General features: G+C 67.3%; 45 protein-coding genes, 3 tRNA genes and 1 pseudogene. 32 read left to right on the forward strand and 17 right to left on the reverse strand.

Translation table 11 applies throughout. The features are described from left to right. The first annotated feature begins 702 nt into the window (after positions 1 to 702). A complete protein-coding gene (gene htpG / locus Q5923_RS08720) occupies positions 703 to 2,688 on the forward strand; it encodes a molecular chaperone HtpG (RefSeq protein ID WP_009278914.1) in 1,986 nt (661 codons plus the stop codon). 424 nt (positions 2,689 to 3,112) lie between these two features. Continuing rightward, positions 3,113 to 3,346, forward strand: coding sequence for a hypothetical protein (locus tag Q5923_RS08725; RefSeq protein WP_009278915.1), 234 nt, complete (start codon positions 3,113 to 3,115; stop codon positions 3,344 to 3,346). A gap of 141 nt (positions 3,347 to 3,487) precedes the next feature. On the opposite strand, the gene Q5923_RS08730 is transcribed toward Q5923_RS08725, so the two are convergent. Then, positions 3,488 to 4,456, reverse strand: coding sequence for a DNA polymerase (locus Q5923_RS08730; RefSeq protein ID WP_009278916.1), 969 nt, complete (start codon positions 4,454 to 4,456; stop codon positions 3,488 to 3,490). Between the two features lie 93 nt (positions 4,457 to 4,549). On the opposite strand from Q5923_RS08730, the gene Q5923_RS08735 reads away from it, so the two are divergent. The 5 genes and pseudogenes from Q5923_RS08735 to Q5923_RS08755 all read left to right on the forward strand — a co-directional run bounded on the left by Q5923_RS08735 (position 4,550) and on the right by Q5923_RS08755 (position 9,600). Then, a complete protein-coding gene (locus Q5923_RS08735) occupies positions 4,550 to 5,869 on the forward strand; it encodes a M18 family aminopeptidase (protein ID WP_062530850.1) in 1,320 nt (439 codons plus the stop codon). Between the two features lie 25 nt (positions 5,870 to 5,894). After that, positions 5,895 to 6,779 (forward strand): annotated as a pseudogene (locus Q5923_RS08740) (NADH:flavin oxidoreductase); the annotation flags it as partial. A gap of 90 nt (positions 6,780 to 6,869) precedes the next feature. After that, positions 6,870 to 7,733 carry an FAD-dependent oxidoreductase gene (locus Q5923_RS08745; protein WP_303133561.1) on the forward strand — a complete coding sequence of 288 codons (864 nt, stop codon included), beginning with the start codon at positions 6,870 to 6,872 and terminating at the stop codon, positions 7,731 to 7,733. A gap of 165 nt (positions 7,734 to 7,898) precedes the next feature. Continuing rightward, positions 7,899 to 8,933 carry a CPBP family intramembrane glutamic endopeptidase gene (locus Q5923_RS08750; protein WP_303133529.1) on the forward strand — a complete coding sequence of 345 codons (1,035 nt, stop codon included), beginning with the start codon at positions 7,899 to 7,901 and terminating at the stop codon, positions 8,931 to 8,933. 124 nt (positions 8,934 to 9,057) lie between these two features. After that, a complete protein-coding gene (locus tag Q5923_RS08755) occupies positions 9,058 to 9,600 on the forward strand; it encodes a glutathione peroxidase (RefSeq protein ID WP_072500045.1) in 543 nt (180 codons plus the stop codon). Between the two features lie 178 nt (positions 9,601 to 9,778). Here Q5923_RS08755 and Q5923_RS08760 read toward each other — a convergent pair whose 3' ends face one another. The 4 genes from Q5923_RS08760 to Q5923_RS08775 all read right to left on the reverse strand — a co-directional run bounded on the left by Q5923_RS08760 (position 9,779) and on the right by Q5923_RS08775 (position 13,169). Continuing rightward, positions 9,779 to 10,609 carry an amino acid ABC transporter ATP-binding protein gene (locus tag Q5923_RS08760; RefSeq protein WP_009278921.1) on the reverse strand — a complete coding sequence of 277 codons (831 nt, stop codon included), beginning with the start codon at positions 10,607 to 10,609 and terminating at the stop codon, positions 9,779 to 9,781. Then, the gene (locus tag Q5923_RS08765; RefSeq protein WP_009278922.1) at positions 10,602 to 11,240 is read right to left on the reverse strand and encodes an amino acid ABC transporter permease; all 639 of its coding nucleotides are present in this window, start codon (positions 11,238 to 11,240) and stop codon (positions 10,602 to 10,604) included. The genes Q5923_RS08760 and Q5923_RS08765 overlap by 8 nt, the downstream gene beginning before the upstream one ends. A 66-nt stretch (positions 11,241 to 11,306) precedes the next feature. After that, positions 11,307 to 12,194 (reverse strand): transporter substrate-binding domain-containing protein, encoded by an 888-nt coding sequence (locus Q5923_RS08770; protein WP_303133533.1) that lies wholly within the window; start codon positions 12,192 to 12,194, stop codon positions 11,307 to 11,309. Positions 12,195 to 12,311: 117 nt separating this feature from the next. Beyond that, positions 12,312 to 13,169: a class B sortase gene (locus tag Q5923_RS08775; protein WP_303133536.1), complete on the reverse strand. Its 858-nt coding sequence runs from the start codon at positions 13,167 to 13,169 to the stop codon at positions 12,312 to 12,314. Positions 13,170 to 13,272: 103 nt separating this feature from the next. On the opposite strand from Q5923_RS08775, the gene Q5923_RS08780 reads away from it, so the two are divergent. After that, a tRNA-His gene (locus Q5923_RS08780) sits at positions 13,273 to 13,348 on the forward strand. A gap of 15 nt (positions 13,349 to 13,363) precedes the next feature. Next, a tRNA-Lys gene (locus Q5923_RS08785) sits at positions 13,364 to 13,439 on the forward strand. Between the two features lie 468 nt (positions 13,440 to 13,907). Here the strand turns inward: Q5923_RS08785 and Q5923_RS08790 are convergent. The 4 genes from Q5923_RS08790 to Q5923_RS08805 form a co-directional block, all read right to left on the reverse strand. Then, positions 13,908 to 16,808 carry an InlB B-repeat-containing protein gene (locus Q5923_RS08790; RefSeq protein ID WP_198003157.1) on the reverse strand — a complete coding sequence of 967 codons (2,901 nt, stop codon included), beginning with the start codon at positions 16,806 to 16,808 and terminating at the stop codon, positions 13,908 to 13,910. Positions 16,809 to 16,851: 43 nt separating this feature from the next. After that, a complete protein-coding gene (locus Q5923_RS08795) occupies positions 16,852 to 17,709 on the reverse strand; it encodes a hypothetical protein (RefSeq protein ID WP_156797613.1) in 858 nt (285 codons plus the stop codon). 69 nt (positions 17,710 to 17,778) lie between these two features. Continuing rightward, positions 17,779 to 18,369 carry a hypothetical protein gene (locus tag Q5923_RS08800; protein ID WP_009278928.1) on the reverse strand — a complete coding sequence of 197 codons (591 nt, stop codon included), beginning with the start codon at positions 18,367 to 18,369 and terminating at the stop codon, positions 17,779 to 17,781. A gap of 501 nt (positions 18,370 to 18,870) precedes the next feature. Continuing rightward, positions 18,871 to 20,442 (reverse strand): DEAD/DEAH box helicase, encoded by a 1,572-nt coding sequence (locus Q5923_RS08805; RefSeq protein WP_009278929.1) that lies wholly within the window; start codon positions 20,440 to 20,442, stop codon positions 18,871 to 18,873. 226 nt (positions 20,443 to 20,668) lie between these two features. Between Q5923_RS08805 and Q5923_RS08810 the strand changes: the two genes are divergently transcribed. The 5 genes from Q5923_RS08810 to ptsP all read left to right on the forward strand — a co-directional run bounded on the left by Q5923_RS08810 (position 20,669) and on the right by ptsP (position 25,371). Beyond that, positions 20,669 to 21,316: an NUDIX hydrolase gene (locus tag Q5923_RS08810; RefSeq protein ID WP_009278930.1), complete on the forward strand. Its 648-nt coding sequence runs from the start codon at positions 20,669 to 20,671 to the stop codon at positions 21,314 to 21,316. A gap of 39 nt (positions 21,317 to 21,355) precedes the next feature. Then, entirely contained in the window at positions 21,356 to 22,327 is a 972-nt protein-coding gene (locus Q5923_RS08815) for a type I phosphomannose isomerase catalytic subunit (RefSeq protein ID WP_062530869.1), read from the forward strand. Between the two features lie 75 nt (positions 22,328 to 22,402). Continuing rightward, positions 22,403 to 22,479: transfer RNA gene (locus Q5923_RS08820), tRNA-Arg, on the forward strand. A gap of 179 nt (positions 22,480 to 22,658) precedes the next feature. Beyond that, positions 22,659 to 23,585, forward strand: a complete 927-nt coding sequence (gene pfkB, locus Q5923_RS08825) for a 1-phosphofructokinase (protein WP_303133540.1) — start codon at positions 22,659 to 22,661, stop codon at positions 23,583 to 23,585. Positions 23,586 to 23,667: 82 nt separating this feature from the next. Then, positions 23,668 to 25,371 (forward strand): phosphoenolpyruvate--protein phosphotransferase, encoded by a 1,704-nt coding sequence (ptsP, locus tag Q5923_RS08830; RefSeq protein WP_303133542.1) that lies wholly within the window; start codon positions 23,668 to 23,670, stop codon positions 25,369 to 25,371. A gap of 149 nt (positions 25,372 to 25,520) precedes the next feature. Here the strand turns inward: ptsP and Q5923_RS08835 are convergent, their stop codons facing one another. Continuing rightward, complete coding sequence (locus tag Q5923_RS08835; RefSeq protein WP_083558295.1) at positions 25,521 to 26,246, reverse strand: Crp/Fnr family transcriptional regulator; 726 nt, start codon at positions 26,244 to 26,246, stop codon at positions 25,521 to 25,523. Between the two features lie 112 nt (positions 26,247 to 26,358). Between Q5923_RS08835 and hcp the strand changes: the two genes are divergently transcribed. Beyond that, a complete protein-coding gene (gene hcp / locus Q5923_RS08840) occupies positions 26,359 to 27,972 on the forward strand; it encodes a hydroxylamine reductase (protein ID WP_303133545.1) in 1,614 nt (537 codons plus the stop codon). A 138-nt stretch (positions 27,973 to 28,110) separates the two neighbouring features. Here the strand turns inward: hcp and Q5923_RS08845 are convergent, their stop codons facing one another. From Q5923_RS08845 to Q5923_RS08875, 7 genes are all read right to left on the reverse strand, one after another. After that, complete coding sequence (locus Q5923_RS08845) at positions 28,111 to 28,602, reverse strand: Rrf2 family transcriptional regulator (RefSeq protein WP_009278936.1); 492 nt, start codon at positions 28,600 to 28,602, stop codon at positions 28,111 to 28,113. A gap of 107 nt (positions 28,603 to 28,709) precedes the next feature. Beyond that, on the reverse strand, positions 28,710 to 29,210 hold the full coding sequence (gene sufU, locus Q5923_RS08850) for a Fe-S cluster assembly sulfur transfer protein SufU (RefSeq protein WP_303133547.1): 501 nt from the start codon (positions 29,208 to 29,210) through the stop codon (positions 28,710 to 28,712). Further along, on the reverse strand, positions 29,203 to 30,471 hold the full coding sequence (locus Q5923_RS08855) for an aminotransferase class V-fold PLP-dependent enzyme (RefSeq protein ID WP_072500038.1): 1,269 nt from the start codon (positions 30,469 to 30,471) through the stop codon (positions 29,203 to 29,205). The genes sufU and Q5923_RS08855 overlap by 8 nt, the downstream gene beginning before the upstream one ends. Further along, entirely contained in the window at positions 30,468 to 31,589 is a 1,122-nt protein-coding gene (locus Q5923_RS08860; RefSeq protein ID WP_072500037.1) for a SufD family Fe-S cluster assembly protein, read from the reverse strand. Before Q5923_RS08860 ends, Q5923_RS08855 begins: the two co-directional genes overlap by 4 nt. Continuing rightward, positions 31,589 to 33,007, reverse strand: a complete 1,419-nt coding sequence (gene sufB, locus Q5923_RS08865; protein WP_072500477.1) for a Fe-S cluster assembly protein SufB — start codon at positions 33,005 to 33,007, stop codon at positions 31,589 to 31,591. The genes Q5923_RS08860 and sufB overlap by 1 nt, the downstream gene beginning before the upstream one ends. Before the next feature lie 28 nt (positions 33,008 to 33,035). Continuing rightward, entirely contained in the window at positions 33,036 to 33,797 is a 762-nt protein-coding gene (sufC, locus tag Q5923_RS08870) for a Fe-S cluster assembly ATPase SufC (protein ID WP_072500036.1), read from the reverse strand. A gap of 409 nt (positions 33,798 to 34,206) precedes the next feature. Continuing rightward, positions 34,207 to 35,043 carry a Cof-type HAD-IIB family hydrolase gene (locus Q5923_RS08875; RefSeq protein ID WP_303133551.1) on the reverse strand — a complete coding sequence of 279 codons (837 nt, stop codon included), beginning with the start codon at positions 35,041 to 35,043 and terminating at the stop codon, positions 34,207 to 34,209. Between the two features lie 285 nt (positions 35,044 to 35,328). On the opposite strand from Q5923_RS08875, the gene Q5923_RS08880 reads away from it, so the two are divergent. The 17 genes from Q5923_RS08880 to Q5923_RS08960 all read left to right on the forward strand — a co-directional run. Further along, positions 35,329 to 35,760: a PTS sugar transporter subunit IIA gene (locus Q5923_RS08880; protein ID WP_072500034.1), complete on the forward strand. Its 432-nt coding sequence runs from the start codon at positions 35,329 to 35,331 to the stop codon at positions 35,758 to 35,760. A 28-nt stretch (positions 35,761 to 35,788) separates the two neighbouring features. Next, positions 35,789 to 36,286, forward strand: a complete 498-nt coding sequence (locus Q5923_RS08885; protein ID WP_009278944.1) for a PTS sugar transporter subunit IIB — start codon at positions 35,789 to 35,791, stop codon at positions 36,284 to 36,286. A 38-nt stretch (positions 36,287 to 36,324) separates the two neighbouring features. Further along, positions 36,325 to 37,188, forward strand: coding sequence for a PTS sugar transporter subunit IIC (locus tag Q5923_RS08890; protein ID WP_062530887.1), 864 nt, complete (start codon positions 36,325 to 36,327; stop codon positions 37,186 to 37,188). A gap of 2 nt (positions 37,189 to 37,190) precedes the next feature. Then, the gene (locus Q5923_RS08895; protein WP_062530889.1) at positions 37,191 to 38,042 is read left to right on the forward strand and encodes a PTS system mannose/fructose/sorbose family transporter subunit IID; all 852 of its coding nucleotides are present in this window, start codon (positions 37,191 to 37,193) and stop codon (positions 38,040 to 38,042) included. Between the two features lie 22 nt (positions 38,043 to 38,064). Next, complete coding sequence (locus Q5923_RS08900; protein WP_062530890.1) at positions 38,065 to 38,427, forward strand: hypothetical protein; 363 nt, start codon at positions 38,065 to 38,067, stop codon at positions 38,425 to 38,427. 119 nt (positions 38,428 to 38,546) lie between these two features. Further along, a complete protein-coding gene (locus Q5923_RS08905) occupies positions 38,547 to 39,512 on the forward strand; it encodes a bile acid:sodium symporter family protein (RefSeq protein ID WP_072500033.1) in 966 nt (321 codons plus the stop codon). Between the two features lie 106 nt (positions 39,513 to 39,618). Next, the gene (locus tag Q5923_RS08910; protein WP_009278949.1) at positions 39,619 to 40,179 is read left to right on the forward strand and encodes a DUF454 family protein; all 561 of its coding nucleotides are present in this window, start codon (positions 39,619 to 39,621) and stop codon (positions 40,177 to 40,179) included. Positions 40,180 to 40,218: 39 nt separating this feature from the next. Next, positions 40,219 to 40,587 (forward strand): arsenate reductase family protein, encoded by a 369-nt coding sequence (locus Q5923_RS08915; RefSeq protein WP_072500032.1) that lies wholly within the window; start codon positions 40,219 to 40,221, stop codon positions 40,585 to 40,587. A 148-nt stretch (positions 40,588 to 40,735) separates the two neighbouring features. Beyond that, positions 40,736 to 41,497, forward strand: coding sequence for an alkaline shock response membrane anchor protein AmaP (gene amaP, locus Q5923_RS08920; protein WP_072500031.1), 762 nt, complete (start codon positions 40,736 to 40,738; stop codon positions 41,495 to 41,497). Between the two features lie 3 nt (positions 41,498 to 41,500). Then, on the forward strand, positions 41,501 to 41,869 hold the full coding sequence (locus Q5923_RS08925; protein WP_009278952.1) for a DUF2273 domain-containing protein: 369 nt from the start codon (positions 41,501 to 41,503) through the stop codon (positions 41,867 to 41,869). Positions 41,870 to 42,019: 150 nt separating this feature from the next. Beyond that, positions 42,020 to 42,520, forward strand: coding sequence for an Asp23/Gls24 family envelope stress response protein (locus Q5923_RS08930; RefSeq protein ID WP_072500476.1), 501 nt, complete (start codon positions 42,020 to 42,022; stop codon positions 42,518 to 42,520). Further along, the gene (locus Q5923_RS08935) at positions 42,520 to 43,872 is read left to right on the forward strand and encodes a MurT ligase domain-containing protein (protein WP_072500030.1); all 1,353 of its coding nucleotides are present in this window, start codon (positions 42,520 to 42,522) and stop codon (positions 43,870 to 43,872) included. Before Q5923_RS08930 ends, Q5923_RS08935 begins: the two co-directional genes overlap by 1 nt. Continuing rightward, positions 43,869 to 44,618, forward strand: a complete 750-nt coding sequence (locus tag Q5923_RS08940) for a type 1 glutamine amidotransferase (protein ID WP_062530903.1) — start codon at positions 43,869 to 43,871, stop codon at positions 44,616 to 44,618. Before Q5923_RS08935 ends, Q5923_RS08940 begins: the two co-directional genes overlap by 4 nt. Positions 44,619 to 45,286: 668 nt before the next feature. Beyond that, complete coding sequence (locus Q5923_RS08945) at positions 45,287 to 46,378, forward strand: hypothetical protein (RefSeq protein WP_062530904.1); 1,092 nt, start codon at positions 45,287 to 45,289, stop codon at positions 46,376 to 46,378. 2 nt (positions 46,379 to 46,380) lie between these two features. Further along, entirely contained in the window at positions 46,381 to 46,647 is a 267-nt protein-coding gene (locus tag Q5923_RS08950) for a hypothetical protein (protein ID WP_009278957.1), read from the forward strand. Between the two features lie 13 nt (positions 46,648 to 46,660). After that, on the forward strand, positions 46,661 to 46,957 hold the full coding sequence (locus tag Q5923_RS08955) for a BMC domain-containing protein (RefSeq protein WP_062530906.1): 297 nt from the start codon (positions 46,661 to 46,663) through the stop codon (positions 46,955 to 46,957). Positions 46,958 to 46,981: 24 nt separating this feature from the next. Continuing rightward, positions 46,982 to 47,104, forward strand: a 123-nt coding sequence (locus Q5923_RS08960; RefSeq protein WP_303133564.1) for a BMC domain-containing protein, incomplete at its 3' end; no start/stop codon positions are given.

A 47,104-nucleotide genomic window follows, 5' to 3' on the forward strand; every position in this document is an offset into this window, starting at 1 on the left:
GCGCTGACGCCATCGCGTCCGGCCCGCCAGCCGTCTCCGTACCCTGCGCTGACGCCATCGCGTCCGGCCCGCCAGCCGTCTCCGTACCCTGCGCTGACGCTGAGCCCATCTGCGTCCGCCACGCCACGTCCCGTGCTGCTTCTCGTTTCGTTCTCTATGCATTTCTCTGAAGTCAGGTCGACAAAAGGCCAGTTGAGAGACTTGCGATTTCAGAGATTGGCATAGAGAACGCCCCGACGGTTCAGGAGATGGCATAGAGAACGAGGTTGGGGGAGTTGCCGCGTCGTGCGCATGATGTGGCGCGCGCATGATGTGGCGTGCGTACGATGCGGCATGTACACCGCATGCGTGCGGCATGCATGTGGCATGTACGTGGCGCGCACGCGACGCAGGCGTGGACTGTGGCGTGCACGAATCGGACGCATGGTTGAAATCTAAGCGTCGATGCATGAGATTTTCTGACTTCTACGGTTTATGAGCCGCGCGTGGGGGTAGATTCTCTCCTGTATGAAAAAGCGATGCGCCACGTCGCCCGCCGCCAACGGCCTGACCCACCGGCTCGGTCCATCGGTCCGCCGTCGGCCCGGTTTGCCACCGGTTCACAGGCTCGCCGCCATGCCCTGCCGCATGGGGCGGCCCCACGGCCGTTGCCGCAGCGGCGTCGCCATCGTCCGCCCACGACACGAAGGGAAGCCGTCCCCAATGAAGCAGTTCAAGACCGAGAGCAAGAAGCTCCTGGACCTCATGATCAATTCGATCTACACCAACCGCGAGATCTTCCTGCGCGAGCTCATCTCGAACGCCTCCGACGCCATCGACAAGCTCAGCTTCAAGAGCCTGACCGACCCCAGCGTGAAGCTGGACGCGGACTCCCTGGCGATTCGCCTCTCCTTCGACAAGGACGCGCGTACCATCACCGTGAGCGACAACGGCATCGGCATGACCCAGGAGGAGCTCGACCGCAACCTGGGCACCATCGCGCACTCCGGCTCCGAGCAGTTCAAGGAGGAGAACGCCGCCCACCAGGGAGACGAGATCGACATCATCGGCCAGTTTGGCGTGGGCTTCTACAGCGCCTTCATGGTGGCCGACCGCGTGCGCGTGGTGAGCCGCGCCTTCGGCTCCGACCAGGCCTACGCCTGGGAGTCCGACGGCGTCAAGGGCTACAGCATCGAGCCTGCGGCGGAAGGGGAGCGCTCGGGCGAGGACGACCACGGCACCGACGTCACGCTGTACCTGCGCGAGGCGGACTCCGACGACCCCGAGGCCGGGGAGTCCCCGGACCGCTTCCTGAGCGAGTGGGGCCTGCGCGACCTGGTGAGCCGCTACTCCAACTACGTGCGGCATCCGGTCCAGATGATGGTGAGCAAGAGTCGCGAGCTGCCGCGTCCGGAGGACGCCGGCGACGACTACAAGCCCCAGTACGAGGAGTACCAGGAGCTCGAGACGATCAACTCCATCACGCCCATCTGGAAGAAGCGCTCGAGCGAGGTCGAGCAGAAGGACTACGACGAGTTCTACCGCTCCGCCTTCCATGACTGGGTGGACCCCGCGCGCACCATCAGCTTCCACGCGGAGGGCTCGCTGAGCTACGACGCCCTGCTCTTCATCCCGGGACAGGCGCCCTTCGACCTCTACAGCAAGGACTACGAGAAGGGCCTGGCGCTCTACTCCTCCAACGTGCTCATCCAGGAGAAGTGCGCCGACCTCCTGCCCGACCACTACAACTTCGTGCGCGGCGTGGTGGACAGCCCCGATGTCACGCTGAACATCAGCCGCGAGACGCTGCAGCAGAACTCCCAGCTGCGCGCCATCGCCCGTCGCGTGGAGAAGAAGGTCACCTCGGAGCTCAAGGGCATGCTGCGTGACGACCGAGAGGCGTACGAGAAGTTCTTCGACAACTTTGGTCGCGGCCTCAAGTTTGGGATCTACAACTCCTACGGCTCGAAGGCCTCGGAGCTGGCCGACCTCCTGCTCTTCTGGTCGGCCCGCGAGGGGAAGATGCTGACCTTCGCCGAGTACGCCGAGGGCATGGCCGAGGGGCAGGACAAGGTCTACTACGCGGCGGGGGACTCCCGAGAGCGGCTCCAGAAGTCGCCCGTGGTGAAGAGTGCCGTGGACCACGGCTTTGACGTGCTGCTCTGCACCCAGGACGTGGACGAGTTCATGTTCCAGGCCATGCGCAGCTGGCACCAGGACGCGGTCGCGGGGGACTCCGAGCACAAGGGCACGGATGCGCGCGACCTCGAGCTGGTCAACGTGTCCACCGCCGACCTCGACCTCGCGACGGAGGACGAGAAGAAGGCCGCCGAGGAGGCGACCAGCGAGCACAAGGGCCTCTTCGACGAGCTCAAGGACGCCCTGGGCGAGAAGGTCACGGGCGTTCGCGCCGCAGCGGGCCTGGGCGAGGCGCCGGCGACCATCGCCGCGGAGGGTCCCGTCTCGCTCGAGATGGAGCGCGTCATCGCGCGGGGTCCCGAGGGCGAGATGGCTCCCAAGGCCCAGCGCGTGCTGCAGCTCAACGCCGCGCACCCCGTGTTCGGGAAGCTCGTGGCCGCCGAGGAGGCAGGCGACAAGGACCGCCTCAAGCTCTACGGCGACATCCTCTACGACCAGGCCCTGCTGGTGGAGGGGCTTCCCATCGACGACCCCGTGCAGTTCGCGAAGAACGTCACCGAGCTGATGTAGGTCCCTTGATGTAGGTCCCTCTCGCCTCAGGGCATGTCCTCGCCCTGATTGGGCCCGGTAGCCACCTCGCGTGGTGCCGGGCCCTCTTCGTGGGGAGGCGCCCGTCGGCGCCGGGCCCAGCACCGTTCGCAGAATCTTGCCAGAATGCGAGCGTGGCCGACGTTTGGCCTGTTGAGGGAGCGATCCTCTCGCACGAACGGCGAATCATGCGAGAACGGCAGGGCATGCCACGAGGGGCCGCGCGGGCAGGCGCAGGGGCATCGTGGTGGGCCAAAACACGCAGCTTGACCTGTAATCCGGGTACATTTAACGACACTTATGAATAGCTTATTACGCGTCGAACCCATGACCTGCGCTTTTGTTCTATCCTATAAACGCAAGGCGTACGCGCGCCAGAAATGGTTGCATCGACGATTGGATTCACATGCGCAAGGTCAAGACGTTCGGCGGCAAGAGGCACACCTACGACACCGAGAAGGCCGAGCAGCTCGGTACCCGCAGCTTTGGCGAGTTCGGCGACCCCGCCGGCTATGAGGAGACCCTCTACAAGACCAAGCAGGGCCTCTACTTCGTGGTCGGCAAGGGCGGCGACCAGTCTCCCTACGCCAAGGGCGAGGACATCAAGCCCGTCTCTGCCGACGAGGCCAAGGCCTGGTAAACGGCCTGGGGATTCTGTCCTAGCACTACGCATTCTCGACCCCGTCACCTGCTGTGACCCTGCAGGCGGCGGGGTCTTGCCTTGTTTCGCGCAGGTGGACGTCGCCGGCGAACGCCTGACTACTCGCCAGTGACCGCCCGGCTACTCGGCGAACATGTTCCTCTCGGCGAACTCCGCCTGGACGGTGCGGAACATGAGGTCGACGTCCTCGAGCCCCAGGTGCTTCTCCTTCTCCGACGCCTTGAGCGTGCCGCGCCGCCGGGCCCAGCTCTCCAGCGCCGCCGGACGGGAGTCGTGAGGGAGCATCTTGTACTCGGGGTCGACCCTGCGGCAGATGTCACGCGTGTCTATGGGCACAATACGTCCCGCCTTGCGCGCCTCCGCATAGCCATCCAGCTGCAGCATGAACCAGGAGTCCTCGAATGCGGCGTTGTGCGCCATGTAGGGGAAGGCCTCCATGGCGGCGAGCAGCGCCTCCTGCATCTTGCGGTCCTGGCGGAAGGGCTTCCTGCCCTCGAGCTGCGCCCAGCCGATGTGGTGCACGAAGCTCAGGGGCACGCCCTTCTCGCGATACAGGTCGGGCAGGCCGCAGTAGCCCATGAAGGGCCTCTGGGGCTTCGCCTTGGGTGTGAGCTCCATGAACTCGAGGCCCACGTTGATGATGTAGCCACGGCTTGGGTCGCGGTCGGTGGTCTCGATGTCGATGCCCAGGATCGTGCCCGAGACGGGCGCCTCCACGTAGGCGGTGGCGAGGTCCCGCGCGTCCGGGCCGGCGCTGCGCGCGACCTCGTCGAAGCTGCGGTGCTGGAGCGCCGCAACGGAACGAATCAGGTCCTCGTCGCTGAGCTTGCGCGAAAGCGAGGTGGGCGGAAGGTCGCGTAGGAGCTCGGTGCCATAGCTGTCGCAGGTCGTGCGGTTGCGGTCTGCCAGGTTCCTCACGAGGTCGAAGGAGAAGGGCTCCGCCCCCGGCGCGCTCGTCCTCCATGCGTCCATGAGGAGCTGGATGGCCTCCTCGTTCTTCTGGCGCTCGGCGTTGAGCGCCTCAGCATCGGTGAGGAAGCCGGGGAAGACGAAGGCGTTTGCGTGCTCTAGGGCCTGGCTGAGGTTCATGTGCCACCACTTCGCTCGCGATTGGGACTGACCCCCCAGTGTACACTGTGGCGGGCGCACCAAGGTCGCCACCATCGAACAGGAGGAGGACGCATGACAGACGCTGAGGTATCCGGCGAGCTCGTCGACTTCGTCGCGAGCAGCCCGAGCATGTTCCACAGCGCTCGCACCATCGCGAGGTACCTGGACGAGGCGGGGTTCGCCTTCCTGCCCGAGGGTTCGCGCTGGGAGCTCGAGCCGGGAGGGAGCTATTACACGACGCGAAACAACTCCAGCGTCGTGGCGTTTCGCGTGGGGGAGGAGCTCGACGGCTACCACTTTCAGCTGGCCGCGTCGCACTCCGACTCTCCCAGCTTCAAGGTGAAGAGCGTGCCCGAGCTCGAGGGTCCCGGCCCCTACCTCCGCCTCAACGTCGAAGGCTACGGTGGGATGATCGACTACAGCTGGCTCGACCGCCCCCTCTCGCTCGCCGGCCGCGTCATGGTGCAGGAGGGAGACTCCGTGCGCAGCGAGCTCTTCGCGCCGGACCGCGACCTGCTGCTCATCCCCAGCGTCCCCGTGCACATGAACCGCGACGTGAATGACGGCTACGCCTTCAACCACCAGGTCGACCTCTGCCCGCTGGCCTCCGCGGGCGAGCTTGGGGCGGGGTGGCTCGACCAGCTGGTCGCGGACGAGCTTGGCGTTGACGTCGGACAGGTCCTCGCGCGCGACCTCTTCCTCACGAACCGCGTGGAGGGGCGCGTGTGGGGTGCGACGGGGGAGTTCGTCTCGGCCGGGCACCTCGACGACCTCCAGTGCGCCTTCGCCTCGCTCAAGGGCTTCCTCGCCAGCGCCAACCCCCACGACGTGAGCGTCTACGCCTGCCTTGACAACGAGGAGGTGGGCTCCAACACCAAGCAGGGCGCGCTCTCCACCCTCCTGCGCGACGTGCTCGTGCGGGTGAACGCCGGCCTGGGCAGGGACGGGGAGGAGCTCGCGCGTGCGCTGGCGCGCTCCTTCATGGTGAGCTGCGACAACGCGCACGCCGTGCACCCCAACCACCCGGAGAAGTGCGACGAGGCAAACCGCAGCTGGCTCAACGGGGGCATCGTGGTGAAGGAGGCGGCGAACCAGAGCTACACCACGGATGCCTTCTCGCGCGCGGCCTTCCTCGCCATCTGTCGCCGTGCCGGCGTGCCAGTGCAGTGCTTCGCCAACCGCAGCGACAGCAGGGGTGGGTCAACCCTGGGCAACCTCTCCAACATGCAGGTCAGCATGCATGCCGTGGACGTGGGGCTGCCCCAGCTGGCCATGCACTCGGCCTACGAGACCGCGGGCGTCCGCGACACCGTCCACGCTATCCGCGCGCTCGAGGCCTTCTACTCCTGCGACCTCAGGATCGACGGGGCGGACGGCTTCACCCTGTCCTAGGCACGATGGGGGCGAGAGGGACGCCGCATTCTACGCCGAACGCGGCAGGGGCGGCTGCGGCCTGGTCATAACCGAGATCTGCTCCGTCAACGCGAGGCACGGCAGGGGAGACGCGCGCAACCTCCTGCTCGACTCCGACGACAAGATCCCCAGCTTCAGGAGGATGGTGGACGCCGTCCACGAGACCGGCGCCAAGTTCGCGCTCGAGATCTACCACCCGGGTTGTCAGGGCGTGCCCGCGCTCTGCGAGGACGGCATGCTGGTGAGCCCCTCGGGACAGGAGTCGAAGCTCCTGCACGCGCCGACCCGCGCCCTCTCGGCCGAGGACGTGGAGGGCGTCGTCGAGGACTTCGTGAGCGCGGGCGTCCGCAGCTGGGAGGCCGGCTTCGACGCCGTCGAGCTGCACTGCGCCCACGGCTACCTGCTCTGTCAGTTCCTCTCGCCCTACACCAATCATCGCGACGACGAGTTTGGCGGCACGCCCGAGAGGAACGCCGAGGTCGTGCGCCGCATCATCAGGGGCATCCGCGAGCGCACGGCGCCCGACTTCCCCATCCTGGTGCGCCTGACGGCCGACGAGTACCTGCGCGAGGTGGGCATCGACGACGGCATCACGCTGCCGCTCGCCATCGAGTACTGCCGGATGTTCGAGTCCTGGGGCGCCGACGCGATCGACGTCTCGGCCGGCAACTACGAGACCATGAACTGGGCCTGGGAGCCCGTGGGCTTCGACGAGGGCTGGAAGTCCGCCAACGGCAAGGCCATCGCGCGCGAGCTGGGCATCCCCGTGATCGCCTGCTCCGTCGTGCGCCATCCCGAGACGGCCATGGACCTGGTGGAGGGCGGCGTCTCCATGGTGGGCTCCGCCCGCCAGTTCTTCGCCGACCCGGACTGGGGCAACAAGGTGCGTGATGGCCACGCCGACAGGGTTCGCCCCTGCATCAGCTGCATGCGCTGCATCGAGAGCCTGATGGCCGCCCACGAGGACCCCTACACGCCCATGGTCTGCTCGGTGAACCCCGAGGCCGGGCGCGAGTGCGAGCTCGCCGCAATCGGGCGCGACGGGGAGGGGCGGCGCGCCGTGGTGGTTGGCGCCGGCCCGGCCGGGCTCGAGGCCGCCCGGGTGCTCGCCCTGCGCGGGTTCGAGACGACGCTGGTGGAGCGGGAGGGGCGCCTGGGCGGCCAGCTGGTCCTCGCGGAGCGCCCGCCTAAGAAGTGGCGCCTGGGCTGGCTCGTCGACTACTACCGCAACGTCCTGGGCGACCTGGGCGTCGGGCTGAGGCTCGGCTGCGAGGCGGCGCCCGAACTCATGGACGAGCTCTCTCCCTCTGCCGTGGTGTGGGCGGCCGGGTCGGTGCCCGTGCTGCCCGCGAGCATCCCGGGCCTCGACCTTCCCTGCGTGCTCACGGCGCCGGACGCCATCATGGCTGACCCGGCCCTGCGCGACCAGCGCGTGTGCGTGGTGGGCTCGGGCATGACGGGCATCGAGTGCGCCGAGATGCTCGCCGAACAGGGCAACGAGGTGGGGCTGTACGAGATGGTCGACCAGATCGGTCCCGGCATCTTCTTCCAGAACATGATCGACATCATGGGCAGGCTGGACAAGACCAGCACGAAGCTCTTCCCCGGCCATAGGCTCGTCTCGGTCGAGGACGGTCGGGCGCGCTTCCAGAAGGTCGACGGGAGCGAGGTCGTGGCCGAGTTCGACTGCCTGGTCCTCTCGCTTGGGATCAAGGGCGTGCCAGTGCCGGAGTGGCTCGAGGGCCGCGGCTGCGAGCTGAGGGTGGCGGGTGACGCCCTGGGCATCGGGCGCATACAGGAGGCGGTGCGCACGGGCTACGACGCAGCCCGCTCCATCGCATAGCGTCCAGGGGAGAGTCGCGCCACGATCCCGGGCGGCTGGCCCGGGCCTGTCGGGGAAGGGGTTCGCAAAAGGTGCCCGTCCGAGCCTCGCGCTCGCGGCGGGCCCCTTGCATGTGGCGCCGCCATGCCCGATTGTTGGTCTCACACGTTGCGGATCGGAGGCGCGATGGGTCAGGCTGCGAGGGTGCGGAAGGTGGCGAGCGGGCGGAGGGCCGCCCTCGCGCTCTTCCTGTTCGTGATGGCCTTCTTCGTCGAGGCGGCGCTTGGGGAGTCGCTCTCCGACGCGCTGGGCATCGACTACGACCTTGCCTACGTCGCGGCGGGCTCCATTGCCGCGACGGGCTTCGTCGCGCTCCTCGGGGGCTGGGAGATGCTCAGGCCCGACGTGGCGAGCATCAGGCGCATGCTGAGGCTGGGCTGGTGGCTCCTCCTGGTCGGCGCGGCGATGGGCGTCCTGGACCTCCACGACTTCGTCTCCTCGGGGATGGCGCCCGAGCCCGGGTGGGTGGGGCGCCTCGCGGGCGTGGCCCTGCTCTGCCTCCTCATCGGCATAGAGGAGGAGGCGATGTTCCGCGGCCTGCTGCTGCACGGCCTCCTCGCGCGAAGCGGACGCACGCGCACGGGCGTCGTCCTCGCCTGCGTCGTCTCCTCGCTGCTCTTCGGCCTGGCTCACGTGTCCGAACTCGACGCGTCGGACCCCGTCCAGCTGCTCCAGGCGGCCCTCAAGGTCACGCAGACGGGGACCTATGGCTTCGTGCTCGCGGCCGCCACGCTCTCGGGCCGTCCTGACGAGTCGGACAGCCTCTTCGGCCCCGCGCTCTTCCATGGGCTTGACGACTTTCTGGCCATGTTCGTCTCCATCGGCCTGATGGGGGAGTCGAGTGAGGTCAGCTACGTGGCAACGGGGGCGGACGCCTGGCCCACGGTGACCCTCTATGCCGTCCTGACCATCCTCTACCTGCCGTCCGTCGTGAGGGCGGCGCTCTGGCTGCGTGCGTTGGACGTCCCCCAGCTTGGCGGGGTCGCCCGCGCGGAGGGCGGGCAGGCGCCGCCGCCGGTGCCGGACGGGGTGTGCCGGACGCAGCCCACGACATTGCCCGCGGCGTCACCTGTCGAGGGTGTGCCCGTCTTGCCCCAGGACAGCGACACGAACGGGGCGGGAGGGAACGGTCTGGAGGGCCGGCCGTCAAGGCCGTGGTAGAGCGCCTCGCCGACGTGCGATCGTGACGTCTGTGAGCAGCCTTGCACTTCACGCCTTGCTTTTTCTATATTAATAGCGTACAACTTAATTGTGCTCAATTTAACTACGTCAGGAGGGATCCATCATGGGCTTCTACGACTACAGCGTCACCGACCCGCAGGGCAACGAGGTCAAGATGTCCGACTTCAAGGGAAAGGTCGTGATGGTGGTCAACACCGCCACCGGCTGCGGCTTCACGCCCCACTACGAGCCGATCGAGAAGATGTACGAGGACTATCGCGACCAGGGCTTCGAGGTGCTTGACATCCCCTGCAACCAGTTCAAGGGCCAGACTCCCGGCACCGACGAGGAGATCCATGAGTTCTGCACCCTCAACTACGGCACGCAGTTCCCCCAGATGCACAAGTCCGACGTCAACGGCGAGAACGAGCTGCCCCTCTACACCTGGCTCAAGGGCCAGAGGGGCTTCGAGGGCTTTGGGCACGGCCCCAAGGCGCTGACCATGTCCGCCCTGCTCAAGACCATCGACCCCGACTACAAGAACAACTCCGACATCAAGTGGAACTTCACCAAGTTCATCATCGACCGCGCGGGTAACGTCGTCGCCCGCTTCGAGCCCACGGCAGATATGAGAGCCGTCGAGGAGTGCGTCAAGTCCCAGCTCTAGGGCTTGTTGGCGCGTTACGACGCCCCGCCTCGCGTGGTGCGCACACAAGGAGAGAGAGGCCCCCGGCTTCGTGGCTGGGGGCCTCTCTCCTTGTTGGACATGTCTTGCGCTGTCATGAGGCTAGGGTGCCGGCGGGGCACCAAAGACGCGGGCGGCGGCGTCTGGGAGTTGCCCTGTCCTAGTCCACGGATCTGGAGAGGAAGTGCCTCGTGCGCTCGTCGCGGGGGTTGCTCATGACCTGCTCGGGAGTGCCCTCCTCCACGATCTGCCCGTCGATGAGGAAGGCCACGCGGTCAGAGACCTCGCGGGCGAAGCCCATCTCGTGCGTCACGATGCCCACGGCCATGCCATCTCCCGCAAGCTCGCGGATGAGCGCGTGCATGTCCTCGGTGAGCCGGGGGTCGAGCGCGGAGGTCGCCTCGTCGAAGTAGATGATCTGGGGGTTCATGCAGAGCGCGCGGGCGATGGCGACGCGCTGCTGCTGGCCGCCCGAGAGCTGGCAGGGGACCTTGTCCGCCTGCTCTGCGATGTCGAGCCTGCCCAGGAGCCTGCGGGCCTGCGCCTCCACCTCGTCGCGTGGCCTGCCCTGCACCACGACGGGCGCGTCGACGACGTTCTGGAGCACCGTGCGGTGGGGGAAGAGGTTGAAGTTCTGGAAGACGATGCCGAAGCGCATGCGTGCCTGGCGCATCGCCTGGCGGTCGTAGGAGCTGCCGGAGCCGCCCTCATCCCCGTCCTTCGCCACGAGCACGTTGCCGTAGGCGAGCTCACCTTGGTCGAAGGTGTCCAGCAGCGTGAGGCACCTGAGGAGCGTGGACTTGCCCGCGCCGGAGGGCCCGATGACCGAGACCACCTCGCCCTTGTTGATGAGCAGGCTGATGCCCCTCAGGACCTCCCTGTCGCCAAAGGACTTCCTTCCTCCGCGCAGGTAGACCGCCGGCAGTCCCATGAAGGTGGCGAAGCTCTGGTCCGGGGTGGGGATTTCCTTGGGGTTGCTCGGGCTAATCATGATAGTAGGCCAGCTTCTTCTCGACGCGGCGGAGCACGAACTCGATGACCAGGCAGGTCAGCCAGTAGACGAGGGCGGCGATGGCGAAGGGCAGCATGGTGCGCTGCGATGCCACCAGGGCGCGGCCGGTGGTGAACATCTCCGCCACGCCGATGGAGAAGGCGAGGGAGGTGTCCTTCACCAGGGTCACCACCTCGTTGCCCATGGCGGGGAGGATGCGCTTCACGACCTGGGGCAGGATGATGCGCGCGAATGCCTGCGAGCGGGAGTAGCCCAGGACCTCGGCGGCCTCATACTGCCCGCGGGGCATGCTCTGTATGCCCGAGCGGTAGATCTCCGCGAAGTAGGCGGCGTAGTTGACCACGAAGGCGAGCATGACCGCCACGAACATGTAGCCAGGGCCGGTCTGCCGGCCAAAGACGTAGTAGGGGGCAAAGAAGACCGCGAACATCTGCAGCATGAGCGGGGTGCCGCGCATGACGGAGATGAAGAGCTGGCAGAGGAGAGAGAGGGGCTTGAAGCGCGAGAGCCTGCCCAGGGCAACGGGGATGCCCAGGGGTATGGCCCCGACGAGCGTCAGGGCGAAGATCTGCAGCGAGGTCACATAGCCCTGCAGCAGCATTCCTGTCATGGTCGAGACGTCCAACTGCTCCCCATCTCTCTTGGTCGGTCCTACGCGGTCGGTGGCTCGTCCCGCCTAGGCCTTGGGGAGGACCCACAGGTCGTACGATACCCCCTGGTCGGCATACTTCTCGCAGAGCTCCTTGACCTTGCCCTCGGCGTCGAGCGCCTGGAGGTCCCTCTGGACCTGGTCCGCAAGTGCCTGGCCGGCGTCGGTCTTTGCGAATCCCACGCCGAAGTGCTCGGAGTTGAGCGCCTCGTCCAGGATCTTGAAGCTGTCCTGCCTGCCCGCGATGTTGAAGCTCGCGACGGGGTAGTCCACCGCGATGGCGTCCACGGCGCCGCTCTCGAGCATCATGAAGGCGGTGTTGTAGTCGCCGATGGTCTGGAGCTGGGCGAAGCTCGCCGCGAGCTCCGCCTGCGCGCCGTCGGCGTTCAGCAGGTCGTAGGCTGCGGAGTCGGACTGGGTGACCACGTTCTTACCGGCGAGGTCGGCGAGGGTGGCAATCTGGGAGTCGGCGCGCGTCACCACGACCTGGCGATTCTCCATGTAGGGGTCGGTGAAGGCATAGTCGCCCTCGCGACCCTCGATCGTGAAGCCGTTCCAGATGCAGCTGATCTGTCCGCTGTTGAGGAGGCCGTCCTTGGCGTCCCAGGCGATGGGGCTGGGCTTGAAGGTCCAGCCCTCCCTCTGGCAGACGGCCTGGGCGAGGTCGAGGTCGAAGCCCGTGTAGGCGCCGTCGTTGCCAACGTATCCGTAGGGCGGGAACTCCTGGTCGAAGCCCACGACGAGGGTGCCGTCGAAACCTTCGACGCCGCTTCCGGACGCCGGGGCCGCCGCAGGGGAGCCGGCGGAGTCCGCGTTGGAGCATGCTGCGAGCGAGGCCGCCGCCGGCGCTGCCAGAGCCGCCGTCGCCATCTTGAGGAACTGCCTGCGACCCATCGTCACGTCGTGTGCCTTCATGTTCTCCTCCGCCCCGCCTGCCCTATGGTCAGGCATCAAATTGGCTAAGCACTTTAGTAGGGTGGAGTAAGTCTAGGACGCGAGGCGGACGCGTTCAAGCTCGGAAACCAGCTGTACTCATTCTCCCTCCGCTCCACAGACGGGCGAGAGGCGCGCTCGGCCTGGCTCGCAATAGACGACCAGGGTTCGCCAGGGTTGCCCAGACCAGAGGGAGCTGCAGGTGACGAGCGTCACGGCCCGCGTCGGCGCCTGGCAGAGGACTGCGGCGTCAGGGCTCTTGGCGGAGGAGGAGCGGCAGATCCCGCGCAGGAAGTCGGGGAGTGACGAGTCATCGCCGAAGTCGAAGCGTTGGACGTCCGGCCAGTCGCTGGGCACGCGCAGGGCGCAGAGGGCCCTGAGCCTTGACTCGCCCCGCCCGTCGGTCCAGATGAGGTCACGGCCCGCCAGCTCCTCGAAGTTTCGTGGGACGTGGGCGTCATGAAGGCAAGAGAACATGAGCGTCGTCCCGGCGAAGTGGTGGCCGTAGACGACGAGATGCTCCGACGTCGGCCCACAGCGCGCATCGACGAAGGGGCAGCCCAGCCGGGCGGGGTGCCCCCAGGGGTCATGGTCGAGGTAGAAGAGCGGGTCCCTCACGTCTGCCTGGGCAACGGGATAGTCGATAGGCGTCCCCTCGATGCGGAGCCATGCGCGCACGCCGTTCGGGAGGTGGCCCTGCGAGCGGCCCTGCGAGCCGCTTTCCGGGTTGCCTTGGTTGGCGGGCGGGCGCAGTCCCTGGGCCAGGACCTGGTAGCGTGCCTGTTCGATCAGGCCGAGGGCCGCTGGGATAAGAAAGGCAAGGAGCAGGGAGCCGCCCACGAGGAGGAGGGACGTGGCGGCGAGCCGGCGTGGCGTGCCACGATGCCCGCGACGCCGGGCCGGGATTCGCACGCAGGCCCTTCCGCCTGCGGCTTTGGGCGGTCTGACCCTTGCCATGTGAAGCCCCCGACACATTCGAGAGAAGTTTTTCAAATTAACCCTTGCATCCTGCAGCGAGTTTGGGCATGATAATCAAGCGCGTTACGAGGTGGGGCAAATGGTGGGTGTAGCTCAGTTGGCAGAGCGACGGACCGTGGCTCCGTAGGTCGAGGGTTCGAGCCCCTCTACCCACCCCATTCATAAACGCATGCGGGTCGTTAGCTCAGTTGGTAGAGCAGGGGACTCTTAATCCCAAGGTCGAGGGTTCGACCCCCTCACGACCCACCACGAGAAGTCGCGGGCCATCAGCTCCAGCAGCTGGTGGCCCGCTTTCTTGTCTCTAGGGCAGCTTCCTCCCAAAGTCATCCGTACGGATGCGTGGGGGGATGCGTGGGGGACGCCCGCCTGACTTGCTCATTGCACGCTGCCGTCCTCCCTTGAGGAGGGCGTGTCCTCCGGCCGCGAGAAGCGCGCCTCCCACCAACAGGCCGAGGGCCTCGACGCCCACTCCGGTCTGGGGCATCGACCTGGACCCACCTCCGCCGGAAGACGAGTCCTGCCCTTGCGGTGCCTGGCCTTGCTTGGGCTCTTGCAGGGTCACATAGAGCCCGGTCCTCCCCCTCGAGAAGATTCCCTCCTGCGCCCAGGCGGCTCGCGCCACGAGCCCCAGGGGCGCCAGGGCGAGCGCGGTCGCCAAGACGATCCTTGCCAGCCGGAATGTGCCCGCCGTCCTGGTGCGGCCACGGTCATCATCTCTCATCTCGAACTCACCCCCCTGGTCCTGAGGTCACCCGGGGCGACGGTCCAGTTGATGCCGCCCACCTGCCTCTCCCTCACGAGGAGGGTGGCGTCGCTCACGCGCCCCCGAAGCCCGTTGAGCGCGAGGCTCCGCTCCCTCTCGACGTTCCACTCCAAGGGGTTCTTCGGCGCCGAGGGACGCGCGTAGTCTCCGAGCCTGACGGCGCTTCCCCCCTCGGGGGTCATCTCGAGCTCCACCTCACCATCGCGTGGGTCAGAGGAGACGATCCTCACGCCGCCTCCCGAGTGGACGGAGATCTGGCTCACGTGCACTCCCATGTCGCTCTGGTTCGCGATCGCGACGACGCCGTCTGCGGGCCCATGGACGCTTCCGTCCTGCTTGGCCTCGTAATGGATCGCGACGGGGATCCTGACCTTGACGCGCTTGGGCTTCCACTGGGCGTAGAGCGTGACCTTCTCGCCTTCCTTGGACGATAGGTTGCGCACGCTTTGGCCGAGCTCGTACGACTTGCCCCTCCCGTCGGGTGCGGCGTTCCAGCCGACGAGGTCGAACACCTCGCGCTCGAAGCCGCCGTCGGGGATGCGGACGTCCTCGTCGAATGTCGCCGCGAGGTCCCTCACCGACCCGTCGGCATCCTCGGCGTTGGGGTCGAAATGGATGGAGTAGCGAATCGCCTTCCACTGCGCCCGTACCGTCGCGTCTCCCTCGCCAAAGCGATAGCTCTCCCCGTCGACCCTGCCATCGCCTTCGAGCTTCCACCCCTGGAACTGGTAGCCTTGCCTCTGCGGTCGCTCGAGCGTGGTGCTGCTGCCGTATTCCTGCGTCAGGGTGGTGGGAGAGCCGCTCTTGCGCCAGGTCCCGCCCATGGGGTCCACGGTCAGGCGCTGGGACGACTTCTGCCAGACGGCATGGAGGCGCACCGTGCCCCCGTCCTTCTCGGACAGGTTCTTGACCTGCTGCCCCTCACCGTAGTCTGGCTTGGATGCCTTTGGGTCGCGGGCCCACCCCTTGAACACGTGGCCCGCGCGCTTGAACCCGCTCCTTGGCAGCGTGCTGGGCTCGTCGTAGCTTGCCTGCACGTTGGGCGTCCCACCCGAGGTGGCGCCGTTTCCCTCGAATGCGATGGTGTAGCGGTTCTTCCTGTAGCGGGCAGTCACGGTCACGTCAGCGGTGACGGGCTTGTAGTCGCCGTCCCACCTGAGGAAGGTCCTGCCACGCACCGTGGGCGGCTCGGGCGTGCTCGCGTTGGAGTGGTAGATGACCTTCTTCTTCTGGATGACCTTGCCGTCCTCGCCATTCACGAAGGTCACGGTATTTTCTTGGACGTCCAGGTAGATTACTATGCCGTCTGCGTATATGCCCTTATGCGAGACGTCTCCCTCGCTCACGGTCTTGCTCTGCTCCGCGCTCTCCAGCGGATGCATGCGGTACTTTACGCTGTAGTGCTTCAGCGCCTCCCCCTCGAGCCTTACGGCGAAGCCTATCGCGGAGCGCCCGCCCACGTTGTCCTGACCCGCCGTCTGGCCGTTCTTCGCCCAGGCGGAGTGGGACCCGTCCGAGTAGAGCAGCCTGTAGCTCACGGAACCGGCGGAGTCCGTGCCTCCGACCCATCTGACCTGCAGGCCGCTGAGGACTCCGTGGTCGATCCTCCCTCCCAGGACCCTTCCCGCGTCTGCCGGGACGTCGGTGTGGGAGTTGTCCGTCTTCGCGGTTGACCAGCCCGTCCAGCCGCCCTTGCGGTCGTTGGGGTTGCAGAAGTAGCCCCTGAAGCTGAGCTTGGGGTACACGTACTTGCTGTCTGTGGGCGCATACGCCGAGCTGACCCTCGCCATGCCCGCGACGAGTTCCTGGTAGCTGACGCCGATGGGTGCCAGCCCGTCATCCGAGGGCATCCCAGTCGCCTCGTCTTGGGCGGGGGCGGGGTCCTCCCGGCCGGCTGTGCCCTCAGTGGCTTCTTCCGGCTTTCCCATCCTCGGCTCGCCTTCCTGGCATACCTCCTTGTCACTGTCCAGCCCGTGATCGTTCCCTGCCGTCGTTCCCTCGCCAGCAGGCGCGACGGGCCTGTCGGACGGGCCTGCGCCGTGCCCGACCGACTCCCCGGTCCCGCCGTCGGATTCGTCCGGCACCGCTGGGGCGGGCCCCTCGCCTTCGGAGGCGGAGGGATTCGATGTCGTGTCGGTGTCGGGGGGTGTCTCTGGCTCCGCGCCGTCCCTCGCGGGCGATGGGGGCTCGGCCGCCGCTGCGGATGTCTCCCCGTCGCACGTGTCCGCCCCGTCCGCGGGAGGGTCCACGTCCTTCTCTCCGTCCCCTTCCCTCTCCGAGGCCTCGTCGCACCCGTCGGCGCCGCGCCCAAGACCGTCGCGCTCTGGCTCTCTGCCATCTGGCTGTCCCTGCCCTGGCGCCTCCCTTTCCTCGGTGTCGTCGAGCTCCGCCAGCGCCTCCTCGGGCCATTGGGCAAAGAGCGTCACCACGCCGTCCCTGGCATGGGGGAGCAGGTCCTCCAACTCTCCCTCGTCCACCTCGCCGTTGCCGTTCGCATCGTCCCAGAGGCTGGTCCCACGTAGCGGCGTCCCTCGTCTGACGAGCCTCCCCGTGCCCTCCTTGTCCAGGGCCCAGCCCAGCGGCTCATGGGGGCCAAGGCTGATGCCCGACGGGTCGAGCAGGGAGGTCCTCCCCGCGGCAAGGGGCTGGTCGGGGCTGCTTCCCCGTGCGAGCTCGGAGTTCTTGTCAAAGCTGAGCGTCAGTTCGTCCGTCGACTGTCGTCCCAGCGCCCCCGCCGCTGCCGGGATGCTCGCGAGGCCCATCGACGCCGAGATGACGCACGATATGGCGAGCCTCGCCGGACGTCTGCATGACCCGTAGGCCCAATAGGCCCTCGTGCACGGTGGTCTTCTCATCTGCCTCTCCTCTCCCTCCATTGGCCCTCCCGCGTCACGCGCCTCACGCCTGCGCCTCGGATGGCTCGGCGTTGGTTCCCGGCCTCACGGTCCAGTGGATCTCTCCGACCTGGGTGTCCTTCGCGGGGTCGATTCCCCCGAAGCCCGAGATGCGGCCGGTCAGGCCGTTGAGGTAGAGCTTGTTGGCGTCGTCTGCGATGCGCTCCTCGCCCGAGGGCTTGGTTGACCTCGCGATGTTCCACTTGCCCGCCCGAAGGTCGCGCTCCCCTTTGTAGTCGCCCAGGTCGATGGAGTCGCCGTTCGAGTTGGTGAGGCTGAGCCAGATCGAGTCGGCCTTGCCCTCGCGCTCCGCCTGCTCCTCCTGCCCCTTCGTGACGATGGCCGCGCCGTTGCCGTCGCTCACGGACGCGCTCGCGACGTGGACGGGCATCGTGGAGTTGTTGGAGAACTTGATGACGTTGTCCTTGGGGCCGCTCAGCGTCCCCGCGGAGTCGGCCACGTAATGGATGGCGACCGGGATGGTCACGCGGATCTGGTCCAACAGCCCGTCGGGGTCGTCCGGGTCCTTGCCCTCGGGGGTCGTCAGGGCGCTGGCGTCTGCCACGACGTAGAGCCTCGTCTCTCCCCTGGAGCTAGGCAGCGGCGAGCCCGCCGTCTCCTTGCCAGGCGCGGTTTCGGAGTCGGCGGGGGGCTGGGCCGTCCTCTCGCCCCCGTCCCCCTCGCCGTTCCTCTGGTCCGCACCCTCCGCCAGAGGCGCGGCGGCCGCGTCCGTCACGCTCGCAGGCGCGGCGTCCGCCCGCGCCTCCTCGGCCAGTGCCGCCAGGGGGGAGGAGAGCGCCAGCGCCACCCCCAGCCCGGCCATGACGGCCATCCGCGCGCAGCTCCTGCAAGTGTTGCCCATGTCCCGCATATTCCCGCCTTCCTCCGTGGTCCCTGTTGCCGCATCCGGGCGGACGCCCGCCCTGGTCGCCTATTCCTGGGGACGGCAGATGATGTCCACCTCCGCCGCGCACGACGCCCCGAAGCTGTTGTGTCCGAGCAGCCTGCCCTCGTTCGAGAGGAGCGACACGCCTCGCTCGTAGCCCTGGAACTCGACCACGGCATGATGTGTGCCCGCCTCGAGGGGGTGGCTCAGGTCGACGGTCTGCAGCTGCTCGCCAGGCGAGAGAGCGCCGGACTCGAAGAGCAGGTCGTCGGGCCTCTCCCTCTCGAAGATCCGTATGCGCTGGTCGCAGTGGTTGGTCGAGGGGTTCTCGAGGCGTGCCTCCACCGAGGTCTGTCCCTCCTCGAGCTCCATCGCCGCGGCACAGCTTATGTCCATGGAATAGGCGTCCGCCTCCGCCTGCCGGTCGAGATCCCGCGCCTCGTCGCCCTCCCTTGCCAGGGCGTCGTAGGAGCCCAGGCTGACCCGTGGGTCCTTCCAGCCGGCCTCGAGCAACCGTGGGGCCTGGAGCGCCGCCGCCGCGAACGCCAGGCCGAGGACGACGAGCGCCAGCACCCTCGTCCCTCGTGGGTTCCGGGCCGACATGCCCCTGCGTCCCCGTGCCTTCCGCCTCTTCACCTAATCCCTCCTCGTCCGTCGCCGAGGGAAGTGCTTCCCTGGCATGGCGGCCGCCCCGAGGGGCGCGTGAGACAATCGTCCGACGGGAGGGCGTCGGTGGGCCCGGGCTTTTAGATTGAGCTGGCAGCAAGCTGGCGCATAGCTCGCGCCAGTCTGCGGCGCCGCAGGTGGGAGGACGTGCATGGACGCACGCAGGCGGCCATGCCCCTCCATCCGCCGCCGTTGGCGGGCAAAGGGCGCCCGCAGGGGGCGGTGAGGCGAGCGGTGACGGAACTTTTATGCAGGGGGATGCCATGACGATGCGCCGCGTCGCCGCTTCGCGCACGCTCGCGCCGTGGGGACCGGCACCCTCGCGCGGCATGGCGGTCGTCGAGCCGGTCGAGCGGTTCCACGACCTCCGGTGGGGACCGGCTCGCCCGCGCGGCATGGCGGAGGGGCAGGCCGAAAACCAGTCCGGCCTGCCCCTCCGTCGTAACTTCCGTGTCGTGTCGCGATGTCTGGCTAGCGGGTTCCGCCCCTGTCTCCGGGATGCCTCCTGCCGCGCCTGGCGCCCGCCTCGCCACGGTCGGGCGAGAGGTTGAAGCCACTCTCCGCCGCCTTCGCCCTTCGACGGGACTGGGGGCGCGGCCTCTGGGTCGTGGCCGGCTTGGCTCCGCCGTCCTTCCGTGACGGGCGGCCAGACCCCTTGGCGCGGACCTGCCGGGAAGTGGCCTGCCCCGCCTTGTTGGTGCCTGGCCTGGGATGTTCGGTGGCCATGCCTGCCGCGGCCGGGCCTTCCGCCGCGGCCTTCCGCGCCCTGCGGGCGTCCGCCATCTTCTTGCGCGCCTTCTTTCCGGGGAGCTTCTCGTGCGGGTCGCGGCCGGGGTCCATCCTAACCGGGTCCCTGCCTAGGTCGAGTCCCTCGGCGCGCGGGAACGGGGGGATCACCCTGCCCATGAGCCCCTCAGTGTCGCGCAGGTCGAGGTAGTCGTCCTCGGTCACGAAGCTCAGCGCCCAGCCGCTCTCTCCCGCGCGGCCCGTGCGGCCGATGCGGTGGATGTAGTCCTCGGCGTCGCCCGGCACGTCGAAGTTGACCACGTACGAGACGTCGGGAATGTCGATGCCTCGGGCCAGCACGTCGGTCGCGACCAGGACGTCAACCTGCCCGTCACGGAAGTTTGCCAGCGCCCGCTCCCTCTGGTTCTGCGAGCGGTTGCCGTGGATGGGTGCACAGAGCACGCCCGCCTTCCTGAGCTTGCGGCAGATGCCGTCGGCGCGGTGCTTGCCGCGACAGAACACGATCACCCGCCGCGAGCCCTCGCGCCGGAGCAGCTCGGCGAGGACGGCGTTCTTCGCCTCGGGGGACACGGGGAGCACGTACTGGTCGACGGTTTCGGCCGCGGTGCCCTTGCGGGCGACCTCCACGCGGACGGGGTGCCTTACCAGCGACTTGGTGTTGGAGAGGACGTCGTCGTCCAGGGTGGCGGAGAAGAGGAGCGTCTGGCGCTGGCTCGGGGTCGCGGCGACGATGCGGCGCATGTCGGGGAGGAAGCCCATGTCGAGCATGCGGTCGGCCTCGTCCAGGACGAGGACGCGCACGGACGAGAGGTCCGCCTCGTGTTGGTTCATGAGGTCCTGGAGGCGGCCCGGCGTCGCGACGAGCAGGTCGCAGCCCCTCCTCAGGGCCTGCCTCTGGGGCTCGTAGCCGACCCCTCCCACCAGCACGACGGTCCTGTGCCCGGTGTGGCGGCAGATGAGCTCCGCCGCGTCCTCGATCTGCTGTGCCAGCTCCCTGGTTGGGGTCACCACCAGCATGAGGGGTCCCTCCCCCTTGCCCGCGTGCCCCAGCCCGTCGAGGGTCGGCAGCAGGAACGCCGCCGTCTTGCCCGTTCCCGTCTGGGCGGCCGCCATCACGTCCTTGCCGGCGATGACCTGGGGTATCGCCAGGCTCTGCACCGGCGTCGGCTCGTCGTAGCCCAGCTCCTCCACGGCCGCGAGGGCCCTCTTCGAGAGCCCAAGCCCCCCGAAGCCGTCCGAGTCCTCCCGGACGGCCGCCATGCCACGGCCGGACCGGCCGCCGTTCTGATTGCTCATGCGCTTCCCATCTGCTTGCTTCCGCGACCCTGCGCGGCGATCTTCCAAGGCGAGGGGGCCAGGCTGCAGGCACGGCACCTACTCGCAACTACATGGTACGCATGGGCGCCGACCTGCGCGTCGCCGACCGCCCCGCTCTTCCAAATAAGCGCAACTCGGTATCATCGGGGTCGAACGGTCGTCTGCGTCGCCCGTCGGCGGGCGCGTCCCAGGGAAGGTGGTGCGCATGGATAAGCCGGAGGCGGCTGGCTTGGCGGGGGCTGGCGCAGGGGCCCGGGCCCGTCCGGACGAGGGTCCCCTCGCCCGCATCCGCAGGCTCCTGGAGCCCGACCCCCGCCTGTGCGAGCGCGTCTGCTCGACGAGCGCGGAGTGGGAGGGGAGGGTCTTCTCCGTGGAGCTGCTCGACGTGGCCCTGCCGGACGGCAGTCACGGCAGGCGCGAGCTGGTGCGTCACCACGGCGGCGCCGGCGTCGGGGCCATCCGCGAGGACGGCTGCATCTGCCTGGTGAGGCAGTTCCGGGTGGCCCTGGGCAGGGTCTCGCTCGAGATACCGGCGGGAAGGCTCGAACCGGGCGAAGACGGCCCCCGCTGCGCCGCGCGCGAGCTCGGCGAGGAGACGGGCCTCGTGGCCGGGAGGCTCGAGCCCGTGGCCCGCTCGCTGGGCTCGCCCGGCTTCACGGACGAGGCGACGCAGGTCTTCCTGGCGTACGAGCTGAGCGCCGGCAGCTCCCATCCCGACGAGGGGGAGCTCGTGGACGTCGCCTGGGTCCCCTTGGACGAGGTCCTCGCGGGGATACGGGCGGGCCTCATCGACGACGGGAAGACCATCGTCGCCGCCCAGGCGGCGGCCCTGCGGGCGCACGGGCTCGCCTGATACCATCGAGGAAACGCCGCACCATCGAAAGGAAGGCCCATGAGCACAGCCAAGGACCCGTCTTGCTCCCCCGAGCGCGACCTCATCTTCGTCGAGCCCGTCTTCCACGGGAAGATCTGGGGGGGCAGGAGGCTCCAGGAGGAGTTTGGCTACCAGATCCCCGACGGCCCGGTGGGGGAGTGCTGGGCGATCTCGGCGCATCCGGCGGGAGACTGTCGCGTCGCGTCGGGCGCCTTCGAGGGCAAGAGGCTCTCGGAACTCTGGGACGGACATCGCGAGCTCTTCGGCGGCGCCACAGGTGACCGCTTCCCCCTCCTGGTCAAGATCCTTGACGCGGAGGGCGACCTCTCCATCCAGGTCCATCCGGACGACGCCTACGCTGCGGAGCACGAGGGCGGCTCCCTGGGCAAGTGCGAGTGCTGGTACGTGCTGCACGCGGACCCCGGTGCGACCATCGTGGTGGGGCAGCGGGCGAGGAGCCGCGAGGAGTTCGCCCGCAAGGTGGAGGAGGGCGACTGGGACGGGCTCCTCAACGAGGTCCCCGTCCACACGGGGGACTTCTTCCAGATCGACCCGGGCACCGTGCATGCCATCAAGGCGGGGACCATGGTGCTCGAGACCCAGCAGTCGAGCGACGTCACCTACCGCGTGTGGGACTACGACCGCCTGCAGGCGGACGGCAGCAAGAGGGAGCTGCACCTCGCCCAGAGCCTGGACGTCATCGACTACGATGCCGAGCCCATCTCATCCGGCCACGTTGACGCGAGGGAGGCCGACGGGGTGACGGAGCTCGTGAGCTGCGAGCGCTATGCCGTGGAGCGGGTCAGGGTCGCGGGTGAGAGGACCCTCCCTCCCTTCCGGGACTTCGCCTGCGCGAGCGTGGTGGACGGAACGGGCAGCGCAGGCGGGCACGCGGTGGGGAAGGGCGACCACTTCGTCGTTCCGAGCGGTCACGGCGGGCTCGCCCTTGCGGGGAGGATGGAGCTGGTCGTCTCGTACGTGCCCAGGTAGGCCGCCTCGGGTCCTCGCCTCCGGCTCGCGGGACCGAGCCGCCCCTCCGTGGTACCATGGTCGCGCCCTTTGCGTGCGCCCTTAGCTCAGCTGGACAGAGCATCGGTCTTCTAAACCGCGGGTCAGGCGTTCGAATCGCCTAGGGCGCACCACGATCCAGACGCGCGGGCCCACCTGGCAAGTTCCGGGTGGGCCCGCGACCTTTCCCAAGACGTGTCGCACGCCGCGAGCCCGACCCCGAATTGGAGCACGTTGGACGGTATTTCTCCTCCAGACACGGCAAATTAAGGCATAATGACCTTACATGATTAGTGGCCGAGAGGAGCACACGTTGATTTATACCGTCACGCTGAATCCGGCGATTGATTACGTAATGTACCCCCTTACGCTCGACATGGGCTTCACCAACCGCTCGTCGAGCGAGGAGCTCTACTGCGGGGGAAACGGAATCAACGTCTCCACCATGCTCAACGAGCTCAAGGTCCCCAACGTCGCGTTGGGAATCGCTGCGGGCTTCACGGGCGACTACCTCATCAAGGAGCTGCAGAAGGGTGGCATCTCGTCCAACTTCGTAAGGCTCGAGCACGGCTTCACCCGTATCAACGTGAAGCTCAAGGGCATCGTCATGACCATCGTCAACGGCATGGGCCCCAAGATCTCGGAGAAGAAGGTGGACGAGCTCCTCGAGCGCATCGACTACATCGGCTCGGGGGACACGGTCGTGCTGACGGGCTCCATCCCCAAGTCGCTCCCCGAGGACATGTACGACGTCATCATGAAGCGCCTCGAGGGCCGTGGCATCCGCTTCGTCGTCGACGCGCCCGGGACCCTGCTGCTCGAGGCCCTCAACGCCAAGCCCTTCCTCATCAAGCCCAACAACCACGAGGTGGGTCGCATCTTCGACGCCCGCCCCGAGACCCCGGAGGAGTGCATCCCCTTCGCCAAGGAGCTCCACGAGCGCGGCGCCCAGAACGTCATCGTCTCGTGCGGCGGCCACGGTTCCCTGCTCTATGACGAGAACGACGAGGTCCACACGGTTCCCACCGCCAAGATCCGCCTGGTCAACGCCACTGGTGCCGGCGACTCGATGGTGGCGGGCTTCGTTGCGCAGGTCCAGGGCGGCGCCGACTATGAGACTGCCCTGCGCTTCGCATCCGCCTGCGGCACGGCCACCGCGGCGAGCAAGGCCATCGCGAAGCGTGCCACCGTCGACCGCGTCTACGAGCAGCTGAACAAGATCATCGCCGCACAGGCCTAGGGCCGGTACCGTTCCATAGAACCACCTTCCTGGCAGCCAACGCGAAACCACATTATTGGGATCGAATCGTTTGGAGGACCCTATGTTCGAAGGCGTCAACGCATCAGACGGCTATGGAATCGGCGTGGCACAGGTCGCGGTTGTCCCAGACCTCAGCTTCACACCCAAGGTGCCCGAGGACGCGGGCGAGGAGAAGGCGCGCTACGACGCCGCGCTCGAGAAGTTCGTCGCGCAGACCAACGCCCAGATCGAGCGCATGAGGAAGAGCGTCGGCGACGAGGCGGCCCTCATCATGGGTGCCCACATCGAGTTCGCCGAGGACGAGGGCATCAAGGAGAAGGTCAACGGCTCCATCGACTCCGGCATGTGCGCGGAGCAGGCCGTGAGCGAGGCTTACGACATGTACTACAACATGTTCTCGAACATGGAGGACGAGCTCTTCCGCGAGCGTGCGGCTGACGTCGCCGACGTCAAGACCGGCCTCTTGGCCGACCTCCTGGGCAAGGAGGTCGTCGACCTCTCCACCCTGCCCGAGCATTCCATCGTCGTCGTCCACGAGCTCACCCCCTCGATGACGGCCGACATCGACAAGGAGAACGTCGCCGGCATCGTGACCGAGACCGGAGGTCGTACTTCTCACTCCGCCATCATCGCCCGCGCGCTCGAGATCCCCGCGGTGCTCTCCGTCGTAGGCGCCACCACCAACATCAAGACGGGTGACATGGTCGTCGTGGACGGCAGCAAGGGCAGGGTCGTCGCCCAGCCCACGGCAGGCGAGCTCGAGAAGTACCGCGCCAAGGCCAAGGCGTATGCGGACGAGAAGGCCGCGCTCGAGGCCTATCGCGGCAAGGACACCGTGACCGGCGACGGTGACAAGGTCCTGCTCGTCGCCAACATCGGCAATCCCGAGGACGCCAACAACGCCGCCGAGCACGACTGCGAGGGCATCGGCCTCTTCCGCTCGGAGTTCCTCTTCATGGACGCCTCCGAGCTGCCCAGCGAGGACGAGCAGTTCGCTGCCTACCAGAAGGTCGCCCTGCGCATGAAGGACCAACCGGTCATCATCCGCACCCTCGACGTGGGCGGCGACAAGGAGATCCCCTACCTGAACCTCCAGAAGGAGGAGAACCCCTTCATGGGCTTCAGGGCCATCCGCTACTGCCTCAACAACCCCGAGCAGTACAAGGTCCAGCTCCTCGCCCTCCTGCGCGCCTCCGCCTTCGGCGACATCAAGATCATGCTGCCGCTGGTGACCTCCCTCGAGGAGATTCGCCAGGCCAAGGCCCTCATCGAGGAGTGCAAGAGGGAGCTCGACGCCCGCGGCGTCGCCTACAACAAGGACATCGAGGTCGGCACGATGATCGAGACCCCCGCGGCCTCCCTCGTCGCCGACGACCTCGCCGCCGAGTGCGACTTCTTCTCCATCGGCACCAACGACCTCATCGGCTACACCATGTGCGCCGACCGCGGCAACGACTGCGTCGCCTACCTCTATGAGGTCTACCAGCCCGCGGTGCTTCGCTCGCTCAAGCGCATCATCACCGAGGGCAACAAGGCGGGCATCATGGTGGGCATGTGCGGCGAGGCCGCGGCAGACCCGCTGCTCATCCCCGTGCTCATCTCCTTCGGCCTGGGCGAGTACTCCGTCTCTGCCCCCTCGATCCTGCGCACCCGCCGCATCATCAGCGAGTGGACCAAGAAGGAGGCGGACGCCCTCACGGAGAAGGTCCTGAGCCTCAAGACCGCGGCCGAGGTCAAGGCCGTCCTGCAGGCGGCCGCCAAGTAGCTCTTGGCGCGTCATAGACTCCGTCGGGGGAGGGCCGCCGCCTTGGCGCCCTCCCCCTCCCTTTTGTGAAGCCTCGCCCGTCTTGGCAGGGCCGACCGGCGCCAGGCCTGCTGGAACCCGGGCCATGGCGCCCTCGTGCTGGCTTCCACCTACAGGAGCGTGAACTGGTTCCTCTCGCTTTGCAGGACGCCCTCGTCGCGAAGGCGCGAGATCTCGCTCGAGAGGGCGCTCCGGTTGACCGAGAGGTAGTCCGCGAGCTGCTGGCGGGTGTAGGGGATGGCGAAGCTGGGACTGCCCTGGCGTGCCGACTCGTCGGAGAGGAAGGCAAGGAGCTTGTCGCGCGTGCTGCGCTGGCTGAGGTAGCGGAGCTTGCTTCCCAGCATGAGGTTCTTGGAGGCCATCTGCCCTACCAGGTTGGAGAGGAGGCGCAGATGGAAGGGGCAGGCGGACGAGCAGGTCCGCAGCATGCGGCGGACGTCCAGCCTGAGGAGCCGGACGTCCCTCACCACCACGACGGATACCGGGAGCTTGGCGTCTGGGGAGCAGGCATAGGCCTCGCCGAAGGACTCTCCCGGTCCGAAGCTGCCCTGGATGTTGCGATTGCCGAGCCAGTCCTCGCGGATCACGTGCACCTCGCCCGACTCGACCACCCACACGTGGGCGTCCCGCTCTCCCACGCGCAGGACGTACTCGCCCTCCTCGAACGAGACCGTCCTCGCCCCGAGGCAGGGGAGCATGCGGGCGACCTCGAGCGCGTCCATGCCGGAGAAGAGCTGGGTCCTGCGTGCGGCCTCGACCTGGGGGAGAAGCTCCTTGGGCACGAGCGAGAGGCCCGTCGGGACCTTGGCCGTCTCCTTCTCTCTCGATTTTGTCATATTTCTTCCCTTTATGTTGTAAAAGCAACGGAAACGTTTGAATCATAGCAATACCCTTCTTCTCGAAGGACGGGGACGGCAGCCAAAGGGCCGTCAGGCAAGGAGGAGAAGAATGGTTCAAACCACGCTTACGCCCGAGAAGGTACAGGAGATGTTTTGCTTCCAGTGCGAGCAGACCGCGCGTGGGGTCGCCTGCAGCTCCGGGCAGGGCGTCTGCGGCAAGTCGGCGGAGGTCGCCCGACTCGAGGACGAGCTCACGGGCGCCATGGTGGCCCTCTCCCAGGCGGTGATGTCTGGCGCCACGCCCAACGCGCTCACGGACGATGTCGTCGTGCAGGGGCTCTTCACGACCATCACCAACGTCAACTTCGATGCTGACTCCGTTCGTGCCATGATCGCGCGCGTCCATGCCGCGAAGGACGGCATCGCGCCCGGCGATGACACGCCTGACTACGACCTGAACCTCGTGTGGCACGCCGAGGACGTCGACCTGCGCTCCCTGAAGTCGCTCGTGCTCTTTGGCATCCGTGGCATCGCGGCGTATGCCTACCATGCCGCCGCTCTCGGCCGCCGCAGCCAGGCGGTGAGCGCCTTCTTCTACAAGGCCCTGGCGGGAATCGCCGAGCTGGATGACGCGGACGCCCTGCTGGCGCTGGTCGACGAGGCCGGCGCCGTCAACCTGGAGTGCATGGCGCTCCTGGACGAGGCCAACACCTCGAGCTACGGGACCCCAGTTCCCACCGAGGTTCCGCTGACCGTCGAGCCCGGCCCCTTCGTCGTCGTGACGGGCCACGACCTCTGCGACCTCAAGGAGCTCCTCGAACAGACCGAGGGCACGGGCGTCAACGTGTACACCCACGGCGAGATGCTCCCCGCCCACGCATATCCCGAGCTCAAGCGCTACCCCCAGCTCAAGGGCAACTTTGGCACCGCCTGGCAGAACCAGCAGAGGGAGTTCGACGCCATTCCCGCTCCCGTGCTCTGGACCACGAACTGCCTGATGCCCCCTCGCGGCTCCTATGGCGACCGGGTGTGGACCACGGGGGTCGTGGAGTATCCCGGCTGCGCCCACGTGGAGGCTGACGAGAGGGGCCACAAGGACTTCTCGGCACTCATCGCACAGGCAAAGGAGCTGGGCGGCTATGCCGAACCCCAGGAGCTCACGGGCATCAACGGCGGCCATCGCGTGACCGTGGGCTTTGGCCACGCCAGCGTGCTGGGCGTCGCCGACAAGGTGGTCGACGCCGTCAAGGCTGGTCGGATCAGCCACTTCTTCCTGGTGGGCGGTTGCGACGGCGCCAAGCCCGGCCGCAACTACTACACCGACTTCGTCAAGGCGACGCCCGAGGACTCCGTGGTCCTGACCCTGGCCTGTGGCAAGTTCCGCTTCAACGACCTCGACCTGGGCACCGTGGCCGGCCTTCCGCGCATCCTGGACATGGGCCAGTGCAACGACGCGTACTCAGCGATCCAGGTCGCGGTGGCGCTCGCGAAGGCCTTCGACTGCGGGGTCAACGAGCTGCCCCTCTCCTTCGTGCTCTCCTGGTATGAGCAGAAGGCGGTCTGCATCCTCCTGACTCTGCTGCACCTGGGCATCAAGGACATCCTGCTGGGGCCCTCCCTGCCCGCCTTCATCTCGCCCAACGTACTGGACGTCCTGGTGAGGAACTACGGGATCGCCCCCACCACCAACGTCGAGGACGACCTGGCGAAGTGCCTGGCCTAGGGCTCGGGACGGAGCCATGCCAAAGGGACGCCCGCACCCCCCCGAGGGGATGCGGGCGTCATTCTGCCGGGAAGGTCGAGCCGTCCGGAGCCGGCTGTCGCGACAACGCCAGGGGGTGCGCTCCCTGGCTCAGGGTGACTAGTCGCAGCTCACGCGTCCCTGACTCTGTTGTGGTCCTCGGCTCTCGCGCGGGTTCCAGTCAGTGAGGCCTGCGATCTCCTGCCTGTCGCGGACGATGTCCGCCAGGGTCTTGCTGTCCAGGTACTCGGCGGTGACCTTCCCGAGGTCCCGCCACACGGTGACGGTGGGACAGGTGTCGATGATGGGGCAGATCTCGCCGTTCGTGCAGTCGAGGCAGGCCACAGGCGCGAGCGAGCCCTCTGCCGCACGAAGGATCTGGCCGAGGGTGTACTCCTCGGGTCGCTTGCTCAGGCGGTATCCACCGCCCTTGCCGCGAAGGCTCTGCACGTAGCCCACCTTGTGCATGCGTGACACCACCTGCTCGAGGTACTTGCGCGAGATGTTCTGCCTGCGGGAGACGTCGCCCAGCGACACCCACCCGTCGTGCATGGCAAGGTCCGCCATGGCTCGCAGGGCGTACTTGCCCCTGGTGGAGAACATGCCAGCCATCCGTGCCTACCCCCTCTCGCCCCTGCCGCCTACCGTGGTCGTCCTACGTGCATGTGGGTGCGCGGGATGGGGACGTGGTGGTCCTCTCCCCAGGCGCCTGCCCTCGTCTAGTCGTTCGCCCCGTCGTGCTCGTGCGTGTGGAAGGGAACGGCCACGCTGGCCTCCTCGCTCCCGGCCTCGAGCATCTCCTCGAGCGTGCGCCAGGCGAGCTCGGCGCACTTGACGCGTGCGGGCATGTGCGAGATGTCCCTGAGCGAGGCGGCCTCGTCCAGCTGCGCGAGCGTGTCGGCGTCGGTCTCCTCGCCGCGCACCATGCGACCGAACAGCTTGCAGAGCCCGATGGCCTCCTGGGGGGTCTTGTCCACCACGAGGTCGCTCATCATGTCCGCGGAGGCCTGGCTGATGGCGCAGCCGTGGCCCTGGTAGGCCGCCTCCTCTATCGTGCCGTCGTCCCCCAGGCGGACGTAGAAGGTGAGCTCGTCGCCGCAGGAGGGGTTCACGCCCTCGTGGGTGAGGGTGGCGTCCTCCAGCGGGTACTTGTAGTCGGGATGGGACACGTGGTCCATGAACTGCGCGTTGTAGAGGGACGCGACGTTCGCGTTAGCCATTGAAGACCTGCCAAACCGTCTTGAGGCCGTCGACCAGGCGGTCGATGTCCTGCTTGTCGTTATAGAACGCCACGCTCGCGCGGCAGGTGCTGCCCATGGCCACGTCGAGGTAGGAGAGGAGGGGCTGGGCGCAGTGGTGCCCGGCCCTGATGCAGACGCCCGACCCGTCCAGGATGGAGGCCACGTCGTGTGGGTGGACGCCACGTACGTTGAATGCGACGGCACCGACGTGGCGGAAGCCGTCCTCGGGGCCTATGACGTCGACGAAGTCGAGGGCTGCCAGGCTCTCGGTCAGGTAGGCGGAGAGGAGCCTCTCTCGCGCCTCCAGGGCGGCGAAGCCCTTGGACTCGAGGTAGCCCAGGCCCGCGTCGAAGGCGTAGCTGCCCGCCGCGTCCTGCGTGCCCGCCTCGAACTTCTGTGGGACGGGCGCCCAGACCGCGTCCGTCTCGCTCACGGAGTCGATCATCTCGCCTCCCGTGAGGAAGGGGGGCATCTGGTCGAGGAGGGCGGCCTTGCCCCAGAGGACCCCGATGCCCATGGGGCCACCCATCTTGTGGGCGCTGAAGGCCAGGAGGTCGCAACCCAGCTCGCGGACGTCCACCTTGAGGTGCGGGACGCTCTGCGCCCCGTCGACCACCATGTGGGCGCCCATCTGGTGGGCGCGCGCGGAGATGGCGGGAATGTCGTTCTGCACGCCCAGTACGTTGGAGACCTGCGTCACCGAGACGATCTTCGCCTTGGGGCCGACCTTCGCCTCGAGCTCCTCCTGAGTGATGCGGAAGTCGTCGTCGAGCCTCAGGTAGACGAGGCGGGCGCCCGTCTGGGCGCAGACCTGCTGCCAGGGGATGATGTTGGAGTGGTGCTCCATGATCGAGACGACGACCTCGTCGCCCTCGTGCAGGACGCTCCTGCCCAGGGTCTGGGCGACGAGGTTGAGCGACTCCGAGGCGTTGCGGGTGAAGACCACCTCGCTGCCCTGGGGCCTTCCCTCGTCGTCCACCGCGCCGATGAAGCGGGCTATGTGGTCGCGCGCGCCCTCGATGGCCTGGGTCGCCTCGACCGACAGGCCGTAGAGCCCGCGCAGCGGGTTGGCGTTCATCTCCTCGTAGAAGCGCCTCTGTGCGTCGAGCACGGCTGCCGGCCGCTGGGAGGTGGCGGCGCTGTCGAGGAAGCAGATCTCGGGATGCTTGGCGAGCAGGGGGAAGTCATCCTTGTAGGGGTTCTCCGCGATGCTCGCGAGCTGGGATGCGTCGAGGCTCATGCGGACACCTCCCTGGCGTCGGTGGTGGCAGGCGAGAGGCCCAGGCCCTCGGCCACGTCGCGGGCGGCCTCGGGCCCGAGCAGCTGTTCCGCACGGGCGAGTGCGGCCTCGCGGGAGCTCGCCTCGGGCGCGTGGATGGCGGCGTCGTCGAAGATGGCGCGCACGAAGAGGTCGTTGACCTCCTCCTCGCTGAGGCCGCGGTCGGTGAGGTAGCCGAGCTGCTCGGCGCTGACGGAGCCGATGGAGGCGCCGTGGTTGCCCTGGACGTCGTCCTCGTCGCAGAGGATGACGGGAAGGGTCTTGTTCACGACCTCGTCGCCGCCCATGAGGACGGTCTCGGTCTCGTTGCCGCGGGCGCCCTTGGCGCCGTGCGTGAGGTCGATGGTCTCGCGCATGGCCTTGTGGGCCCTCTCGCCCAGGAAGCCCGAGGTGACGATGTCACTGCGGCTGTTGCGGCCGAGCTGGCGCACGACGTGGTTCACGTCGAGCTCGTCGGCGTCGCGCACGACGTAGCGGCAGTCGAGCTGCAGGCGCGACGACGTGCCCCCGAGCTTGGTGGCAAAGCCCATGGCCAGGCTCTTGCCCCCCAGCGCGTACTGGCGCGCCTCGATGCGGGCGCCCTCGGCGGCCTCGATGCCCACCCCCTCGAGGTGGGTGCTCCCACTGCCGGGAGCGACGACCTCAACGAGGTGGAGCCTGGAGCCCGCCTCGGCGATGACGCGGAGGAGGGAGGCGGAGTGGCCGCCCTGGCCGCGGACCGAGACCACGACGGTGGCCTCGGAGCCCTCGCGCAGCATCACGCCGGTGTCCTCGACGGCAAAACCGCTGGCGTCGACGTCCACGACGATAGGTTCCGCGCGACGCGTCCCCTGGGGGACCTCCACGTAGCGGGCGTCTCCCGCCACGGACTCGACCCAACTCACGGCCTCGTCGCCGATGCCGCACTCGAGCTGGGAGAAGATTCTAGGCAGGCGCGCGAGCACCTCTCCCTTGCGGGCGGGGGAGGGGAGCCTGAGGCTGCACCCGTTGATCCTGAGGTGGTTCCAGGTCTGCGCGGGCGGTTGGTTCACGTGCTCGACGGCCGCGTACGACGGCGCCTCGGCAATCGTCTCTGCCATTAGCCGATCGCCCCTTCCATCTCGAGCTTGATCAGGTTGTTCATCTCGACGGCGTACTCCAGCGGGAGCTCCTTCGAGACGGGGTTGGCGAACCCGTTGACCACCATGGTGCGGGCCTCGGACTCCGAGCAGCCGCGGCTCATGAGGTAGAGCACGGTGTCGTCCGAGATGCGGCCGATGGTCGCCTCGTGCCCCACCTGGGCCGTGCGGTTGCGCACGTCCATGGCGGGGATGGTGTCAGAGCGGCTGATGTCGTCCAGCATGAGCGAGGAGCAGGACACCGACGCGTTGGCCCTGTCGGCGTGGCGGCCGATCACCAGGGAGCTCCTGAAGGTGTTGATGCCGCCGTCCTTGGAAATGGACTTGGTGTCGACGGACGTCGTGCAGTCGGCGCCGTTGATGATCACCTTGCAGCCCGTGTCGAGGTCCTGCGTGGCACCGGCGAAGGTGATGCCGGTGAACTCGCAGCTCGAGCGGTCGCCCTGCAGGATGGTGGTGGGGTAGAGGTAGCTCACGTGGCTGCCGAAGGAGCCCGAGACCCACTCCATGCGCGCGTCGGAGCCGATGGTGGCGCGCTTGGTGTTGAGGTTGTACATGTTCTTGGACCAGTTCTCTATGGTGGAGTAGCGCAGGCGCGCGCCGTCCTTCACGTAGAGCTCCACGGCACCGGCGTGGAGGTTGGCCTCGTAGTACTTGGGCGCGGAGCATCCCTCGATGAAGTGCAGGTCTGCTCCGGGCTCGACCACGATGAGCGTGTGCTCGAACTGGCCGGCGCCGGAGGCGTTCAGGCGGAAGTAGCTCTGCAGGGGGTAGTCGAGCGTGACGCCCTCGGGGACGTACACGAAGGAGCCGCCCGACCACACGGCGTAGTGCAGTGCCGCGAACTTGTGGTCGCGCATGGGGATGAGCCTGCCGAAGTACTCGTGGACGACCGCCTCCCACTTGGGGTCCTGCAGCGCGTCCTCGATCGTGGTGTAGACCACCCCCTGCTTTGCGACCTCCTCGCGCATGTTGTGGTAGACGATCTCGGAGTCGTACTGGGCGCCGACGCCGGCCAGGCTCTCGCGCTCGGCCTCGGGGATGCCCAGTCGCTCGAAGGTGTCCTTGATGTCCTTGGGCACGTCGTCCCAGTCGCGGGCCTGCTTGGTCTGGGGGCTCACGTAGGTCGAGATGTGGTCCATGTCCAGGCCCGACACGTCCGGGCCCCAGTTGTCGGCCATCTTGCGCTCGTGGAAGACCTCGAGGGCCTCGAGGCGCATGTCGAGCATCCAGGCGGGCTCGCCCTTCTTTGCGCTGATGGCGCGCACGATCTCGGGCGTGAGGCCGTCGTCGTAGCGCTCGTAGCCCTCCTCGCTCTTCACGAAGTCGTAGAGGGAGCGGTCGACGTCGGAGACCTTGGAGCGGCCCCTCTCGTCCACCTCGCCCGCGTTCTGCCTCTCGCTCACCTTAGGCCTCGGCAATCTGCTCGGACTCGAAGCGGGCGAAGCCGTCGGAGTCGATCTCGTCGATGAGGGAGGCGGGGCCCTCGGCCACCAGGCGACCCTTGACCATCACGTGCGTGCGGTCGACGTCGAGCCTCTCGAGGATGCGGGTGTTGTGCGTGATCATGAGGAGCGCGCCGCCGCACTCGCTGCGGTAGGCCTCGATGCCGCGCGACACGATGGAGAGCGCGTCCACGTCCAGGCCGGAGTCCGTCTCGTCCAGGATGGCGAGCTTGGGGCGCAGGAGGAGGAGCTGCAGCATCTCGACCTTCTTCTTCTCTCCGCCCGAGAAGCCCACGTTGAGCTCGCGGGTGAGGAAGGCGTCGTCCATGTCGAGCTGCTCCGAGATCTGCGCCACGCGCTCGCGGAACCTGCGGGCGGTCATCTTGAGCTCGGGCCTCATCTGGCAGATGGTGCGCAGGAAGCTGTAGAGGGGCACGCCGGGCACCTCGACGGGCGCCTGGTACGAGAGGAAGATGCCCGCGAGGGAGCGCTTGTCGGGCAAGAGGGAGGTGACGTCCTTCCCGTCGAAGGCGATGCTGCCGGAGCTCACGCGGTAGCTGGGGTCGCCCATGATGACGTGGCCCAGCGTCGACTTGCCGGCGCCGTTGGGCCCCATGAGGACGTGGGTCTGGCCCGTGCCGACCTCGAGGTCGATGTCATGAAGGATGGGCTTGTCCTCGGTCCCGGCCGAGAGCCCGGAGATGCTGAGCAGCTGACTGGACATGGTGCCTCTCTCTGGGTGCGCGCACGCGCTGTCGTGGGCGGGACGAGCGGCCCCCGCCGCGCCGTCCCGATCCAAATCCTACTTACAGGGGGGTATTTTACCCCGTTGTGCGACATGCGGGCGCCTTGTTCGTGAAAAATCGCATGCCGCGTCGCCTCGTCGCGTCGCAGCTCGAGTCACCTTGGGCGGCATGGAGCGAACGGATGGTGTCATGCCCCGAAAAACTGCGCATTGGATTTCTTTCAGCTGATTGCGACCTGGGCAAACGCCGAACGTCTCCATAATTCGGTGCAACCGTGCGCATTTTTTTGCGAACGCGGCGCATGGATGCCCCAGAAAGGTCCATGAGCCGGCCGCTACCGATGTCGGTCCCCGCCGGTAATATGTGGGGCTCTTTGGTGCTGGGCCCTTAGCTCCGGGCCGCGGGCTCCACCAGCTCGCGCACGACCTCGGCGATGACGCCGTCGTCGTTGGTCGAGCGGGCGTGGTAGTCGGCCTCGAGCTCGATGCCGTCGCTGGCGTTGGCTACGGCCACGCCCACCCCGGCGGCACGAATCATGGCCAGGTCGTTCAGGGAGTCCCCGCAGCCTATGGTCTGCTCTGTGCCCACGCCGAGCAGCTCCGCCAGCCTCCTGAGGCCGGCCCCCTTGTCCACGCCCTCGGGGTTGAACTCGAGGTAGCGGTGGCTCGAGAAGGTGGGCAGGGTCCCCTCCCAGAGCTCGCGCGGCATCTGGTCGAGGATGCGGTGCAGCTCGGACAGGCCGTCGGGGAGGCAGTAGAGGATCTTCGCCAGGGGCACGTCGCGCAGGAAGTCGATCGACCCCTCCCGCAGCTCCTCGTGGCCCATGTGGCCCTCGAGATAGTCCCGCTCGTCCTGCTGCAGGCGATAGGTCCACACCTTCCCGCCCAGCTCGTAGACGTGGAAGCTTAGCCCCGCCTGCTCGAGGCCGTACTCGAAGAGGGCGCGCACGCGCTCGAAGGGGAGGGAGTGCGACGAGAGCGGCGCGTCGTCCCCCACGCGGGTGATGCAGCCCCCGTTGTACGAGATGACGTAGGAGCCCTCGAGGAGGTCCGAGGGAAGCGCATGCAGGGACTCCATGATCGAGCCGTAGGCGCGCCCGGAGGAGGGGACGAAGAGGCAGCCCAGCTCGCGCAGGCGGCGCACGGCGTCGACGTTCGCCGCGGGGATGGTGTGGTCGCTCGCGAGGAAGGTGTCATCCATGTCGCTGGCAACGATCTTGTACATGCGTCCCTCCTTGTTCGGCACTGCATGGATTGTATCCCACGCCACTCACCGCGGCGGAAGGGGAGAGTCCCCCCTCGCCATTCCCGGACCTTTTCGGCCGGTGCCCGCATGCTGTTCCGAGCATTAGCAAAAACGCAAACTTATGGAGGCTCTTTGGCAGAATTGTGTATACTTGGTGAGATTGTATTGGCATGTCTGCACTAGGTCACCGGCTTGGTCGACCCACTGCGAGCCAGCAGTCCCAGCCGCACCCCGTAGCGCGGACGACGCGAAGGGAGAGGTCCTATGAGGTATCTGCTCATGGTAAGCCACGGAACGATGGCGCCTGGGGTGAAGAGCGTCATCGACATGCTGCTGGGGCCGCGCGAGGACGTGCTCGCCCACAGCATGGAGGACGGCGTCGGCGCAGATGCCTACGTCGAGGGCGTGCGGCAGACGATCGCCCCCATCAGGCCGGAGGACTCGGTCGTGGTCCTGGGAGACATCATGGGCGGCTCGCCCCTCACCAACGCCCTCAACACCCTCACCGAGGCCGGGCTCCTCGGCAACACCGTGGCCTTTGGCGGGCTCAACCTCGCCATGGCGATAGCCGCCCTCATGGGCTTCGACGACGGACTCGACGATGCCGCGCTCAAGGCGAGCATCCTGAACGACGGTAAGGAGGCGGTCAGGGAGATTCAGCTGCAGGTCGAGGACGAGGACGAGGACGACCTGTAGGCAATGCAGGCAGACAAGAGGAGTGGAAATGATTTCGTTCGTTCGCATTGACGACCGCATGATCCACGGTCAGACGGTCACGCGCTGGGCCCTCGAGCGGCCCTGCGACGGCATCATCGCCGTCAACGACGTGGCCGCGAGCAACTCCGTGCTCAAGGCCGCCTACAAGGGCGCCGCGCCAGACAAGAAGATCTTCGTCTGGACGATGGAGCACTTCCTCGAGAAGAAGGACACGGTCCTCTCCTCGGCGTCGCGCTACTTCCTCATCACGAAGAACCCCCTCGACATGAAGAGGATCCTCGTCGACGAGAAGTTCGTCCCCTCCGACGTCAAGAGCGTCGTCGTCGGACCCTGCAACGACCGTCCCGGCACCACCAAGCTGGGCAACAACCAGTCCATCACCGCCGAGGAGGCCCAGGCCTTCGAGGACATGGCCAAGGCTGGCTACGAGGTCAAGTTCGCCCTGCTTCCCGACGTGTCCATCGGTGACTGGCCCAAGTTCCGCGGCCAGTTCGACGTCCACTAGCGCTGGCGCGAACCACTACTGGGAAGGTGGGTTTGACTATGACGATCAGCATCTTCCAAGCCGTCTTGCTTGGAATCTTCGCGTGCCTCGCATCCCTTCCGGGCATGGGTGGCACGACCATCGGCAACTACACCCTGGGCCGTCCCCTCGTGGGTGGCCTCGTCGTGGGCATCATCCTGGGCAACCTGCAGCTCGGCATCATCGTCGGCGCCGCCATCCAGGTCGTCTACATCGCGCTCGTGACCCCCGGCGGGACCGTCTCGGCCGACGTGCGCGCCGTGACCTACATCGGCATCCCGCTGGCCATGCTCTCAATCTCGGCGCAGGGCCTCGACCCCTCGTCCGACGCCGCCACCGGCCTCGCCGCCGCCCTGGGCGCCGCAGTCGGCACCCTGGGAACCGTCCTCTTCTATGGCACCGCGACCCTCAACCTCGTGTGGCAGGGCATCGGCTGGAAGGCCGTCGAGGGTGGCAGGTGGGACAACATCAAGAAGACCATCCCCATGGTCGAGACGGTGCTCCCCTGGGTCTCCCACATCCTGTTCTCCTTCATCCCCACCGTGGTCATCTGCATGGCAGGCCCCACGATGGTCGACCTCATGAAGGAGTACCTCCCCATGGATGGCCTCGCGATGAAGACCCTCTTCACCGTGGGCTCGCTGCTCCCCGCAGTCGGCGTCGGCATCCTCTGCAAGCAGGTCATCACCAAGCCGCTTGACTGGGTCACCTTCGCTGTGGGCTTCCTGCTCGCCGCGGTCATGGGCTGCAACCTCATCGCGTCCGCCATCATCGCCGTCTTCTTCGCACTTATCAACTTCGAGATCCAGTCCGTCAAGACCAACCGCCCGGCTCTGGCTGCCCAGGCGGCGTCGGTCGACGACGACGATGAGGAGGACATCTAATCATGGCAGAGCTCAAGAAGACCTCCGAGTCCGCGCGCAAGGCGTCGTTCCTCCACTGGATCTACGGCAACCTGACCTGCTTCTCGCAGGAGCACATGCAGACCTTCGGCTACCTGTGGGCCATGCTTCCCATCGTCGACGAGCTGTACGAGAGCGACGACGAGAAGGTCGAGGCGCTGCGCACCTACACCACCTTCTTCAACACCGAGCCCCAGATCGGCACCATGGTCGTCGGCCTGACCGTCGGCCTCGAGGAGGCGCGCGCCAACGGCGAGCCCATGGACGCCGAGACCATCAACGGCATCCGCGCCGGACTGATGGGCCCGCTCGCGGGCCTCGGCGACTCCATCATCGTCGGCACCTTCATCCCCATCCTGCTGGGCATCGCCCTGGGCCTCTCCACCGGCGGCAACCCCCTGGGCCCGATCTTCTACATCGTCGCCTGGAACGTGCTCATGTACTTCGGCATGAAGTTCGCCTACAACCAGGGCTACTCCCTGGGCGGCTCGGCGGTCGAGGCCCTCGTCGGTCCCCAGTCCGCGGCCCTGCGCAGCTCCATCGTCATGGTGGGCACCATGGTCATCGGCGCCGTCGCGGCGACGTGGATCAACATCTCGACCTCCTTCGCGGTCGAGTTCGGCGCGGACTCCTCCTTCGCGCTTCAGAACACGCTTGACGGCATCATGCCCAAGGCCCTGAACTTCTTCTTCGTCTGGCTGTGCTGGTGGCTCATGACCAAGAAGAAGATCTCGCCGACCATCGTCATGCTGATCCTGGTCATCGTCGCACTCGTGGGCTGCATCACGATCCCTGGCATCAACACCTCCATCTTCAACCCCGGCCTCTCCTACTAGGCGCGGGCGGCTGGGAGCGCAGATGGCGAAGGCGGACGGCAGGCAGTCACGGAGGGGTGGGCGCGCTCCCGCGCGCGACGCCCTGCTCAGGGAGGCGGAGCTGCAGACCCAGGCGATCATGCGCCTGGAGACCTGGAAGCGCCTTGCCTACTCTGGCCTGGCGGTTGGTGCCATCCTCGTGGGATGGGGCTTCTACGGGGCCGGAGACAGGCGGGCGGGCGTGGCGGGAATAGCCCTCCTCGTCCTTTCCGTGCCTGCGTCAGTGGTGCTCCACCTGGGCATCCGCAACGCCAAGCGCAACGTGGACCGCATGATAGAGGCCTACGAGTCGGAGCACGGCAAGGTCCCCATCGACCCCAAGAGCTCCAGCAGGCGCTACGCGTAGCCCAGACCGATGCTTGGCAGACGGGGCGGCCCGTGACCGGAAGGTTGCGGGCTGCCCCTCTCTTCGCGGTGCGCGCCGACGCTTGGCGTAGGATGTTCCTCCGTGGAGAGGGGCGTCGCATGGCTAGGTGGCAGGCCTTTGGCAGGTTCATCGCAGGGCATATGATCTACATCGTGCCCTTCTGCCTTGCGGGAGGCATCTTCCTGCCGGGAGTGTTCTCCCGCCTCAACCCCGTGGTGCCGGCGCTGTTCGCGCTCATGACCTTCCAAGGCTCCCTCACGAGCGGCTTCGACGACCTCCTCGCCTGCCTGAGGAGGCCGCTTCCCCTCATCGTCGCCCTCCTGGTGACCTCGGTCGCCATGCCGGCGGTCGCCTGCGCGCTCGGCCAGGCGATCTTTCGGGACCCCCAGACCACCTGCGGCCTCGTGCTCGAGTACAGCGTCCCCATCGGGGTCGTCTCCATCATGTGGGTCGGCCTCTTCGAGGGGGACGTGACGCTCGGCCTGGCGACGCTCATGGCCTCCACGCTCCTCTCGCCGCTCAGCATCCCGCTCACGCTCTCCGTTCTGGTGGGCGCGACCGTGAGTATGGACCCGCTGGCCATGATGCAGGAGATGCTCCTCATGATCGCGCTGCCCGCCCTGGCCGGGATGGCCGTCAACCAGCTGAGCCACGGCTGGGGAGGCGAGGTCCTCTCGCCCGCGCTTTCCCCTGCCTGCAGGGTGATCCTCGTCCTCATCATCGCGGCGAACTCCACGGGAATATCCGACTACATGCTGCACCTGAGCCCGTGCCTGCTGGGGATCATGCTCTTCGTCGGCTGCTTCGCCAGCGCGGGGTTCGTCATCGGGCTCCTGCTGGGGAAGCTGATGGGGCTGGGGAGGCCCCAGGCGGTGACGCTCACCTTCGACTGCGGGCTGCGCAACATCAGCGCCGGTGCCGTCATCGCAGAGCGCTTCTTTGGCCCGGCCGTCATGTTTCCCGTCATGATGGGGACGCTGTTCCAGCAGTTCCTCGCCGCCGCCTTCGGTTCCCTCCTCGGGCGTCGCTTCGGTGGCGAGGGGGAGCCCTCCCCGGAGGCGTAGCCACGCCCGCGGGAATGCGTGGGAACTTCACACCTCTCCGCCACCGCTTGGATAGGATGGGGGAGTTCGCGCCCAAGGGGGCGCCCTCTGTGACGGGCGGTGGTGAATGAAGGCACGAGGCAAGAGGAAGCTCGGTGGCGTCAGTATGCGCGTCGAGGCACGACGCGCGCGCAAGAGGAGCGGTAACCGCTACCCCTTCCTCGACCTGGACTTCGACGAGGACGAGCCCCCCACCCCTGCCGAGCGGGCGCTCTATCTGCTTGCCACCGTGGCGTGCGTGGTCCTTGCCGTCATAGGGGCGATCTTCCCGGTGCTGCCCGCCATCCCCTTCTGGGTGCTCGCCGCGATATCGCTCTCGCACGCCTTCCCGTCCTTCGGGCGCTTCCTCAGGTCGACCAGGATCTACCGCTGGCTCATCGAGAAGCTCAACGAGCCCCAGGAAAAGGCGAGGCGTCCCGTCATGGCGCACCGTCGCAAGGACGTCGTAATGACGAGAATCTCGGTGGGGATGGCGCTGCTCCTGGCCTCCTCGCTCGTCCTGCCCATCGCGCGCTACGTCCGCTGGGGGCTTCGCATCGTCGTGTCGCTCGCATGGGTCGTCAGCTGGTGCTACCTCTACCTGTACGTGCGCGACCCCGAGGCTACGATCAAGGGCGGCGGGCGCTAGCGTCACGCCACCACGGGCCAACGTCCAAGGGAGGGACCCATGTCCAAGCGTGACCTGCTGGTCCTTTGCCACCCGCGCTGCTCGACCTGCAAGAGGGCCCTGGGGTGGCTCGACGACCACGGCATCCCGTACGAGCTCAGGGACATCGTGCGGGACAACCCCAGCGCGGAGGAGCTTGCCGCCTGGCATCGCCTGAGCGGCCTTCCCATCCGCAGGATCTTCAACACCAGCGGCACGCTCTACCGCGAGCAGGGCGTGAGGGCTCGGCTCAACGCCGGAATGACGGACGAGGAGTGCTACGGGCTTCTCGCCACGAGCGGCATGCTGGTGCGGAGGCCCCTCGTGGTGGGCGACGGCTTCGCGCTCGTCGGCTTTCGCGAGCGGGAGTGGGAGGGCCGCCTCCTCTAGGGATGCCTGGCACGGCCCGTGCCCGCCTTTTGTCGTGCGGGGTGCGTGGCGCGCCGACTCCATGTCCGCCCCGCCTCGTCCCTGCGCTATCCTCTGAGCTGACGTCTGCGCCACGGCAGGGTGGCGCCCGAGGGAGGGGTGTTGGCTCATGGGCATCATGAAGCGCTTGTGCCTGTTCGTGTTCTCGCTGGCCGGGCTACTCGCCCTGGCCGCGCTGGTGCTGCCCTGGTGGGGTCCCTGGACTCGCGAGGCGACGGCCCTCATGGGTGTCGACGTCTACTACTACGTCGTGGAGGGCATGGCCGCGGTCCTTGCCGGCGGTCTCCTCCTCTTCCTGCTTCGCTCCATCTTCGCCCAGCACCGTCGTCCGACGGTCGAGGTCGCGCGCGAGGGATCCGACCACGTGAGCGTGACCCGCGACGCGATCGCCTCCCAGGCAACCCACGTCATCGAGGAGGGGGACCTCCTCAGGGCCAAGAGGGTCGACGTGCGGATCGGCAGGCGCGGGAAGGTCAGCGTGGCCGCGCGCGTCCAGCCCGTGCACACGGTTGACGTGGCACAGGCCGGGTCCGACCTCCACGAGAGGCTCGCGTCCGGGCTGCGCGTCGTCTGCGGGGACAACGTCGACTCTATAGACTTGGAGTTCCTCGACGCGAGCGAGTACCAGAGCGAGCCCGAGCTCGCGGATGCCCGGGCCATCGCAGCCGAGCCGTCCCTCGAGCCGCCGGCGGAGCCCGAGCCGATGGGTGCCGTCACGGTGGCCAAGACGGACCTTGGGCAGGACGCCCTGGCGCATCGGTCTGCCGACCCCACGCCCGCCGACTCGGGCGACACGTCAGAGATCACGGTTCCCATGGGCCGCGCGGCCCATGGGAACGAGGACGCACCGTCCGTCCCGAGGGAGGGGTAGCCCATGGCAGAGAAGAGGCCACGGCTCGCAATAGAGGATGCGAGCGACGAGGAGCCGCAGGTGAAAGGTACTCCCAATGGGGAGGAGGGAGACCTCTCGCCCGAGGTGCGCACAGGCCAGGGCCCCAATGAGGAGACCTCCGCGCGCGAGCTCAGAAGTTCGCTGCGACGGATGGCAAGGGGGCACGAGCGAGCGGTCGTGGGAGGGCTCGCCGGCCTCTGCGTCGCGGTCCTCGTCTTTGCCCTGGGGCTGTGGAGGGCCCTCTTCGTCGCGCTCTGCGTGGCCGTCGGAGTGGTGGTCGGGCAGAGCCTCGATGGCGACACCCGGGCGCTCGACGCCATCAAGCGCGTCCTGAGGGGCAACCAGGGCTAACGTGACGAACCCCCATTGACCAGCACAGGCATCCGAGAGGAGACAGCCATGTCCGAACCCAAGACCCAGAAGCCCGACGCCATCGCCGAGGAGGTCGTTGACCTGGCGGGGGGAACCCCCGCAGGCGAGGCCGACGAGGCGTCCGCGCCCGTGGAGCCGATTGCCACCGAGGTCGTCCCCGCAGACGAGGGGCCGGCCGAGGGCCAGGCCGTACAGCTGGCGGGGGAGGACGAGGACCTCGACTCGGAGGACTCCCTCACCTTCTCGAACGGCGTGATCGAGAAGATCGTCGCCATCTCGATGCGCGACGTGCCCGGTGTCATTGGGATGAAGGGCGGGTGGCTCAACCGCATCCAGGACGTGCTGGGCGCCAGCGACGCGCGCAAGGGGGTGACCGTCGAGGTCACGCCGGACTCGGCCGTGCGCGTGAACATCTCGGTGCTGATCGAGTACGGCGCCTACGCGCCCCAGGTGTTCGAGGACGTCAAGCGCACCGTGGTCAAGCAGGTGACGGGCATGACGGGACTGGAGGTCGCGGGGGTCAACCTGCGCATCGAGGACGTTCTCACGCCCGAGGAGTATGCCGCCAGCAAGTCCGAGGAGTCCCGCCAGGACGCCGTTGCCGAGGCGACGGAAGAGGACGGGCGCTAGTGTCGGTCAGAAGCGCCCTTGCCACGGGCGCGGGCAGGCTCGCCCACTGGGGCCTCTCGAGCGTGCTCCACCGCAACGCCTCCCAGCTTCCAGGGAGGCTCGCCCTGGCCATAGACCCCCAGCTCATGGGGGAGCTTGCCCGCAAGGCCAGGCGCGCCTCCGTCGTCGTCTGCGGGACCAACGGCAAGACCACGACCAACAACGTGATCGCCGCGGCGCTCGAGGGGGCGGGCAACGTGGTGCTCTGCAACCGCGTCGGCGCCAACATGGCGCCCGGCGTCGTCTCGGCCCTCCTGCCCGGCAGGGAGGCCGACTTCGCGGTCATGGAGGCCGACGAGCTCTCGACCGTGCACATCCTCCCCCAGCTGAGGCCTGACTACCTCGTCCTCCTCAACCTGTTCCGGGACCAGCTCGACCGCGCGGGAGAGATAGACCGCGTCCAGGACACCATCGTCCGGGCCCTGCTCGGGTCCTCGGGCACCACCCTGGTCGTGAACGGGGACGACCCCCTGTGCGTGAGCGTTGCCATGAGGGCCGCAGCGGGCGGCACGAGGGTCCTCTCGTTTGGCATAGGGGAGGACCTTGGACTTCGCCAGGACAGGGTGCCCGAGGCGCGCTTCTGCCAGGTGTGCGGCGCGGAGCTCGAGTACCTCTACCGCAGCTATGCCCAGCTTGGTGCGTTCCGTTGTCCCAACGGCGACTTCGCGCGGCCGACGCTCGACTTCGTGGCCACCGGCGTCGAGGTCGGGCGCGAGGGGGTGTCGTTCGACGTCTCTGGTCCGGGCGTTGCCCCGGGCTCCCGCGTCAGCGCGGGCTTCGGTGGCACCTACATGGTCTACAACCTCCTGGCCGCCTTCGCCGCGACGAGCCTTCTTGGCGTGGACGTCGCCGACTTCCAGAGGACCCTCGACGGCTACCATCCCGAGAACGGCCGCCTCCAGCGCTTCGAGGTGGGCGGCAGGGAGGTCGTCCTCAACCTGGCGAAGAATCCTGCCGGGCTCAACCAGAACCTGAGCCTGCTCGAGCAGGACGAGCGCGAGAAGGCCCTCTTCGTCCTGGTGAACGACAACGCCAACGACGGGACGGACGTCTCGTGGATCTGGGACGTCGACTTCGAACGGATGGTGGAGGGCGGACGCGCGCCACTCGTCTTCGCCGGTGGCACGCGGGCGAACGACGTGCAGGTCCGCATGAAGTACGCGGGAATCGACGCCCAGGTCTGCGAGAGCGTCTCGGAGGTGGTGGGCAGGCTCTCTGGGGTGCCGACCGACCGCCCTCTCTACGTGCTGGCAAACTACTCAGCGCTCTTCCCTGCCAAGGAGGAGCTGGAAAGGCAGGGTGGGCGCCGATGAGCCATGCGCATGGCGTGCGCATCGCGCACCTCTTCCCCGAGCTCCTCAACCTCTATGGAGACTCGGGCAACATGCTCGTGCTGCGACGCCGCCTTGCCTGGCGCGGCCTTGGCTGCGGCATCACCGAGGTGCACATGGGCGACAGGCCGAGCCTCGTCGACTTCGACATGGTGTTCATAGGAGGGGGAACCGACCGCGAACAGCGCATCGTGTGCGAGCGCCTGCTCGACCAGCGTGCGGAGCTCGAGTCGTTCATCGAGGACGGCGGGGTCCTCGCGGCGGTCTGCGGTGGCTACCAGCTCCTCGGCCACAGCTACGAGATGGGGGGCGAGAAGGTCGAGGGTCTCTCGCTCGTCGACCTCGAGACGACCCGCGCCACCCCCCGGCTCATCGGCAACGTGGCGGTGCGCAGCCGCATCAGCCCCCAGCCCATCGTGGGCTACGAGAACCATGGGGGCAGGACCCACCTGGGACCCGGCGTCGAACCCCTGGGCGAGGTGGTGAGCGGCTTCGGCAACGATGGGAAGAGCGGCTTCGAAGGCTGCCTCTACAAGAACGTCGTGGGCACCTACGTGCATGGGCCGCTGCTGCCCAAGAACCCCGGGGTTGCCGACCACCTCCTCCTGCGCGCCCTGGAGCGCAGGTACGGCACGGCGGAGCTGGAGCCGCTCGACGACTCGGAGGAGCTCGCCGCCAATCAGGTGATGCTCGATCGCATGCTGGCCCACGCGACACCAAGGATGTGACCGACGGGCCGCAGGCGGATAGACGCTTGCGACACGAGGCGACGCGCCGCCGGAATCGGAATGGCGGGACGCACGCGCGGGGAGGCACGCAGGCACGTACCGACAGGACGTCCGTCGTCCCAGACGTCTGGACGGCGGCCGTCCTGCGGCTCGCGCCGTTGGTGCGTGGGGGCCTCGCATCCCGCTCGACGCATGCATTGCAGTGTAATTCGATGCAGTTTTTTCGATGGCGTGCGTGGTGACCGCAAGGGACTATCCAAGATTTCTCCCAAAGTCTGACACGATGGGAAAGCTGCTTGAGACGACAGGGCGAACCTGCGTCTACCAGCACGGACGTGATCCATGAGCGTGTGCCGGGGAAATTACGAGCAAGACTGCAGCATATACGCAACAGCCGCCCGTCGTGCACAAAAAAATGCTTGTGAGCGACGAGCATTTTTAAGGCGAGGAAAAGAAAGGTAGGAAACCCTGCCGCTTGCCAATGAATTTACGCCGCTCACCCCCTTGGCCCGTTCCGTTTGAACGTGCCGCGCAAGAGCCCTTGACCTTCCCCAAGGGGCAATCCCTAAAACGAGTCCCAATTACCGCCGAACGCATTGGTGCGGCGGCTCCTTGCCACGTGCGCAAGGAGCGGTATGTGACGAATCGATTCTGGAAGGGTGGGGGGAATGGCTGAGGGATCCACGACGGTCGCCAGCGACTCGCTGGCAGCAGAGAAGAAGAGGCAGCTCGACCAGAACTTCTTCAAGAAGGGAATCCTGGTCGCTCTGTTCTCGGGTCTTCTGTATGGCTTCTACACGGCCTTCATCACGGCCGCACAGAACACGGGAGCATGGGTGGGGTGGGCGACCACCGTCACCGCGGGAAGCTTCCTCGCCGTGTTCATCCTCCCCGCCATCGCCTCCACGCTCAACGACAGCATCAGCGCGGTCTGGGCGCTCATCATCACCGCTGCCCAGGGCAAGCTCGCCGACTTCGGTCGCACGCTCAAGACCAAGCCGGGCGTCATCATGATCTGCGCTGCAGCCGTCGGAGGCCCCATCGCCAGCGTCGCCTACGTCATCGCGCTGAGCCAGGCCGGCACCCTTGCCGTGCCCATCGCCGCGCTCAACCCCGCCGTCGGCGCCATTCTCGCCCGCGTCCTCTACAAGCAGCCCCTCAAGCCTCACATGGTCGCAGGCATCGTGGTCTGTGTCATCGCGGGAGTCATGATCGGCTCCACCGGGCTCACCGGTGACGTGCCCGCTGGCACCGGATTCGGACTGGCGCTCGCCTTCCTGGCCGCCGTAGGCTGGGGTGCGGAGGGCTGCATCGCCGGCTATGGCACCGCGATGATCGACTCGCAGATCGGCATCACCATCCGTCAGACCACCTCGGGCATCCTCAACCTCATCGTGGTGCTCCCGGTCCTCACCCTCGTCGGGGCAGGTTCTCTTGGCGAGACCTTCGGTTACGTGGGTGACGCCCTCACTGACCTCCCCTCGCTCGTCTTCTTCATCCTGAGCGGCCTGTGCGCGTACCTTTCGTTCGCCCGCTGGTATCGCGGCAACTCCATGTGCGGCACCGCGCTGGGCATGGCTTGCAACGGCACCTACACCTTCCATGGACCCTTCTTCACCTGGCTGATCGTCGGGCTTGCCATGGGCATCAACGGCTACGCCCTGGCGCCCATCGCATGGATCGCCGCGGCGGTCATGGTCGTCGGCATCTTCCTGGTCGCCGTCAACCCTGCGGACTACCTGTCTAAGAAGGAGCAGTAAGCATGAGCAGGCCATTGAACTACGCGATCCTCAAGCACTTCACCACCGTCGACGAGGCGTGCGCGGACGACGTCCTGGAGGCCCTCGAGGGCGAGTACTCCGGCTTCGCCGCCTTCACGAAGGACAAGGTGCAGGAGGCCCTGATGACGGCAGAGAAGAACGCCCTCATCGAGGAGTCTCGCTTCGACCTCGACCCCGCCGGCGATCTGCGCGTCTACTACCGCGCGACCGACGAGCAGCGCAAGACGATCGATTCCTACATCAAGTAGCGAGGAGCAGCCCATGCGATACAGGGGAGAGCAGGCAATCGGTCTCATAGAGACCATCGGGATGGTCCCCGCGCTCGAGGCCGCCGACAAGATGCTCAAGGCGGGTGACACCGAGCTCGTGTCGTACGAGAACGTCGGTTCGACCTTGGTGACCGTCGTGGTGACGGGCGACGTCGCCGCCTGCGAGGCGGCCGTCAAGGCGGGGGCAGAGGCGGCCGCCCGCATCGGAAAGCTCACTGCCCACAACGTGATGAAGCGCCCCGTGCCAGAGATCGGCGACGTCGTCTCGGTGCACGACGTGGACTACTAGGAGGATCCCGTGTCTGATTCTGCTATGAACGCGCTCGGCGCCATCGAGACCTTCGGCCTGGTGTGGGTGCTCGAGGCGGGTGACGCGATGTGCAAGGCGGGAGACGTCAGGCTCATCGGTTACGAGAACACCGCCTCCGGCTACATC

The sequence above is a fragment of the uncultured Olsenella sp. genome (genome assembly GCF_959602185.1).
GTDB classification, from domain to species: domain Bacteria; phylum Actinomycetota; class Coriobacteriia; order Coriobacteriales; family Atopobiaceae; genus Olsenella_I; species Olsenella_I phocaeensis.

Excerpts from the sequence above, each read along its gene's own strand:
- Q5923_RS08845 (WP_009278936.1), bottom strand. The coding sequence starts at position 28,602 with ATGGCTGGCATGTTCTCCACCAGGGGCAAGTACGCCCTGCGAGCCATG.
- ptsP (WP_303133542.1), top strand. The coding sequence starts at position 23,668 with ATGTTCGAAGGCGTCAACGCATCAGACGGCTATGGAATCGGCGTGGCA.
- Q5923_RS08950 (WP_009278957.1), top strand. The coding sequence starts at position 46,381 with ATGAGCAGGCCATTGAACTACGCGATCCTCAAGCACTTCACCACCGTC.
- Q5923_RS08855 (WP_072500038.1), bottom strand. The coding sequence starts at position 30,471 with ATGAGCCTCGACGCATCCCAGCTCGCGAGCATCGCGGAGAACCCCTAC.
- Q5923_RS08915 (WP_072500032.1), top strand. The coding sequence starts at position 40,219 with ATGTCCAAGCGTGACCTGCTGGTCCTTTGCCACCCGCGCTGCTCGACC.
- Q5923_RS08925 (WP_009278952.1), top strand. The coding sequence starts at position 41,501 with ATGGCAGAGAAGAGGCCACGGCTCGCAATAGAGGATGCGAGCGACGAG.
- Q5923_RS08760 (WP_009278921.1), bottom strand. The coding sequence starts at position 10,609 with ATGATTAGCCCGAGCAACCCCAAGGAAATCCCCACCCCGGACCAGAGC.
- Q5923_RS08905 (WP_072500033.1), top strand. The coding sequence starts at position 38,547 with ATGGCTAGGTGGCAGGCCTTTGGCAGGTTCATCGCAGGGCATATGATC.
- Q5923_RS08795 (WP_156797613.1), bottom strand. The coding sequence starts at position 17,709 with ATGGGCAACACTTGCAGGAGCTGCGCGCGGATGGCCGTCATGGCCGGG.
- Q5923_RS08805 (WP_009278929.1), bottom strand. The coding sequence starts at position 20,442 with ATGAGCAATCAGAACGGCGGCCGGTCCGGCCGTGGCATGGCGGCCGTC.
- Q5923_RS08770 (WP_303133533.1), bottom strand. The coding sequence starts at position 12,194 with ATGAAGGCACACGACGTGACGATGGGTCGCAGGCAGTTCCTCAAGATG.
- Q5923_RS08815 (WP_062530869.1), top strand. The coding sequence starts at position 21,356 with ATGAGCACAGCCAAGGACCCGTCTTGCTCCCCCGAGCGCGACCTCATC.
- Q5923_RS08880 (WP_072500034.1), top strand. The coding sequence starts at position 35,329 with ATGAGGTATCTGCTCATGGTAAGCCACGGAACGATGGCGCCTGGGGTG.
- Q5923_RS08940 (WP_062530903.1), top strand. The coding sequence starts at position 43,869 with ATGAGCCATGCGCATGGCGTGCGCATCGCGCACCTCTTCCCCGAGCTC.
- Q5923_RS08725 (WP_009278915.1), top strand. The coding sequence starts at position 3,113 with ATGCGCAAGGTCAAGACGTTCGGCGGCAAGAGGCACACCTACGACACC.
- Q5923_RS08890 (WP_062530887.1), top strand. The coding sequence starts at position 36,325 with ATGACGATCAGCATCTTCCAAGCCGTCTTGCTTGGAATCTTCGCGTGC.
- Q5923_RS08885 (WP_009278944.1), top strand. The coding sequence starts at position 35,789 with ATGATTTCGTTCGTTCGCATTGACGACCGCATGATCCACGGTCAGACG.
- Q5923_RS08730 (WP_009278916.1), bottom strand. The coding sequence starts at position 4,456 with ATGAACCTCAGCCAGGCCCTAGAGCACGCAAACGCCTTCGTCTTCCCC.
- Q5923_RS08750 (WP_303133529.1), top strand. The coding sequence starts at position 7,899 with ATGGGTCAGGCTGCGAGGGTGCGGAAGGTGGCGAGCGGGCGGAGGGCC.
- Q5923_RS08895 (WP_062530889.1), top strand. The coding sequence starts at position 37,191 with ATGGCAGAGCTCAAGAAGACCTCCGAGTCCGCGCGCAAGGCGTCGTTC.
- amaP (WP_072500031.1), top strand. The coding sequence starts at position 40,736 with ATGGGCATCATGAAGCGCTTGTGCCTGTTCGTGTTCTCGCTGGCCGGG.
- Q5923_RS08835 (WP_083558295.1), bottom strand. The coding sequence starts at position 26,246 with ATGACAAAATCGAGAGAGAAGGAGACGGCCAAGGTCCCGACGGGCCTC.
- Q5923_RS08900 (WP_062530890.1), top strand. The coding sequence starts at position 38,065 with ATGGCGAAGGCGGACGGCAGGCAGTCACGGAGGGGTGGGCGCGCTCCC.
- Q5923_RS08910 (WP_009278949.1), top strand. The coding sequence starts at position 39,619 with ATGAAGGCACGAGGCAAGAGGAAGCTCGGTGGCGTCAGTATGCGCGTC.
- hcp (WP_303133545.1), top strand. The coding sequence starts at position 26,359 with ATGGTTCAAACCACGCTTACGCCCGAGAAGGTACAGGAGATGTTTTGC.
- Q5923_RS08875 (WP_303133551.1), bottom strand. The coding sequence starts at position 35,043 with ATGTACAAGATCGTTGCCAGCGACATGGATGACACCTTCCTCGCGAGC.
- Q5923_RS08765 (WP_009278922.1), bottom strand. The coding sequence starts at position 11,240 with ATGACAGGAATGCTGCTGCAGGGCTATGTGACCTCGCTGCAGATCTTC.
- Q5923_RS08735 (WP_062530850.1), top strand. The coding sequence starts at position 4,550 with ATGACAGACGCTGAGGTATCCGGCGAGCTCGTCGACTTCGTCGCGAGC.
- sufU (WP_303133547.1), bottom strand. The coding sequence starts at position 29,210 with ATGGCTAACGCGAACGTCGCGTCCCTCTACAACGCGCAGTTCATGGAC.
- Q5923_RS08810 (WP_009278930.1), top strand. The coding sequence starts at position 20,669 with ATGGATAAGCCGGAGGCGGCTGGCTTGGCGGGGGCTGGCGCAGGGGCC.
- Q5923_RS08860 (WP_072500037.1), bottom strand. The coding sequence starts at position 31,589 with ATGGCAGAGACGATTGCCGAGGCGCCGTCGTACGCGGCCGTCGAGCAC.
- sufC (WP_072500036.1), bottom strand. The coding sequence starts at position 33,797 with ATGTCCAGTCAGCTGCTCAGCATCTCCGGGCTCTCGGCCGGGACCGAG.
- Q5923_RS08755 (WP_072500045.1), top strand. The coding sequence starts at position 9,058 with ATGGGCTTCTACGACTACAGCGTCACCGACCCGCAGGGCAACGAGGTC.
- Q5923_RS08745 (WP_303133561.1), top strand. The coding sequence starts at position 6,870 with ATGGTCTGCTCGGTGAACCCCGAGGCCGGGCGCGAGTGCGAGCTCGCC.
- Q5923_RS08790 (WP_198003157.1), bottom strand. The coding sequence starts at position 16,808 with ATGAGAAGACCACCGTGCACGAGGGCCTATTGGGCCTACGGGTCATGC.
- Q5923_RS08955 (WP_062530906.1), top strand. The coding sequence starts at position 46,661 with ATGCGATACAGGGGAGAGCAGGCAATCGGTCTCATAGAGACCATCGGG.
- htpG (WP_009278914.1), top strand. The coding sequence starts at position 703 with ATGAAGCAGTTCAAGACCGAGAGCAAGAAGCTCCTGGACCTCATGATC.
- Q5923_RS08775 (WP_303133536.1), bottom strand. The coding sequence starts at position 13,169 with ATGGCAAGGGTCAGACCGCCCAAAGCCGCAGGCGGAAGGGCCTGCGTG.
- Q5923_RS08945 (WP_062530904.1), top strand. The coding sequence starts at position 45,287 with ATGGCTGAGGGATCCACGACGGTCGCCAGCGACTCGCTGGCAGCAGAG.